Source organism: Brevibacillus nigriterrae (assembly GCF_049846925.1).
In the GTDB taxonomy this organism is placed as follows: Bacteria; Bacillota; Bacilli; order Brevibacillales; family Brevibacillaceae; genus Brevibacillus_H.
In genome coordinates, this window is record NZ_JBNCMT010000011.1 from 3382 (window position 1) to 49767 (window position 46386).

Consider the following 46386-nt stretch of genomic DNA (forward strand, 5'->3'; position numbering starts at 1 on the left):
TTCTTTCCCTCATTCACTTGAACGGGAACCCGCAAATTCACCGGTGTTTTATTTAAGTACGCCACAAGCTTGTCATTTTCCATACGCAAGACCTTATCTTTCGTAGTCACAATGACAGATTGACTCGCCTCGTCCCAAAAGATCGTCGGATCGATCTTCTCCTTAATAAAGTCAAACGGCAACAGGATCTGATCATTCAAAGTCAGATAAGAATCAGGATAAACCTGCCCCTGGTGAACGATTATATTCGTGCGACCTTCAAATGGCTTGACTTGTTCAGTTGACGGCTGCTTGCTCATATACCAGAATCCGAGAGCAAGTGACGCCACAAGCAGTACAAGCAATAGAATTAAACCAAAAACCGGTCTTTTTCTTCGTTTCATCCGGGGCGAACGATTCAACTCAAGCTCCACGTTCCATTCCCCTCCTTATCAATAAATGGTCATCTATTAATGATAAAACAGCAGCCACTTTTCCACAACCTTCTGAAAAGATTTACCATTTCAACAAAGAAAAAAGCCATTCCACCTCAATTCGTTGAGATAGAACGGCTTCTTATGTTCGTTTGAAAGCATCTGGATTAGTGAGCCTTTTTGCCCTGGCACTCTTCACAAATTCCGTGAAGCTCCATTCGATGGCCCGTGACCTTAAAGCCCGTATGTTTTTCTGCTTCCACTTCCACTGAAGTCAGATACGGATGGTGAAAGTCGTGAATCGCACCACAATCCGTACAGATGATATGGTAGTGTTCTTCAGCGGTGTTCGCATCAAAACGACTGGAAGCATCTCCATAGGTTAGTTCTCGCACCAACCCTGCATCTTTAAACACCCGTAAATTGTTGTAAATTGTTGCCACGCTCATATTAGGAAATTTACCTTCCAAGGCTTTGTAAATCTCATCTGCAGTCGGATGAGTCATGGATTCAAGGAGGTATGCTAATATGGCATGACGTTGGGGAGTCATTCGAACCCCAGTATTCTTCAGGATTTCCACTGCTTTTTCTACTCGCTGTGTCATACGTCATGCACCTCACTATCTATACTGGATATTCAAAAAACTCGCTTACCCTAGTCAAAAAAATAACAAAACTGTAAAAATTATCATCCACGAACAACAATCTTATTAGAATTGTTATAAATAAGTGTAAGACTATTTTACTTCAAATGTCAATTGTTTATGCTCTCTTTTTTATGTGAAAAACGTCTCGACGTTTTTACAGAAGTAGATGCCATGTGTGACGTGAGGTACCTTGTCATAAAAGTAGATGTGACTATTTGTGGTCAACACGTTTCTGTCCCCCCGACGTTTCAGTTTCCTGATGAGAGGGGATGAGAGGTGAAAACGGTCATGACCGTTTTGATTGCGCTTTGAAATGAGCACATTCAACACTTAATGGACACTCCGTACAATTGGGATTTCTTGCACTGCACATTCTGCGGCCATGCCAGATCAGCCAGTGATGTGCATCTGTCCACTTGTCCTTTGGAATTCGTTTCATCAACTGTTGTTCCGTCTCATCGACGTTTTCGCTTTGTGCCAATCCAAGTCGGTTTCCTACCCGAAATACATGTGTATCAACGGCAATCGCAGGAATTCCAAATGCATTGGACAACACGACATTGGCTGTCTTGCGCCCTACTCCTGGCAATGCTTCCAGTTCAGCGTGGGTTTGCGGCACTTCACCATTGTACTTTTCATAAAGAATACGACAGGTTTCCAATATATTTTTACTTTTATTTTTAAACAATCCCAGTCCTTTAATTTCCTCTTCCAATTCTGCTTGCGTGAGGTGCAAGTAATGATGCGGCTCATTATATTTCGTAAATAATGTAGCTGTTATTTCGTTTACTCGTTTATCTGTACACTGAGCCGACAAAATGGTAGCAATCAACAACTCAAAGGGAGTTGTATAGTTCAATTCGCAATGAGCATCAGGATACAGGCTCTGGAGCTGTTCCAGCATGAAATCTACATTAACCTTTTTCAGGCGTTTTTTTGGCTTTTTGGTTGTAGCAGGAACTGCCGCTTTCTTTTCTGAGTTTGAGGCCATCTATTTTACCCCTCCCTTAATCACTATTATACCTGTATCAAAAGTAACAACAATATTTTTGGCATGTTGCACATTTAATAATATCCGTTTTGCTATGCAATTTGATCTTACTAGAAAACCTGTCCACGTCAACCCTATGGAAAAAAGCAAAAAGAAGAGACCATCCAAATGATGACCTCTTCTTTTTTAAGATAACATTCGATGATGTTATTGATGCAGCGTTTGCTCTGACTCACCAGCTTTATGATTAATGTAGCGAGCAGCTACAAACAGGTAATCCGACAAGCGGTTCAGATATTTTATCGTCGTCGGGTTAATCGTCTCTGTCTCAGTGATTTCAACAGACTTTCTCTCAGCTCGACGCACGACTGTTCGGGCAATATGCATGGCCGCAGCAGCGGGATGTCCACCCGGCAAGATGAAATTCGTAAGTGGCGGCAAGTCTGCATCAAGAGTATCAATTTGACCTTCCAAATACTCTACATCTTCCTCAACTATCGGCCAGCCCACTTGCTTTCCTGTTGGTGTGGCTAATTCTGCCCCGATATGGAACAGTTTGGTTTGCACGATGTGAAATGCTTTGCGGAGCTCCTGCCACTCATCACCGCTTGGCAAGAAAGAAAGCGCCAATCCAATGGAAGAATTCGCTTCGTCACACGTGCCGTATGCATCCACCCGCGGTGAATGTTTTGAGACACGCTGACCATAGACGAGAGAAGTTTCCCCTTTATCTCCAGACTTTGTATAGATCTTCATCATGCATACCCCTTCCCACATGTCCTATTTCCCCGGAAATCGACAAACATCCCCTTACTGAGCCTCAGCTACCAAAATCAACTCCGTGCTTTTTTGATCAAAAGGAGCTTTTTCAAAGGAACCGTATCGTTGCACCACTTTAAATCCATTCAAGCGAAGCAGGTGATGCAGCTCTGAAGGGAAAATATAGCGGAGTGTAAAACGTCCAACAACCTTTTCCTGAACAATCCCGTCTGGACTGATTCGTTCATAGGTTCTAGTCACTTCCGACAATTGCTGGAAATGATCATAAATCGTGTAATCCCACATCGCCACTTGCTCACCTGATTCAAGCGGATACATTCCCCGCAAGGACATTTTCTCGCTTTCTTCATACAGATGATCGATCTTAGGCACAAAAACGTTCATAACCAGTTTGCCGCCAGGAAGCAAGTGCTGACGAATCCGTCCGAGCGCTTTCATTTGGTCCTGTATGTACAAAAGATGCAAAAATGAACGAAACGGGATCATGATCGTGGAAAATTTCTTCTGCAAATCGAATGTGCGCATATCGCCTTGGACAAAATTGATCTTGTCAACGACTCCAGCAACTTCCGCCTTGCGCTTTGCTCTTTCTAACATCTCAATGGACAAATCCAAACCAGTGACCGCTATCCCCTCCTGAGCTAACGGGATGGTAATGCGCCCCGTTCCGCAAGCGAGGTCAAGAACCTCACCTTGATTCCCACGAGCTACGTCCAGATAGAACGGAATATCACCTGTCACCCCACGCTGGGTAATATCATAATAATCGGCCCATTGATACATGTTGACTGCCATGTTGCGTTCCTCCTAGACGACCATCTCCGGTGATGTAATATAGGCAAGTACCAGTTTGGCCGTGTTTTCGAAAGCGTCCCGATGTGTACGTTCATGAGAATGAGAAGCATCGATACCTGGCCCAATCAAGCCATGCGCAATGTCATACCCTGCTCGAAGCGCAGCACTTGCATCCGATCCATAGAAAGGATAAATATCAACCTGATAATTCAAGCCATGTTCTTCTGCTAAACGTACAAAGTGCTTGCGCAACTCGTAATGATACGGGCCAGATGAATCTTTCGCACAAATAGAAACACAATATTCATCCGTTGTTTGCCCATCCCCGATTGCACCCATGTCAACAGCTACATACTCCACTACTTGCGAAGGAATATTCGAGTTTCCGCCATACCCGATTTCTTCATTATTACTAATTAGAAAATGGGTGGTGTATGGTAAAGTTGTCGCTGTATCCTTCAGATGTTGAATAATACCGAACAAAATGGCAACACTTGCCTTGTCATCCAGATGGCGGGACTTGATAAAACCACTCTCTGTAACAGTCACTCGTGGATCAAAGGAAACGAAGTCACCTACACGAATGCCCAGTGCAAGTACGTCTTCTTTGGAGGTTACCTTCTCATCGAGACGAACTTCCATCAGATTTTCTGTACGCTCCATCTTCTCTGCTTCACGTCCATATACATGAACTGAAGCTTTGGTCGTAAGAATCGTGCCTGTATAAATTCGTCCGTCCCCTGCTTCAATCTGGCAGTATTCACCCTCAACTGCATTCCAACTAAAACCGCCAATCAACGCCAGTTTCAGTCTGCCGCTAGGCTTGATCTCTTTGACCATCGCACCCAATGTATCTACGTGCGCTGTTAGCAAACGATGTTTCTCATCATCCGCTCCAGGAATAGTGGCGATGATTGCACCTTTTTTCGCACGAGTGAATTGTACTCCCAAGCGCTCGAGTTCCTGAGCAATCCAGCCCATAATTTTTTCCGTATTACCAGAAGGACTTGGTATGTTAGCCAGTGTACAAAACGTTTGAATCATCGTATCAATTGGTAATCGACTCATTGCAACTCTCCCTTTCGTTATTCATCGTATCTATTTCTGCTTGTGTTCTTTTATGTATTCGAGTATTTCCTGCACATGACCCTTTACCTTGACTTTCGGCCAAATCCGTGCAATCTTTCCTTCCTCATCAATCAGGAACGTGGCACGTTCAATCCCCATATACTCTCTGCCGTACATTTTTTTGAGCACCCAAACCCCGTACTCCTCCGCCACTTTGTGATCGGTATCTGCCAAGAGCGGGAAGGGCAGTTCATGCTTTAGCGTAAATCGATCATGCAACTTCACTTCATCAGGACTGATACCTATGACGACTGTGTTATATTTACCAAAATCCGAGTGAAAATCACGAAAATCGCACGCTTCTGTTGTACAACCAGGTGTTAAATCTTTAGGGTAGAAATACAGGACGACATTTTTTCCCCGCAAATCATGAAGTGAAATCGTCTGATGATTACTTGCTTCCAATGTAAAATCGGGTGCATCTTGTCCGATAGAGATCATCTGCTTCCCCTTCCTTACTGTAAGTAGAGTCTGTATTATTTTAACAAAAGAAATCATCCTATGAAAGAATCAAACCTTGTCCATTGCGCATCCTTCAATTAAGAGATACAATATAATAATGTAAATTAAAATTATAAAGAAATATTAAATGATGCTAGTAGAATCTGGACGGTGAAATCGTTAATGAGAGAGTTTTACGATGTGACAGACCCGGAAGCGCTTAAATGCCTGGCGATCCCTGAGCGTGTGAAAATCCTTGAATTGTTTGAAGATCTCGAACCACGTACAGCAAAACAAATTGCAACTGAGCTTGGTGAAAATGCTGCCCGCTTACATTACCATGTGAAAGAACTGGTTCGTGTGGGTTTGCTTGAACAAGTTGATACTCGTGTAAAAGGTTCGATTGTTGAAAAATATTACCAACCAATTGCCAAAGTGATCACGGTAAACCTGCGTGTCATGATTGAAGAGAATGCGCAGCAATTGGGCGATGTGATGTTCTCACCGATTCGCACTACTGAAAAAGACCTCATGCGTACACTGAATCACTTTGTTGCAAGTGATGTGGATATGCGTAAAGAATACCAGGATACGTTTGCCTATAATGTAACTGAAGTATTTTTGACTAAGGAAGAGCGCAATACCTTTGTTAGCGAATATAATGCGCTTATCCGTAAATACAAAGATCTTAAAAGTACGACCGACCGTCGTAAATTCAAGATTTTAAACATGCTCTTCCCTCTCTCCGCTCCAGATCCGACTGATGATGCTGATGAGCCATTCATTGATGCAGATGAACTGTAAATTAACAGTATAAACAAAAGGAGCATTCCGCTTGGATGCTCCTTTTATTCGTTTTATACACTCATCCGAAGACGTGGTGATAACTTCACATAAATCAGATAGGCAACAATGGCCACCGCAATACCCTTAATCATATTAAATGGAGCAATCCCTTTGATGATCAATGACCACAAGCTGCTCATTTGGAAGGTTTGAAGCAGGGCATCAACCGGCATGGAGTACAAAGCAGCATAAGCCGGAATCAAAACGAAGTAATTCGCAATCGACATGATCACTGTCATCAGTATAGTACCCACCGACAACCCCACTGCAAAGCCAAGTTTGTTGTTTATCATCCGTTGAATCATAATCGCTACGGAAATATAACTGGCTCCAGCAATAAAATTCGCAATTTCCCCAACTAACAAACCATCTGTATTTTTCAACAACAAATGCAATATATTCTTGATCAGTTCAATCATTATGCCCGCTACTGGACCAAACATCAGACCACCAATTAACCCTGGCAAGGTACTGAAATCAAGCTTCAAAAAGGTGGGGATCAATGGCAGCGGAAATTCAAGATACTGAAGAATGAAGGCAACCGCTGCAAAAAGCGGAATGGCTACCAACTTTCTCGTTTTTGCCAATTGACCTACATGTTGTGTTTGTTGCATGTGACCATCTCCTCTTATTGTTTTCCCTTCTTTTGAGGAATGGCAACAGTTTGACGCCACGACCTTCCGCCAACAAACAACAAGCCCCCGAAGCTAAGTAACTTCGAGGGCATCGCAGTAGCTAGACGAGACCTATGCAAAACGATACGAGAAACCAAAGACACTTCATAGAAATGAAGAGCCCCTTCGCTTCTGCCAGTCGCATAAGCAAACAAGCACGTGAACAAACGTACTGTCGTCATCCTTCTCCCATCCAGACTGTACTGTCGGCTCTGGATTCTCACCAGATCCTGCACTCTTACCCATCGAAAGGCTTGAGGCTCGCGGGCTTACACTTTTGTGATCACCGCCGGTCGGGAATTACACCCTGCCCTGAAGGAATATGTGATTTTCACGTGGCTATTATACTAGGAAAAGAACAACCTTGACAATACTATTCTTTCTCAAGCGTCAGGAACCCGCTCCACGATACTTTTTCACTCCCCAGTTCCAGATCATGATTCCCAGCGAAAAGAAGATAATCCCCATGACCGGAGTGAGCATCGTGTAGGTGTACCAGGTTTCTTTACGAAGAAAGTAGGCCGATGGATAAAAGCCTACGAACGCAAATGGCAGAATCCATTTCAGAATAAACTGGATCACATTGTTGTACACGTTGATTGGATAGCGTCCATAGTTTTGGATATTCCAGATCATCGGAGCGATTCCCGTTCTCGAGTCAGAAAAGAAACTGACAGCTGCAATCGCCGTATAGACACCTGCGTAGATGAAAACGGCACTGATCACCAAAACAATAAACACGAGAACATCGTACCAGACAAACTCCAGATCCAACTGAACAGCTGCATAACCCATAATAATCATCCCTGTAATGACACCGAATATCCGGTCAGGGGCAATCGATTCCAAACAAATCTGCACCAGATTATGTACTGGGCGGGTTAGCACCCGATCCATCTCTCCACGGATGATATATCGTTCGTTAAAGTCCCAGAACCCAAAAAACATCGTAAACAGAGCGTAGGGAATCAGGAAAAAACCGTAAATAAAAATAATCTCGTCACGAGTCCAGTCTTTCAATGTGGAGACGTGCTGGAATACAACCAGAATAAAAATCAGGTTAATCACTTCAAAGACAAGATTTGAAATCAACTCACCGACAAAATCCATCCGGTAGGTTAATCGTCCTTTAAAATACTGACTGAGATACTGACTAAATAACACATAGGTTTGTCTCATCAGATTACCCTCCTTGCACGACGAGCTTGTATCTCGCACGACGCCACAGAATTGTAATCGGCAACAACAGAAGAAGGACCCACATCACTTGCAGCCCGATCACTTCCCACGCTTTATCTGCACCAATCGCCCCTGCAAAAATCATACTGGGGTAATAGTTAATCGCCTGGAAAGGAAGAAAGTGCAGAATCGATTGTGCCCACAAAGGGAAAAAGCTGATCGGCAGGATTAATCCGGACAACAGGTCCGATACAACGCGCTTCGCCCGCATCATCCCTTCATTTTTCAGGAAGAAAAAGGTTAGCACACCTGTCAGTAAATTAATCTGTGTATTGATTACGAATGCCATCATCAAACTTAGCAAATAGATTCCCCACGTCTGTAGTGAGGACGGGAAATGAACCGGAATAAACAGGCTGACGAGAAAAATCCCCGGTGCGGCAAAAAACAGGAAACGAAAGATCCCTTCCCCCAATGCTTGCGCCGTCTTCACAGACAAATAGTTGTAAGGACGGATCATCTCGATGGCTACCTTTCCTTCCCTCACTTCCTGGGCGATCTCCTGGTCAATATTATTGAAATAAAAAGCTCGGGACATCCAGGCAATCGCAACGTAAGCCGTCATTTGAATCGAAGTCATTCCAGCCAAATTCTGTTGCTCGCCGTAAATAGCTCCCCACAAGAAGTAATAAGCGCCAATGTTGATCCCATAAATAATGATTCCACTGTAATAGTTTACTCGATAGGCCAACATCGTCAGGAAACGAATTCGTATTAGCTCTGCGTATAACTTACCCATAGCTCGCAACCCCATTATCCGTACTGTAAATGTTGCGAACGATATCCTCGGTGCTTGATTCCATAATTTTGACGTCACTTACTTCCAACGCCGTCATCACCGTAGAAAGAAGAAACGGAAGCATTTCCTGACTTCGCTTCAGCACAACTCGAATGGCATATTCATTCTCCACTTCCAGCTCACAGGGCAAATCAGTAAGAACAACACGCAGTTGATCGAGGGAAATCTTGCGTTTGAACTGAAAAACGACCTCTGTCCCTCCGCCCCACTTCTCCTTCAAGTCTGTGAGCTGCCCGTCAAAGATAAGTTTGCCTTGGTCCATTACAAGCACTCGTTTACAAAGCGCTTCAATATCTGACACATCATGCGTGGTAAGCAGAATGGTCATTTTCTCCGTTTCATTTAAGTTCTTGAGGAATTCACGAATCTTTTGTTTCACCAAAACATCCAGACCAACTGTCGGTTCATCCAAAAACAACAAGGCAGGCTTATGAATCAGTGAAGCTGCAATTTCACACCGCATCCGTTGACCCAAACTGAGCTTGCGTACCGGTTGATTGATAAATGAACCAATGTCCAACTCTTCAATTAAGCGGTCGAGCCACAGTTTACCCGCCGTCTCTTCCATTTGATACACATGACGAAGCAAACGGAACGACTCCATCGGCGATAAATCCCACCATAGTTGTGAGCGCTGACCAAATACAACCCCGATAGATTTCACGTATTTCTCCCGTTCCTTGAAAGGAACATAGCCGTTAATTTGAATCTCCCCATCTGATGGAGTCAAAATGCCCGTAAGCATTTTGATTGTCGTCGATTTCCCAGCCCCATTCTCACCAATCAAGGCAAACATTTCGCCAGGCTCTACATCAAACGAAACACCATCTACTGCTCGAACCGTTTTATATTCACGATTAAACAAGTCTCGAAATGCTCCTGCAAGACCCGATCTCGCCTGATGGATGCGGAATACTTTCTGCAATCCTTTCACATGGATCATGACTGCACGTCCTCACTATATAAAAATTAAGTAACTTTACACTTGTAAGTGTATATTAGTATCCCATATTTTTGCAAAGCCCAAAATGCAAAACTCCCACATCATCAGGTGTGTTATCATAAGATTTGACTGTTCATCGATTGTATCAACGCAAGCCAGTAAAGAAGAAAGAGAGGAATACATAATGAATCGCGAAAAATCTCAACAATTATTTGAACAAGCTACCGGAGTCATTGTCGGTGGAGTAAATAGCCCTTCCCGTTCATTCAAGGCAGTTGGCGGAGGCGCTCCGGTTGTCATGGAGAGAGCAAAAGGCGCTTATTTCTGGGATGTAGACGGAAACCGATATATCGATTATTTGGCTGCTTACGGCCCTATCATTACAGGGCATGCTCATCCGCACATTACACAAGCAATCACCCGAGCAGCAGAGAATGGCACCCTCTACGGCACACCTACTCCTTGGGAAATTGACTTTGCTCACATGATCCGGGAAGCGATTCCCTCGATGGAGCTGATTCGCTTCAACAACTCCGGGACGGAATCTGTCATGACCTGCATCCGTGTCGCCAGGGCCTATACAGGCAGAACCAAAATTATGAAGTTCGCCGGATGCTATCACGGACATTCTGACCTAGTACTCGTCGCAGCAGGCTCCGGCCCATCTACTTTAGGTATTCCCGATAGCGCAGGAATTCCCCAAAGTATTGCAAATGAAGTAATTACCATCCCATTCAACGATCCTGACGCCTTCACGGATGCGATCAGTAAATGGGGAAATGAAACAGCAGCCATTTTAGTAGAACCAATTGTCGGCAACTTCGGAATTGTAATGCCACAGCCGGGCTTTTTGGAGCATGTATCCAAACTGGCGAAGGAACATGGCACCTTAGTAATTTATGATGAAGTAATCACGGCATTCCGTTTCTGTTATGGCGGCGCACAAAATCTGCTTGGCATGGATCCCGATTTAACAGCGTTAGGCAAGATCATTGGCGGCGGACTTCCGATCGGCGCATACGGCGGTAAGCGGGAAATCATGGAACAGGTGGCTCCGCTGGGACCTGCGTATCAAGCAGGAACGATGGCTGGTAATCCTGCATCAATCTCGGCAGGAATCGCTTGCCTGGAGGTGCTGAAACAACCAGGTGTATATGAAGAATTGGATCGATTGGGCGGTATTCTGGAGAATGGAATCCGAGAGGCTGCGGACCGCCACCATATTACCATTCAAATTAACCGTGTAAAAGGAGCACTTGCCGTTTATTTCACGGATCAACCGGTGACGGATTATGAAGGGGCACAGAATGCAGATGGTGAACAATTTGCACGCTTCTTCCGTCTTCTGTTGGACGAAGGCATTTGCCTTGCACCATCCAAATACGAAGCATGGTTCGTCACAACTGCACACACCGAAGAGGACATCAGAGAAACCATCGCCGCAGTGGACCGTTCCTTTGCTAAATTAAACCGATAAGATCATTTCTGTTGTTGGACATACTACTTGTGACTTCGAAAACTCGGGCGGTGAACGCCTGTAATAGGAGGTACATATGTCCAAAGGCGAAAAGTCTTTTCCACAAGCTCCTGAAAAAACAATTCAAGACCCAAAAATGGGCTCAAAAATGATGGAGGTCACAGGTTTCCAGAAGCCCCGCCTGACCGAGCATCATAAACCACAGGAAAGCAAATGACCATCTGTGGAATAAACATGCAATCACAACTTGAACACCCTTCGCTTCATGAAGGGTGTTTTCTATTATTATCGCTTTATTTCCATTTATCGCTTTCACGTGATAACAAGCTACACGATGTATACCGTATTCATTTTATGGATAAAACGGAATTTTCATTCTCTTCTGCACATGTAGAAATAGCCGTACGTTCTTTTCAGTAAATATTGTTTTATCAACAAAATCCGAATGAAATTTTCATTTTTAAAAACAAAATTCGTCATTCGCCTATATTTCTCACGGAAGAGAATAAAATATTTTTCGCATAAAAACGCTTACATTCGTATAATTAACCACAAGCATTCTTGTTTAGCCCCTTTATTCATGTTATTCTTATGGTACTTTTACTGGAAAGGACTAAAGTGTGCGTCCAGTGGATCTTTCATGAAGGAGGTGGAGGGTCAGTCTATCTGACCAAACAATGGAGAGAAAAGAGAAAAGAGAAATCATTGAGCAATTCCAAGGTTATCAAGCGATTGAACATGATAGCTGTGGAATTATCTGTATCATCGAAAAATCGGGGAAGGCCTCTCGAAAGAACCTGGACGAAACCATCCGCTCCCTTATCCAAATGGAACACCGCTCCGGCTTTATTGATGGAGAAGGTGATGGTTGCGGATTGCTTACAGATATTCCACGTGTGCTGTGGAGCCAGTATCTGCACCAAGCAAATCTGGAGGCAGAACTTAGCTTTAGTTCCCGTTTTGCTGTTGCACATATATTCGTACCTCGCAAAGATCACGATGAATTGGCAGTAAAAGAAGGCATTCGCCAAATTTTTGCTAACCATCAATTGCACATCGTATTAGAACGTGTCGATCAGGTGCATTCCGAGGTTCTCGGCAAAAATGGTAAACTCGATGAGCCTTCCTTCTGGCAAATCGCTATCATTCCACAAGAGAATGCTCCTTTTGCCGAAGGTGCCGCCTATGCTGCCCGATTATTTGAAGCTCACGTAGCGATCGAGGAACAATACAATGTTCATGTCGCTTCCCTGAGCCCTTATTCTGCCGCTTATAAAGTGATGGGCGCTGCCAATATCCTGCCCAAGTACTTCGCCGATCTGAATCACGCTGATTTTGCTACAAGCGTAACCATTGGTCATAATCGTTATTCAACAAATACACTGTCTAACTTTTTCCGTGTCCAACCATTCTCCCTGTTAGGACATAACGGTGAAATCAACACCATCAGCAAGCTGGAAGAAGAAGCTGAAATGCTTGGTGTTCCACTGGTTGTGGGCGGAAGTGATTCCCAAAATCTAAACAGAACAATCGAAACATTCATTCATCGATATCGATTTAGTTTATTTGAAGCATTGGAGGTCGTTTTCCCTCCTATTCACCATGAGATGAAAGGCTTCTCTCAGGATCTTCAGGATTTGTACGTGACCTTGCGCCAAGCTTGGGGGCACTTTGCACAAGGGCCTGCCGGGATCGTTTCTCGCTATGGTCATGAGTGCGTATTTAGCGTGGATTCACTTGGTTTGCGCCCGCTCTGGATGGTGGAGAGCGAAACTTCCTTTTACTTCTCTTCTGAACAAGGGGTCATAAACGTTCGGGACATGGTCAGAGAACCGAAATCAATTGCACCTGGTGAAAAAGTAGGGATCACTCTATTGCCAAATGAAGGAATTGAAGTCGTTTATCATCATGACCTCCAACAAAAAGTATTAGAGCGTTTCCGTGAAAAAGCAGAATTCAGCGGAAGCCGTTCTCATCTCTACTTTGATTACAAAGCAGAATCGTGCACTGCTGAACCTGATATGCCGGAACCAACTTCTGCGGTATTCAGCGCCTTCGGTTGGGATCGTGAACAAATTCAATTAATTGAACAGATCGCCTCCAATGGCGTGGAACCAATCCGCTCGCTCGGGCATGACGGTCCACTTGCTGCGCTCTCCAAAGAACGTCAAAATATCGCTGACTTCATCAAGGAAAGCGTAGCCGTCGTAACCAATCCAGCCATTGACCGTGAGCGGGAGATCGAACATTTCTCTACTCGTGTCATCATTGGTCCACGTGCGGAATTTTCATCAAAACAAGTTTCCGGCAAACGCATTGAATTGCCTTCGCCTCTTTTATTCGAGGGACAATCACTTCAGCAGCTTGCTCAGGATCAAGGAACATACACACTGGAACAACTGGTGATGACCTTTAACGACAACCCTTCTAGCGTCGTCATCCTGTCAACCCATTTTGCTGAAGAAGAAGGGCTCGCAGCAGGTCTCGAACGGATTGCACAAGAAGCTGTGCAAGCGGCTAAAAATGGTGCTGCACTGCTTTTGCTGGACGACACGCAAGCACATAGAGACGGTCATTGCTGGATTGATCCATTGCTTGTGACCGCAAAAATTGATAAAGCATTGAAAACGAGTGAGACAACGGACGGGTCGAATCTGCGCCGTAAGTGCAGCATTATCGTTCGCTCCGGGGCAATCCGCTCGCTCCATGATATCTGTTTGCTGCTCGGATCAGGTGCGGACGCACTCTCTCCTTACGTCCTGTTTGCACTTGGATACGCCAAGGGACAAACAAAATCGGTAGCAAACCTGTACACGACGCTGACTAAAGGCATCGAGAAAGTCATTTCTACCATTGGTATCCATGAATTGCGGGGCTATGGTCGTTTGTTCTCTTCAATCGGGCTTCATAAAGACGTAGCCAACGTATTGTCTATCGTAAACTTCTGCGGCTCAGAACAGGCTGGCACATCGTTTAGTGATTTGGAAGCAGACAGCAAACAGCGTGCCCTTGATTTTGCCAATGAAGGCGCTCGTGAAAGCAAAACATTTCATATCTTCCCACGTCTGTGGAAGCTGATCGGGCAAATTGCTGCTGGTGAAATTCCTTATGCAGACTATGCGTTAAAACTGGACGAAACCGAACGTGAAAATCCGATTGCGATTCGTCATTTGACAGACATTCAATTCGAAGGAAGTACTCCGATCGAGCCAGAAGCGGTAAACATCGGGGTTGGCGATCATTCGCTGCCGTTTATCATTTCTTCCATGTCATTCGGATCGCAAAACGAAACCGCCTTCCGTGCCTATGCGGAAGCAGCCGATCAACTGAACATGATCAGCATGAACGGTGAAGGCGGCGAAATCAAAGACATGTTGGGCAAATATCCGCGTACACGGGGAATTCAGGTGGCGTCCGGACGTTTCGGGGTCAATATTGAATTGGCTAACTCTTCATACCTGTTGGAAATCAAGATTGGTCAAGGAGCAAAACCGGGCGAAGGCGGCCATTTGCCTGCTTCCAAAGTTACCGAGAAAATTGCAGCGGCACGTAACGCAACAGTGGGCTCAGATTTGATCTCACCTTCCAACAATCACGATATTTACTCCATCGAAGACCTTGCTCAAATGATCACTGAATTAAAAACAGCAAACGCACAGGCAAAAGTGTGTGTAAAGGTTCCTATCGTTCCCAACATCGGTACCATTGCGGTGGGCGTAGCCAAAGCAGGTGCGGACTACATTACCCTGTCAGGTTTTGATGGTGGTACTGGTGCTGCTCGTGTCCATGCTCTGCAACACGTCGGACTCCCTGCTGAAATCGGTGTGAAAGCTGCACACAACGCCCTTCTTGAAGCAGGATTACGTGACCAGGTGGAAATCTGGGCAGACGGCGGTGTGAAAAGTGCTGCAGACGTAATGAAGCTGATGCTTCTCGGTGCTAACCGTATCGGATTCGGTACACTGGCAATGATTGCTGTTGGTTGTACTACGTGCCGTGGTTGTCACCTTGATACATGTCACGTCGGGATTGCTACGCAAATTGACTCGATGGAAGAAGCTCACGAGAAAGGGCTCCGCCGCTTCGTGCCTCGTCAGCTTGACCTTGCTATTAACGGGTTAAAACGATTCTTTACTTTATTCGGTGAGGAAGTACGCAGTATTACGGCTGAACTAGGATTTTCAAATACTCAAGATCTGGTTGGCCGTTCTGACTTATTAGTGCAGGCTCGTGGCTTGAACCAAATGGATCTCGCCGCATTGCTGGCTGTGCATCCACTATCCTCACAAGTAACGTTTGCCAATCAATCTTCCAAAGGAACGCTGGTTCCTGTCGCTGTTGGCGGGGTTGCCGAAGAAGCTGACGCCAACTATTTCAATGCTGCAGGACCGATTCGAGTGACATTTAACGGCATTCTCTCTGGCGAGCGTGTTCTCGGCAGCCGCTGGTCAGGTGCTCGGGTGGAAAAACACCTGGATGGAAGCTATGTCAACTTGCCGGAAGTAAATCTGAATTTCACCTCAGGCAGTGTCCCTGGTAACGGTTTGGCTGCTTACAATGCACAAGGGGTCAATATTCGAGTCCAAGGCGGAGGCCAGGATGGTGTCGGTAAAACCGGATTCGGTGGTCGTGTTGCGATCCTGAAAGAAAAAGGTAAATATGGCGCTTATATCAATGGTTCAGTAGGAAAAAGCTTCTGCTACGGCGCTCAAAAAGGGCTATTTATCGTGCAGGGTAACGCAGATTCCCGTGCTTGCATCCGTCTCTCCGGTGCAGATGTTGTGTTCGGCGGCGAGTTGCAAGGCCCCATCCGGGATGATCTTGGCGGGATTGGTGCCCGTGCGAATATCAAAGGCTTTGCCTTCGAATATATGACAAATGGTCGGGCTGTTGTATTGGGTGACCCAGGTCCATGGATTTGTGCAGGTATGACTGGTGGTTCCGTATACGTACGCATCCAGCCAGAGCTGGGCTTTGACAAAGCAGCGTTGCAACGTCGGATTGCGAAAGGTGCCAAAGTATTCCTCTACAATCTCGATAACAAAGGAGTTGCCGATGTTCAGGAACTCCTGACAGCGTATAAGGAAGAGTTGCTTGCTACTGAGCAATACGAAACTGCTGCTCGCATCCAAAGTCTCATTGAGAATGCGGCTCAGAACTTCCTGGTGATTTCTCCACGCAAAGAACAGGCAGACCCTTCTGTATCTACTGAATAAGGCATTGCCTTTGAACCTCCATTTTTTGGAGGTTCTTTTTTGCAACTTATTTGCCGACAAAGTCGAAACTTCATATGCACGAATTCGTATGTACTAGTGTGATATCCTAGTAATTAAGGGGAGTTCCCGTAAATAAAAAGGAGTTGATTCAACGTGTTTTTCCATCCAATGGACTTCTTGATTATTATCGCTTTTGGATTGTCTCTCTGGGCACAATTCCGCGTCAAGGGTACTTTCAACAGATACTCTGATGTTGCCGTTTCATCCGGTATCACTGGAGCAGAGGCCGCCCGCCGCATGCTTGATGCCAACGGTTTATCGCACATTCCGGTGCAGCATGTGCCAGGTACGTTGACCGACCACTACGATCCGATTGCCAAAGCCGTTCGCTTGTCAGACCCGGTCTATTTCAGCAACTCGATTTCGGCGATTTCTGTAGCCTGCCATGAAGTGGGCCATGCCATCCAGCACAAGGTATCTTATCCGATGCTGGTAACCCGTCACCGCATCTTTCCTGTAACAAGAATTGCCTCTGGTATTGCACCATTTCTGCTTATTGCCGGTTTCTTGTTTCACGCAGCAAACCTGATTTTACTCGGGATTATCTTCTTTAGTGCCGTTGTCGCTTTTCAACTGGTTACCCTGCCTGTTGAGTTCAATGCGAGCAGCCGTGCAAGAGCACTCATGGTGCAAATGGGCTTCATCCGCAACTTCGAGGAGGAAGGTGTCCGCAAGGTTCTCGGTGCTGCCGCACTTACCTATGTAGCTGCCGCTCTGATCTCCCTTCTGGAATTGTTGAAATACGTCATGATCTTTAACAGCTCCGACGACGATTAATCAAAACCACCATGGAGGTCTCCAACACAATGAACGTAGGCATTATTGGTCTTGGCAGTATGGGCAGTATGCTGGTGAAAGGATTGCTGAAAAGCAAAGTGATCCACCCTGCCCAGCTTTTTGTCTATAACCGCACTGTTTCCAAAACAGAATTGTTAGCTGAACAATACCCCTTTGTTGTCTGTCATGAATTGGCCGACGTCTGCAAAGCATCAGATATTTTGTTCCTGTGCACCAAACCGCTAGACATTTCTCCCTTGCTTATGCAGGTAAAGCCGTTCACAAAACCTGAAACCCACATCGTTTCAGTTGCTGCTGGCGTCAGCCTTGCTCATTTGGCAGGTATATACGAAGGCCCCGTATCAAAAGTGATACCAACCGTAACCTCACAGGAGTTGCATGGGGTCTCTCTCTTCGCTTCCCATGAGTGTGTTGCTCCGGTACAGAAAGAGCAGCTTGTACAACTGCTCCAAGCAATCGGCAAAGCGTTTGAGATTACGGAATCTGCGATTGAGACGGCAACGATTTTGACCAGCAGTGCCCCCGGTTTGATTGCTGGTATGATGGAACAGTTCGCACAAGCAGCTTCCCGCAAAACACCTGAGCTCTCACTCGAAACTTACAGAAGTCTCCTGGTCGAAACACTGTTAGGTACGGCTCTTCTGTTAGATGCGGAAAAAATGGGCTTCGACGAGATGATTGAACGAGTGGCAACCAAAGGCGGCATTACAGAAGAAGGACTGTCTGTTCTTGGCAAGACACTGCCTCAAGCATTCGATGAACTTCTCGATATGACGGAGCAGAAGCACAGCCTGTTAAAAAATCGAGTTGATGAGCAGTTCTCATAATATTCCTTCCATTTCGGTTCGTATTGGTTAACGAAAATCTTTTGTTATACTAGAGCTTGTACATAGACAACCGGATGGAAAGGACAGATTTGTATGAAAATCGGATGGATCGGTTTGGGAAACATGGGGATTCCCATGGTCTCCAATCTTATTCGTGCTGGTTTCGAAGTTGCACTTTACAACCGAACCAGAGCAAAAGCAGAGCAGTTACTTGCATTGGGGGCCAGCTTCGTAGACAAGCCTGCAGACCTTTACAAGACCTCTGATGTGGTTATTACAATGGTTAGCGATGACGCTGCGGTGAAAGAAATCTATACGGGTCCTGACAGCTTCCTTGCTGGTGCTACAGCAGGAAAAATCGCTATTGATATGAGCACAGTCTCTCCGCAAACTTCGCAATTCCTGGCTAATCAATGTTCCGAGAAGGGCGTATCCTTCATGGATGCCCCTGTTTCAGGCAGCGTAAAGCCAGCAACAGACGGCACATTGATTATCATGGCTGGCGGAGATACGGACACATTTGAAAAAGTGAAAGGCATTTTTGCTGTACTTGGCAAAATGGCGTTGCACCTTGGCGGCAACGGCTCAGGAAGCAATGCGAAGCTTGCGATCAATCTTTTGCTCGGGATTACGGTTCAAGGGCTTGCGGAGACAGTACTGTTTGCCAATCAACGAGGAATCAAGACAGAAGACATGCTGAACATAATTACGGAGAGTGCAGTAGGTACTCCAATCGCTCGGATGAAATTACCAAACATCCTTGCCAACGAATTCCCTGCTGCCTTTGCGTTAAAGCATATGGCCAAAGACTTACGATTGGCTCAGGAAGCAGGAGCAGCTTTCCCACTGGCGGAAACCGTGAATGGCGCCTACCAGTCTGCATTGCAAGATGGATATGGCGATCAGGACGTCATGGCGATTCTCGGATTCCTGGCAGGTAAGAGATAGGAAATACCCACTCGATACAAGCTATCGCTGGCATCGGGCGGGGCCCCATACTAACTACAAAAAGCGGTCTGCTCGTGTTTAGAGAACAGACCGCTTTTTTACGTTTTACAGCATGCCGTGTGGTTCTTCTACTTTCCAGCCAATGCCTTTCACTTTGCGAACCGTAACCAGTACTAGCTCGAATTCTCCTTCTTCTCCAAACGGAACTTTCAACTCGTATTTCTTCCGATCGCCTTTATCCTCGATTAACGAAGGTTGTGCTTTTTCCCATTCCAACAGACTGCCGAAATCTGCATCCGGTTGAGCTAACCTACCGTCTCGTTGGATAAAACCAAACTGCTCAAACATTTGCTCACTTGCTTCCTTAGTGTACGTTTCCTGCAAGTAGGTCAACAATTCCTCTTTGGTATCAAGGTCAGGACCCATGAAACGATAGAACATATCTCCCTCGGAGAAACTTTCAATTTCCACTCCGTCTGGATAGGTTCCGCCGCCAGACACAAACCAGAAATGACTCATCGCATCAACGGCCAATTGTACAACAGCTTTTTCATCCATATTTTCAATTGATTGTGGAGTTTCAGCTACTGGTTGATCTGGATTTGCATCTACAGGCTGATCTGCGGGCTGAACGGCCGTTTCATGGCCACTTGCAGAAGGATCAGTTGCTGCTGGTTGCTGTTCTGTGGTTGTTGTCGGTGCTGCCGGATCAGGCTGTGAACTTTGCGTACAGGCCGAAAGCATACTGACCGCACCGGATAATGCGATAATACAGGCATACGTTTTTACTTTTTTCATAATGAAGACCTCTCCTTATCTATCCAAAGCTCTTCTCTCTCTAATTATCTGTCTCTATGATTTCGTTCATTTTGGGAAGACTGTACCACACCCACAGACCAGCCACCAAAAGCAAGCTGCTCGTCAGCCAAAACACACTTCGAAGTCCAATCCAGCTTGCTACGATTCCTCCCGTCACGGGTCCCAGCATACTCCCGATCGACACAAAGCTGTTGTTATAACCATACACTCTGCTCGTCATCTCACTGGGGGTTACCTTTCGCAAAATCGCATTGATGGATGGAAGCAGTCCACCAATACAAAGCCCTTGCAGAAAGCGCAAACCAACTAATTGCCAGACCGACTGTACGAATGATTGCGGAATAATAACTAGTGCAGCAATAAATATACAGCATAACAATACCTTTTGTGAACCGAAATGATCACCCAGTTTTCCCAATTGTGGAGAAGCAATTACATTAGCCAGCCCCATCGCTGCCGTCACCAGGCCGGCGAAAAAAGCAACCCCCTCCTTCGCACCGATCAAGCTTTGGACGTAAATGGGAAGCACCGGGTTAATGCTGAGCAAGGCGAATTGAATCATGATCGTTGTAAAAAAAACAGCAGGTAGTGGCTGTGTAGAAAAAATCATTTTGAAATCTTCACGTATGCTACTGCGTTCTTTGGCTGTCGGTGGCGTGAATTCCTCTTTTACCGTAAACGTTACAACGATTGTAGCAGTAAGAAGCAAACATCCCGTAATGATAAAAACATAGCGAAACCCAACAGCTTCTGCTAACAAACCTCCAAACAACGGGCCCATAATTGTTCCAGCGATACCGCAAGACTGCAACATCCCCTGAGCCCAGCCTGCTTTTTCTTGTGGGGCCATCGATGCAATTAATGCAGTGCTCGCAGGAATTATTCCTCCTACTGTACCATTTAGCAGTCGCAATCCTAATAACTGCCATACACTCCCTGAAAATCCAGTCAGTGCAATAATAATCGACATGAAATATCCTGAGCGAAGAATCATAATTTTGCGACCGTACTTGTCTGCCAGATTCCCCCAGATCGGCGACACAAGCGCTGCCGTTAAAAAATTGGCACCGAAAATAATCCCTGCCCATGCAGTTGCCTGCTTTGGATCGTGAATACCCAACTCATGTTGAATGAACAGCGGTAGAAAAGGCATGACCATACTCATCCCGACCATTACAAGAAAAAGACATGCACATAAGACATATAAATTTCGTTGCCAGATTTCCATCATCGGACCCCTTTCTTCAGCTAAGGGTAAAGCCAAAAAGCCGCCAAATGGTCAGGCAGCTTTACAAATAACAGCTTTCATCCTCTGCTGAGACAAAATCCTGTACGCTCCAAAGCGAATGATATACTCCCTTTTGCTCCAACAATTCCTCATGTTTGCCCATCTCTACAATTTGTCCTTCTTTCATCACGACAATTTTGTCAACGTGCGTAATGGTAGACAATCGATGTGCTACGATGATTGTCGTCCTTCCTTTTGCCAGCTTGGCTAAAGACTCCTGAATCATATGCTCTGACTCCAAATCAAGCGCTGATGTTGCCTCATCTAGAATAAGAATTCCCGGATCTTTCAGGAATACGCGGGCAATAGCGATCCGTTGTTTCTGTCCGCCTGAGAGCTTGACGCCTCTCTCACCCAACTCCGTGTCGTACCCTTCTGGCAGTTGAGTGATAAAATCATGGGCATTGGCAGCTTGGGCGGCCAAAAACACTTGCTCATCAGATGCTTGTGGATCCCCCATGAGAATGTTCACTTTTGCTGATTCGCTGAACAATATGTTATCCTGCATCACGATCCCGATGTGACTTCTCAGGTTCATCTGCTTTACGTCTCTGACATCGATTCCGTCAATCCGTATACTACCCTCGGTTACGTCCCAAAAGCGGGGCAACAGACTGATTAAGGAAGACTTCCCGCCTCCAGACATACCGACCAAAGCTACGGTTTCACCCGGCTCAATGGTGAGGTTGATCTCTTTTAAAATCAGCTCTCCCTCCCTGCGATAGCGAAAGGAAACGTTGTCGAATTCAATTCGTCCCCTGACTCTTTTTGTCTCAGGCTGAATCGGCAGCTCGATGGCATTCGGCCGATCCATGATGTCATACTCTTCATCCATAAACTCAAACATTCGCTCCATAGAAGCAGTCGCTTGCGTCAGGGTCGTCGATGAGTTGACGATTCGACGGAGGGGGGTATACAGCTTATCCAGATACGCATAGAATGCGATGAGTGTCCCGATAGAAAGGTTGCCGAGAATGACCTGATATCCGGCATATCCGATCACCATCAACGGCGCTACGTCTGTAATTGTGTTGACTACGGCAAATGTGTTGGCATTCCAGCTTGTATGCTTCAATGCCTTTTGCAAAAAGTGCTCATTTTGCTTGGCAAATTGTTTTTCCTCGTAATCTTCTATCGCAAAGCTGCGAATGACAGGAATTCCATTGATCCGCTCATGCAGATGTCCTTGCAATTGAGCCAAAGCTTGGGAACGATCCTTGGTCAACTGGCGCAACCGCTTATAAAAGAACTTAACCGAGAATGCATACAGAGGGAAAATAAGCAGTGAAATCAGTGTTAATTCTATATCCATGAAAAGCATGATCCCGATGGTTATGGAAACAGTGATGAGATCAATCCAGATATTCATCAAACCTGTATCGACAAAGCTTTTGGTTGACTCTACGTCATTAATGACGCGAGAGATAACCTCGCCTACTTTATGATTGTTGTAGTACCGCATGGACAATCGCTGTACATGGGCAAACAACTGATTGCGTATATCGTACAGGATACGGCTAGATACCCACTGAGCATAGTACTGCCGGAAATACTCCACAGGTGCACGCACAACTGTGAAAATGATGATGGCTGCCCCCATGAGCCAGAAGAGTTGAGTCAGCTTTTCGCCTAGCGGCATGTTGCCTGGCAACAAATCATCGATGACATATTTTATCAGCAGAGGTATCAAGAGTGGAATGCCAAACTTGATAATACCGATACAGATCGTCAGGATAATCCTGCCAGAATAGGGTTTGACGAATGATAAATAGCGTCTGACACTATTCATGCAAAATCCCTCCATTTAGTAAGAAAAATGGACAAGTAAGAATAAACCCCCCTCCCAAAATTGCCGGGGAGAGGGATCTACTCTTCATCAACACGTAAGATCTGATATCGCTCATACCAGCGCTGTACGAAGCCGTTTTGGAATGGTCCTCTTTTGGCATGAATCCACTCCAATACCTCTTTCAATGCTTTCTGAACACGTTCCTGGACTGCGGGTGGATAATTCATCAGTTTGCTGTGCAGGGCAAACTCTTCTTCATCTAAAATTATGTATGACATATCCGGAAATACCTTTACATCCAAATCATAATCGATGTAGCTGAGCAGGTTCCCTTTCATGGAGAACGGTGAACCGATGTTACAGTAATAATAAATACCATCATCACGGATCATTGCGATCGTATTAAACCATTGTCCACGACCGAACGTGCAAATCGCAGGTTCTCTTGTCCGCCACTCACGTCCATCCGCTTCCGTCACCCGAACCCGATCATTGCCGCCAATTACAACGGCATCACTGCTGTGGATCAGTGTGGTCTTGTCCCACGAACGGTGCAAAGACTGGTCATGTTTATAACTTTCGATTCGAATTATACTTCCTGGTGCAGACGACATGACTCTCTCCTTTCTTCTCTTCTGTATATACTAATTGGATGAGGTGATCGTCTATTACGAAGAGAGCTTTTTGGAAAGTGTAACATATTTTTGTAATTCGTAGCCAAGAGAATGATAAAAAGGCAGTACCTTTTGATTATCCTGGTTTACCATAATGATGACGTTACTGACGCCACGCTGACGGAAACGATTCTCCAATGCTTCCACAAGCTTGCGACCAATTCCAAATCCCTGTTGGGTAGGATCAACGGCCAAACGATAAAAATAGGCACGGGTTCCATCAATCGTTCCAACGACAACCCCAACCACATTCCCGTCCAGTTCCGCAACCATTACTAGTTCGCTATCCCATGCAAGCTGTCTTGCCAGGGCATCCATCGACTCCATCTCGGTCTGCTCCAGCAAAGTCTCCTGCCAGATACGGGTAATCGCAGCATAGTCACCGAGGCGAAACGTACGAATAAGCATAATATGCCTCCTTCGATCACATACAAGCGCTTCTTTTTCTATTCTACCACTACCCGTATCAGTTTGTCTTTTGTCTGCACCAGAAATCTCTGATTTAATTAACATTTATTTGTAGAAAGTATGGTAACGCCATCCATTTCAACTATAGCAAGATGGAGATTCCACCATCTACAATCAACGTTTGCCCGCGAATCATATAGGCTTGATCAGAGAGCATAAACATGGCCGCATTTGCCAAATCTTCTGTTCCGACAATTCGTCCTGCTGGTGTTCGCTCTGCTGCTCCCTGCAAGATTTCTTCACGGTTAGGGAAGTGTTTCAGCGCATCGGTGTCCACTGCCCCACCAGAAACAGCATTCACGACTATGTTATGTGGGGCAAGTTCGACTGCCAGATATCGGGTGAGAGCTTCCAAAGCTGCTTTCGACACACCAACCGCCGTGTAATTTTCGAGCACTCGAATAGAACCAAGACTGGAGATACTGACAATTTTACCTCCATCTCCAGACTTCATCATCAGCTTGGCAGCCTCCTGGGCACAGAACAGGAGCGCTTTACTGTTGATTTCCATCGTCCAATCCCAATGGCTTTCCTCCAATTCCATCAAAGGACGAAGCACGCCAGATGCAGCATTATTTACAAGTATATCCAGTCTACCAAAATGATTGTCGATTTCCTGGAACATTTCTTTAATTTTTGCTACATCACCCACATTAGCTTTGACAAGCTGGACTTCTACACCCTTAGCTTCCAATTCCTCTTTTGCTTCCTGTGCAGCAGATTTGTTCCGTAGATAATTGATAACGAGATTATATCCTTGATCCGCTAATTTGTGAGCAATCGCTTTGCCAATCCCTCTGGAACCACCTGTCACAAGAGCAACTTTTGCCTGTTTATTCATCATTTATGTCCTCCCACCTGCTCTTTATAGAACTTGTTCAAAAAGGAGGACAAACAGAGCCTCGAAGTTCAAGGCGCGGAAGACCCGAGCAGCGGAACGTAGGTGAGTCTACGTGAGCAGCGGAGGGGCGACGCAACGCAGAAATTCGAACGCTATGTTTCCCGGACTTTTTGAACTTCCTCTTATAGACAGCTATTATTAGCTGGTACTAATTTCACTCCACTTATTATACATGCTTTTGTGATTGATCGCCAGATTGGTGTATGTTGCATGTTTCTTCCCTTACCTGACCATAATACAAACGTATCCTGATTGATTGGAAAGGAGAGAACATATGTACATAGGACGAGATTTCCAGGAGTTAACCATGACTCAATTGCCAAAGTGGGAGTTAAACGAGCTTCTCTACTTTCATCATGCCATGTCAGAATTGGCTGCTTATCTCAACTCAGAAGGGGTATCGCTCCATTCCAAAATCATTCATGAACTGGAGTCAAGGGGCCCCTTGGGCGATAAAGGCGCATGGGATCATTCCTCGGCACCCGTATACGATTGAAATCGATTGCAGTTTTCTGAAAAAACTTTTAATTCGCAAATTCCATTTTTCCCCTTTACTTCATGTAATTTTTGCCATATTCTATACCTACGAGATTTACCATCACACTTTTTGAAAGGAGGTTACCCTAATGATGAGAATGATTGTTTTGGCTACACAACCTGTCGCACTACCTCTTGATTTGACAATCAAAAATTTCATAAGGCATAGCAACCTCCATTCACTTAATGGGCGGTAGTTTCTCATCTTCACCTTTACATTTCGAATGAGAACTCGTAGGTTGCTTACAACTTACGGGTTTTTTTATTCCACTTTTATTCGCAGACAAAGACCGTAGGAAAAGATACTCTTACTCCCGCGGTCTTTTCTATATTTTTGAACAAATGAAAGGAATGATTTTTGTGGTATTCAATTTCGTTTTCTTTACTGTCAAGATTGAGCGCTCATCTTCTAGTGCAGAAGAGCAAGTGGCTAAAATCAAACAGGCTGAACTGTTTCGCAAGCGTGAAGAAGCATACTTCATGGATGCAGCACAGTATCCAGACTTCGTCAGCCGCGTTTAATTATCGAATTCGCCGACAAGCAATCGGGTATTCAACAGCCATATGGCTCTATCAAAATCTAGAAGGAGGAATGTGAAATGAGTAAACGACAACGTCGTCAAATGATGAAAGCAGTGGGGGTAAAGGCGCTAGATAGCACCTGACTACTCCGATCAAATTTTTAGGGGGTAATTTCAAATGCATATCTCATTAATCTTTTTTACCATTATTATCGAGCGGAAAAAGAAATCTGCAGAAGCAGAGCTTGCTTCCATCCACTATAAAAACACATTGCGTGAACTAAAGCATAAACACGAAGCTGAGCTGTACAGCTTCCCAAGCTATTGCACTCGTATATAGTATTTTATAGATATCAAGGGCTGTCCCACTGTCTGTCGCAGACGGAGGGGCAGCCCTACATTTTTGTGTGATTTCATGGTCACAGCCCCCCTATATTCCAGAAAACCCATTACAAAATTAAACAAATTTGGTATATGTGTAATGTGCTCTCCCGAAAACAGGTATAAGAAATTGAGAAAGATGAATGGGAGAAAGCGGGGGGTAACTTAGGTGGAAGAAGATATTGAGTGGATCAATCAAGTGCTGCAAGGTGACGTCCAATCGTATACACATATCATCAACAAGTATAAGAATAAAGTATTTGCCTTGATGTTTCGGATGGTAAAACGACAAGAGGACGCAGAGGACTTGACGCAGGAATGCTTTATCAAAGCTTACAATTATTTGTACAGTTATAATCAGGAGCAGGCTTTTTCTACATGGGTCTGTCGCATTGCGATCAACCTGTGTATAGATGCTGGGCGTAAAAACAAACGAATCAATGATCACCTGCAATCAAACGTCGATGAAACAGTGATTGCCGATGAATGCAGCCCGGAAATGATCTATTTAAAAAAAGAAAGTGAAAACGAACTTCAACATCTCATTTCTGAATTGCCGGAATCGTACCGTATTGTGCTGTTATTGCGGTATATCCACGAGCTGAGCTGTCAAGAAATCGGTGACATTCTTCATCTACCTGCCAATACCGTGCAAGTACGTCTCTTCCGTGCACGGGTCAAACTGAGAGAATGTTACCAGTCAGCTTTGGAAAGGAGGGTGGCAAAATGAAATGTAATGTATGCCGACAGCTTTTATTTGCTTATTTGGAAGATGAAGTCTCCCAAGGGCAACGAATGGAGATTGAGACACATTTATTGTCATGTGGGCGCTGCAGTGAGGTCCTGAGTATGTTAGAAGAAGAGACAGATACGCTGAAACGAGTGTTGAATAAGCCTGCATTACCCGACGATTTTGCCGAACACCTGGTCAAACAGCTTACCCCTTTTCAACCTGTCCCACTTCCACAACCCGAGGTGAAGCTAGCTGAACTCTCTTCCAAGCGAAGCAGAAATCGTTTCCGCAGTTCACACCTGCGCCAAATAACCGCTTCTCTTATTCTGGTGCTCTCTATTGCCGTCGTGTCGGGGTACTATATCTCCCCTACATTTGCTGCCTACATCTCTTCATTTATTAGTCGTATCGGGGGCGAGGAAGGGTTAAAACGAGCGGCAGAACAAGGATACTCTATTCCCGTCAATCAGGCTACGTCATCTAATGGGGTCACATTCCGCGTCCGGGATATCGTAGCTGATGAGAATCGACTGGTAGTTTCCTATGTATTGGAGGATGCAAACGGCAAGATATTGCCTGATCTATACATTCCTGACTTTGGGGGAAATGAGATTAGTCTCAGAGACAAGGATGGTAAGGTACTTTATCCGAGAGGCTTATTCAACAGAGGAGACGATTACGCAGACTACACGTTTACTTATCATAATCCACCAGAAGATGTAATCATTCACTTTGACATTCACTCGTTTGGATCAAAAGAGCCGATTCCCGTCGAATGGCAACTGGATATTCCGATCAACCTGAAGAAAAACCTGGCGGCAAGCAAAATGGAGCAAATTGGTGCCACGTTTGAGGCACCGGGTGGAGTCAAATTTGAGTTGAGTAAAGTAACTTATACACCGAGCGCAGCTCGTCTCGATATCGCTACAGACCGAACAGAGCTGGAAAAAGAGCGAGTTCGCCAGATGGCTCAGCGATTAACGGGAAAAACCAGTAAAGAGGTGCTATTCTGGCTGGAAAGTGTGGTATTTTCCTTTCGGATTGTCAATCAGGAGGGTGAGGTTATCGCTCAGGAAGGACAATACGATATGGGTGAAGATCCTGTTCGTACAGAACGTTCAATCTATTTTAGAGCATTAAACCAACTGGATAATAAAGGAAGATTACCATGGATTGCTGCCTATGTACCAGGTCCTGATTCCGAACAACTAACGTTTATCCTCGATGCAGTAATGGTGCAGGAAGAGTCTACATTCGCTATCGACATCCATCCTGAGCAACTGGAAAAAGGACCGATTAACAAGGAGTACCCCGAATTGAACAGGAGCTATACCCTTAAAAAAATTCGCAAAGGAATTGATCCTGACACCCAGAAGTCGGCATGGGCCATTGATATGGAAGTAGTTTTGCCTAAAGGTGAAGATGGATGGGCCCAAGGGTGGAATTTATATGATACCCAAGGAAATCGGTTCGAGACCAAGCTTGATTACGAAAAGACAATCATGGTGGATGACACACACATGAAGCTAACGATCATCGTACCTGAGCTAAAAGATGTAAGCGGCCCGATGAAGCTGGCCTTGAAAACCTACTGGAAGAGATACGATCAACTAAATTGGAGAGTACCGATTCCGCAGGAGCGTTAACAAAAAATTTCACAGGAAAATACGATGAGGGCTACCCCTTCTATGGGGCTGCCCTCATCATATATTTTGCCTATTCTCTCGCCAACAAACTGCTGCGAATCTTGCTGTGAGCTACCGAAAAAGTGAAATTATCCAACTGATCAGCAGGAACAAACAGGGCTGTCTCAGAGCTTATTTCCCCTGATAAAACGTCTGCACGATACACATCGAGGTTCCATTGCAAGTGGGAAAACGTATGTTGAATCGAAGTGACTGCCTCGATGGATCCAATCCGCACACCAAATCGCTTGAGCAGATCAGCTTGAATGGTCTCTTCGTCATCCGATTCAAAATCTTCGTTCACCATCGGAAACTCCCATAGCCCTGCCAGCAATCCCTGCTCCGGGCGTTTGTTTATCAAATACTCGTCTCCCCTGGCTACAATCGTCACTAACAAATGGACAGCTTTTGGCGGCTTAGCTTTTCCTTTGACTGGTAACTCATCTTGCACTCCTTCTTTTCTTGCCAGACAGTAATCGAACACTGGACAGGTCAAGCATTGTGGATTGCGCGGGAGACAGATCAGTGCACCCAGTTCCATCAGGGCCTGATTGAAGTCACCTGCTCGTCCTGCAGGAATTACCTGCCTGACCAGTTCTTCAAACTTTGCCTTGGACGACGCTTTCCCGATGTCGTCTGTCATATAGAGCAACCTGGAAAATACTCGCATGACATTTCCATCAACCGCAGGCTCTGATTTTTCATATGCTATGCTTAGGATTGCTCCTGCTGTATATGACCCCACGCCTTTCAGCTTCAAGATCTCATCTCGTGTATCCGGAACAATCCCCCCATAACTCGCTTGCACCTCACGTGCTGCTGCTTGCAAATTTCTTGCCCGTGAGTAATAGCCAAGGCCCTCCCATGCTTTGAGCACTTCATCTTCTGGTGCTTCAGCCAAGGCCTGTATAGTCGGGAATTTATCCATGAAATTATGGTAAAACGGCTTCACTGTCTCTACTCTTGTCTGCTGCAGCATGATTTCGGAAACCCATATTCGATAGGGGTCCTGGTTGATCCTCCACGGAAGGTCACGTTTTTGTGAGTCATACCAGCCTAGCAGATCCTGGTGAAAACCGAAAACATGAAATTCATCCGGCAAAGCATAGGTGTTTTGTTTCGTACTCATGTTGTATTTGATTACCCCTTTACATCGGAATTTACAGAAGAAAAAGCCCATACATGCGCTTTTTCCGAGCCTCCTGCAACTAGCGAGGTGAAATCTTCCCAACTCTTTCTGTCTGCTTTGAACGATTGGTACTCTTGTAGATGACTTACCTCAAATGTTTCAACGAACAAATTTGGTTGATCAACACCTTCTAATAGCGAGTAGTTCTTACCACCATGTCTGATGGCATTTTGTTTCCACTCCGACTGCTGGCTAAGAAAAATTTCTCTATTCATTTCATCAATTTTGTATTCAACGAATATCGTAATCACTAATGAATCATCCCTTCAACTTGATGAATTGTGAAAAAAAGCGATAAATTATTTTGTATCAGGGAAATCATTGGGGAGAATCGTTATAATAAGTAATGTAATCAAAGATCGTTTGCAATTTCAACTGACTGCCGCACGGATTTGATTTCCACCTGCACTTTGCATCCTTGGAAAGGAGAGATTCGCTCACAATGGATACAGCCACACACTTTGCCATGGGATTCGGATTGGCAGCTCTTGCTCATCTCGACCCTGCAGTAGCAGCCCATCCCGGATTAGCCGAAGCTGTGTTGATCGGTACTGTCGTCGGGTCTCAGGCACCCGATTTGGACGGCTTCACCCGTTTGTTTGGAAGTGCTGCGTACGTTCGCAATCATCGAGGAATGTCCCATTCGATCCCTGCCATATTCCTCTGGACTCTTGGTATTTTTGGATTTATCCAATTGTTGCTGCCCCAAACCGCTTGGTTACACCTGTTGGGTTGGATTTTCCTGGCTGTTTTTCTCCATGTTTTCGTCGATTTATTTAATGCGTACGGGACGCAAGGTCTCTCTCCTTTCACCAAAAAATGGATTGCGCTTAACACGATCTTCATTTTCGACCCATTCATCTTCGGTATTCATCTGATCGGTTTTCTCCTGTGGTCGGCAGGATATGAACCAGGCTCACTCTTCTTGTCGATCTATCTCCTGATTGCTGTTTACTACATGATTCGTTATCGCAGCCGCAAGCAGCTTTTGCAAACTGTACGCCAGACCCTGTCCATTAAAGGCACCTACACGCTCATCCCCACTTTCTTTTGGAACCAATGGTCTCTGATTATCAAAAACGATACGCACTGGTACGTCGGCGAGGTTAACGGAACAGAGCCGATCCTGCTCGATACCTTCACCAGAAAACCGGAAAATGAATGTATCGCTATCGCCAAAAAAAACTTCAAGGTTCAAGCGTACTTGTCGTTCACCAGCTTTGCTCACGTCGAAGTAAAGGAACATGATTTCGGATATGAAGTAAGATGGTTTGACTTGCGCTACCGTTCCAAGCACGGTCACTATATGTTCGTAGCCGTTGTCTATCTCGATCAATCCAAAAATATCAGAGATTCCTTCGTCGGCTGGATCCATCGAGGCGAAGAACAGCTCGCAAAAAAAATGGACCCTCAGAAGGAGATCCAGTTGAATTAAATACCTTTTATGAAGATACAGTGGGAGGGCGCTTGGTTGCGCTCTCTTTTTTCTCTTTCAGAGCGGAGAACTGCCCGACTGGCTCCACATGCACATAAACCCGTTCAATGCCTTCATACCCAATTAGTTTCTCTTCTACCCTTTCTGTCAGCCAGTGACTCTCAGCGACAGTCAAGTCGTGGTCAACACCGATGGTCGCATCCACATGTACGGCACTCCCATGATAGCGAGCGCGTATTTCAAGCACTTCCCGTATGCCTTCCACCCGATTGATCCGCTGCTCAATCTCTTCCAACTTCTGTACGTCAAAACCATCCATTAAGGAATGTATTGCCTCATAACCTACATCCCAGGCTGTTTTGAGAATCATCCCCCCCACGACGAGGGCAACAATCGGGTCTGCCCACCCCAAACCAAACTGAGTAAGAAGGATACCAATCAGTGCCCCTGCACTTACCATAGCATCTGAGCGATTATCGTAAGCGGCAGCGAGTACTGCCAGATTTTTCGTTTTTCTGGCTAGCGACAGGTTATAGAGATAGACGAAATACATCAGAACGGCACTGCTTCCAGCCACATACATGGCTATTGGATCAACTGCTTGTATGCTGTCTTGCTCCATAAATGAAAGGATCGTTTCTCGAAATACATTAATGCCAACAATTGCCATCAACAATGCTGCAATCAATGCGGCAGCAGTCTGTGCACGGTAATGACCATAGCGGTGATCATGGTCTGCCGGTTTTTTGGAAATAATCAATCCAGTAAGTATAGCGAGTGACGAAAACACATCCGATGTATTATTCCAGCCATCCGCCATCAAGGCTTGCGAGCTCGTGTATAGCCCTGTACCGATTTTAATAATCGACAGTAGAACATAAACAACAATACTCAAATAAAGCCCCTTTTGCCCTTTTTCAATCCGCTCTTTTTCCTGTAGGTGGAAATCAGCCAACTAGCTCTCCGCCTTTCTCTCGACGACACAATGATTCAAATCATTAACATGATAAGAAACAAGACCTGTGTTAGTCTAGAGAAACGTTTTTGCGAAAAGGCAGGAAAACAGAGGATGGGAAACAGTGTTGCACCGAGGAAAAACTGGACTCAACATGATTTTACAATTTTTATTATTTTCGTGAACTAAATAATAATAATTTTACAAAAATAAACAAAAATGGTAGAATAAAAAATATTTGAAAGAGGTGACATTGGTTGAAAGGTGAGGTTTATGGCGGTCGATTCAAACGTACTTCTATATACAACCATTGGGGATGTCATCAGAAAGCATAGAATTCAAGCGAACATATCACTTTCACAACTAGCAAAATTGTCTGGCTTAAGCAAAAGTGTAATTTCCAAGCTTGAAGGCGGAGATACCAGACATCCTGAATTGCGAACAGTTAGAGCAATAGCAGAAGTGCTGGATATTCCTTATGAAATGATTGTCGAACATTACATCCAGGTAGAACAACGAGTAGAAGCATTGTTTGATCTTGTTGTTGAAGCAATTGGATTCTGCAATACATCGTTGGTTTCAAAGGTTGCTCTGAAGTTTCTAGAATCACCCCACGCCTACACGGATATAGCACTAGAACGGCTGTTCACTCTTGCTGGAACCGTCACCAATACCGAAATCAAACTATTACTGTACAAGATCATCGTAAAATATGCGAGAGAACATGGCATACCAAAGTACATAGCAAAAGGCTTGCTGCAAAAGTATTTGATTGACAGATGCGACTTAAAGCGGCTGGAGGAGTCCTTTCAGGTTGGCAAAGAGATTCTGCACTACACAGATTTCTTGGCTCATGAAGAAAAAATCATATTGTATTACAGAATGGCACTACATGCTCATAACATTAAAAAGTATGATGAATGCATTGAATTTGGAAAATTAGGACATGCCGAGGACATCACGAGCAATGAACTAAAAGAACGGGTTGCTCTGGCGATTTGTAACTCTTACTCGTTTTTAGGTAAATACGAAACCTTGGAAGAACACCTTGCCTTGTATGAAAAGCTTAAATACAGCTTCATAATCGAACGAATTAAGTATTTCCGGGCAATTATACTTTCCAGAACAGGAAACTACCATGAAGCTATTCCTTTGCTACGGGAATGTTTGACAGAAATAACAGACAGCAATCGTTTACACCGAGTCAATATGTTATTAGAGGCATTATTTATTATCAACGATCTTGATTCAATAAGAAAGATTTTGGATTCGGAAGAGAACAAAATATTAGTCCAGTACAACGATCCATACCAGTTTGCTGAACTCGGTAGGTATTATCGGTACAAAGGGACATTTTTAGTTAAGAGCGGATGTTTCAACGAAGGAATGGCAGCCTTTCTCAATAGCATTTTACATTACGGTAAAATAAGTGATCATAAAAATATTACACAATGCACAGACGATATTTATACCTATCATTGTTTATTTGAAAAAACGATAAATTTAGAGCTTTTAAGGAAATTTAAGGAAGTATATAATACTCTTATAAAAGAACAAAGTGAGGGATAGATGATGAAGAAATTTATTATGAGTATCACAACATTTTCAATGATTTTCTCCTTTTCTCTCTTCACTGTACATAATGCTAATACACAAAATGATCAGGGAAAACCCTTTATTCAGATTGAGATAAAGGCATTTCATGATAATCCTGGGCATTAATGATCTTTAAACAAAAGCAAATCAACTAAATCAACAAAAGAAAAAACGAGCCATTAGAATCACTTCTAAGGCTCGTTTTTTTCAATTAGGAAGCTCATCAAAGAGCTTCCTTTTTCATATAATTAGCGTGCTGCTTCGAATTTTTGGCTTACTGCATCCCAGTTTACAACGTTCCAGAAAGCACCGATGTAGTCAGGGCGTTTGTTTTGATATTTGAGGTAGTATGCATGCTCCCAAACATCAAGTCCAAGGATTGGAGTTTTGCCTTCCATCAATGGGCTGTCTTGGTTTGGAGTTGACGTGATAGCCACTTTGCCACCATCAACGATCAGCCATGCCCAACCGGAACCAAAGCGTGTAGTTGCCGCTTTAGCAAATTCTGCTTTGAAGTTATCAAAGCTTCCGAATGCCGCATTGATTGCATCAGCAAGAGCTCCAGTAGGTGCTCCACCAGCATTTGGTGCGAGAATTTCCCAGAACAAGGTGTGGTTTGCATGTCCGCCGCCATTGTTACGAACAGCCGTGCGGATACCTTCTGGAAGTGCATCGATGTTGCTGATTAACTCTTCGATCGATTTGGATTGAAGGTCAGCGTGGCTCTCCAGAGCAGCATTGAGGTTATTTACATAAGTCGCATGGTGACGATCATGGTGAATCTCCATTGTTTGTGCATCAATATGTGGTTCAAGCGCATCGAAAGCATAAGAAAGTGGTGGTAATTGATGTGCCATCATAATTCCTCCTCATATGTATGGTAACATTTTCAAATCCATTATATAACGTTTGAAACGAGTAATGCAATATTTTTGTTTTGAAAGTTTATAAATATCAACATGGTTCGACAATCAAAGAGTTCTTCTACAAACAATTTTATTATGGACCGAACTATTGTTTGACTATACATCTTGAAAAGAAAGTTACCCGTGTTAGACTGAGGTGTATAAGAAAACAGAAACAGGTGATATGGAGTGGAATTGGATCTCACAACGATATTGTTACTCGCCGTATTTGGATTTATCGCAGCCTTTATTGACAGTGTTGTGGGAGGTGGAGGGTTAATCTCTTTGCCGGCTTTATTGGGACTCGGTATGCCGCCCTACCTTGCATTGGGCACAAACAAGCTTGCTGGAACGATCTCATCGGCAACGAGTTCAGTTACATTCATACGAATGGGAAAGTTCGATAAAAAATTAATGTATTATCTTTTCCCAATTTCTTTTATCGGCGCATTTTTTGGCGCCAAAACAGTACTTTTCATCCCTGAAGAAGCACTTCGAGTACTGGTTATGGTGATGCTCGGCGTTATCTTTGTTTATACCTTACTGAATAAAAATTTTGGTCAGGATTCAAACTTCAAGGGCATTACAGGAAAATCATTAAAATGGGGAATCCCTCTTACATTCCTGATCGGTTTTTATGACGGTTTCTTCGGACCAGGTACTGGCTCCTTTTTTGTTTTTATGATGGTGCTTGCCTTCGGGTATGATTTCGTGATAGCCGCCGGGAATGGTCGGATTCTGAATCTGGCTAGCAATATTGCGGCTCTCGGTGTTTTCCTCTATCAAGGGCAAGTCGTGCTGGTTACTGGGCTTACGATGGGTGTTGCCATGCTGGTAGGTGCAACGTTGGGTTCTCGGATGGCAATCAAGACAGGGGCTCGCTATGTTCGCCCACTCTTCTTGCTTGTTTCCATCTCTTTGATGGGAAAAATGGCGTATGAAATTATATTTAAGTAAGTAATGCTATACCCCTCTGTGTAGGAATGTGAATGGCCCATCGACTAATCGATGAGTACAACACAATTCTCGGAGGGGATTTTTTATTATTAATTTGTGACAAAGAGAGGTTATTTGTTATCAGAGTGATTTCATTACTATTTCGGTGTGCCAATAATTGGTATAATTCCTATGGCAAATATTTTCTTATTATTACTATTATCTTAAAGGTGGGTGTAACCAATTGAAAAAATTTTTGATACTATTTGTTTGTTTTATTCTTGTTGGTGGGTCGATCGTATTCTTTCCTTTTGATCAACATGCGGAAGCCAAGAAGAAAACAACGCTTAGTGAAAAGATAGATCAAGAAATATCGGAGTGGGTCCTCGATGAAGAAAGGGGATACCTCTATGCTATTTCAAAAGAGAACAATCAACTGTTGTTTATAAGTGTAAGCAGTTTAAAAATAGAAAAACAGTTTACTATAGGTGCTAACCCGTCAGATATAGTACTGGATAAAAACAAACTTTACATCGCATTGTCCGGAAGCACCGCTGTAGCAGTTGTTGATGTAGAAAGACAAGCCAAAGAAAAAGCCTTGACCACATCTCAAAAACCATTGGAACTTGCAATAGACGGTGAATATTTATTTTATATTTCTTCTAGTAACGATTCGGATGATGGTAGTATATTTGTTTACAATATTAGCTCCTCCAAGGAAAAAAAATTAAAACATCGTGTTGGAAACCCTGATATTGCAATCGATACCAAAAATCATATCCTTTATGCTGGAGAATCCGGAATTTCAGGCGGCAATGTTTCAGCGATCAGTACTAAAAATTATACTTTTTTGCATAAAACTACATATAACGAGGGTTATGGATTTCCTTATCCGCTTAGAAAAGTACTTTTTGATGGAAACAGTGTCTACTATGCTGGGAGTAGGTTAAATAGCTGCGATTTATCAAGCATAGAAGGATCTTTTGCTGAATTTATTATTTATGCCAAAGACAGATATGTGTTTTCCAAAACTTCTGTTTATGATCGGGATACATTCATCCGTTTAATGGACTTGCCAGTAGACAAAGAAATTATCTCTAATGGAAACGTCGATATTAAAGTAGTAATGGACGATTCAAAAAATATCATTTTATACGATCCTTCTGAAGAGCATTTGGTGAAAGTACCATTAAAAGAATCTATTCCAAAAACTCAATACAAAAAAGGGAAGAACAAGATTTCGTTTGGTGAAGGAATAACTGACTGGGCCTACGATGATAAACGTGATGTCATTTATGCTATTCAAATTAATACAAATAAGCTTTTATTTATTGATAGTAGAAAGTTAACAGTAATTGATGAGTTGATTATTGGTTCAAGACCATCCGATATAGAGTATTTTCAAAACACACTTTTTATCGCGTTGAATGGAGGCACTAAAGTTGCCAAAGTTAACCTGCAAAATAAGAATAAAGTTGAATTATTGGAAGTAAAGCAAATTCCAAACAAGCTAGTTGTCTTTGATCACTATTTTTCCACTATTGGAGATGAGAATTGGGAGTACTTATATTCTTACCTCTTTATTATTGAGCGAAGCATAAGAGCGTCAGAAACAACATTTCATTCTACGCAATATCTCGTAGCAGATAAACGTTTTGGTACTTTATACCTTGTTGATGATTTTAATATGTACGTCATTAATCCAATATCAGGAAAGATAGAAGAAGTAGTAGATGGCTCTGGACGGGTAGTGATAAATGGAGATGATTTGTTTTTTAGAAAAAATAGATTGGATAAATATAATTTAAATATTACTAAGGGAACATATGACGAGGAAATAATCTTTGTTAATGAAGACTATGCCTTTTCAACAAAGACTGTTTTTGACAAAGATTCCTATACCAAATCATTTGAACTTCCCTTTGAAGTACGAGACATTCATCTTAATAATGACGGTGCTATCTTCCTGTATTCGGAGAAAGATAAAACCATTCATAGGTATGACTCTATTCAATCTCTTCGAAAAACGCAGAAATGAATAAAGGGGATGAGAAAGCTGTGACCATAATTGCCAGATTCTCTGACCAAACAGAAGAAAAAAAACGCATTCGTTCTTTCGAAACGAATGCGTTTTAAAATTTATTGTCTTCTTTTTTTCGGACGATTGCAGACAAAATCAGCGTAATGATTACCGAAAGAAGAATGATGATCAACCATGCTGCTGTACCTGAAGGATCAGTATGTAACAGAAGCATAACGATTCCTCCTCCACTTTCTACTAATAAGTACTGAACCTACTAATATATTACTATATGAAAATATTTCCATATGTTACAAATTTACTAACAAAATGTAGAATTGGGAATAAGAAAAAAGTCCTGACTTTTTCAAATCAGGACTACTCTCTTCCTATTATTCGATTACTACTCTTGATCACCTTTACGTTGCTTCAATCGCAGGATGACTCCGTCTATCAAAAGGCCGATTCCTGCCAGATAGAAGGGGGCCGCAAATCGCAAGCCCTGCTCAATTGGCAGTTTTTCCATCCAAGTAACGAGAACACCTATGATAAAACCAAGCATGGTATAACGTAAACGAGTAGGTGTCATTCCCTTGCCTCCAATACGCTATTTACCAAACTTGTTTGGCATCTTCATATTTTTCATATTGCGGCTCATTTGTTTTAATTGTTTTTGGTTCAGGTTCATCCCCATGGAACGAGCCATTGTTTGTAATTGTTTTTCATCCATTTGCATATTGCTCATTTGTTTCTTTAAATAGAACGTTCCTAACGCAAAACCTCCAACAAGGCCTACAATTAGCGTGAGAATCGGAATAATCCATTGCCACATCTTTCATTACCATCCTTTACGTGATCGTCTCTCTGTTCATTTTACCACAACCAAATGTCGTGTCTATGACCCTTTTACTGGTCCAATTGAATCCGCTCTGCATATACTTAATAAATGTGGAGGTGATAATACTTGGCTCCTATCCTTTTGATTGACCCGGGCCATGGCGGTATCGATCCTGGTGGAGGCAGCAATCAGTACTTCAAAGAAAAAGAGATGACACTGCAAATTTCGCTTTATCAACAGCGCCGCTTCCAGGAGTTAAAAGTTTCCGTTGCGATGACGAGGCAAACTGATATTACGCTAACCAGTGAAGATCGAGCGGCTATTGTTCGCAATAGTGGAGCAACCTATTGTCTATCCAATCACATCAACTCTGGTGGCGGTAGAGGGGCAGAAGCAATTTACTCCATCTATGCAACATCACAGCTTCCCCGGGTTCTGCTCGAAGATCTGGAAGCTGCAGGAATGCCCTCTCGACGGGTTTACACACGTACACTCCCTGAAAACCCCAGTCAAGACTATTACTTCATGCACCGAGAAACAGGTAAGGTGGAGACTGTCATATTGGAATATGGATTCGCGGACAATAACGCCGATACGCAAAAACTATTGTCCGATTGGAAAAACCTCGCTGAAGCGGTTGTGCGTGGATTCTGCGAGGTAATCAACCATCCTTACCAACCGCCCGAGACAACAGTTCCTGGCACTGGCACTCCAACAACTCCTACACCTGAGTCCTGGAAACTGGAGGCGGTGAATTGGTTGTACGAACAGGACTTGCTCACAAGCGAAGAGTGGCGGTCTCAGCTTGATCAGCCACTCCCCCTCTGGGCAGAGGCACTATTGCTGCGAAGATTATACGAGAAGCTTCGAGGCTAATTTCAAAACATCATGATGGGTCTGCCAGACATCTCTTGGCAGACCTTGCTTTTTCAGTCATGGCCGCTTTTGGGCATATCGGGTAAGCGGCGTGTCTTCCAGTCTGGAGTAATTTTCTTTTGCCTCTACACCTACACATTCACCCTCTGGAAAGCGATAGGCCGTCAATTGACCACCAAATACACACCCCTGATCAATGTTGACTGCACCGTTCTTCCTTTCCGGTTCAGGACGGGGATCGTGTCCCCAAATAATCGTGACCGTTGATTTTTTATCAAGCGTCCAGTCCTTGCGAATCGGCCTGCCATCTGCCCCTGTTCCAGCTACATCACCATATCGGCAGAAAGACTGGATACTGGAAGAGTCTCTGCCGATGTAGTCATCACGAATTCCTGCATGCACAGCAACTGCTTCCAGTTTGCCATGCCGCAAGATTTGCATATGAGAGGGTGAACCGAGTAATAATACCCTGCTCTTTTCTTTTAATTCAACCGCTCTCTTTGTGCCATATTCTTTTTCATACCTGTTGAACTCTTCTTCTACCTTCTCATCACCATGCGCCAATGTTACTCTTCGTCCATCCAGCCATCGAGCAATTTTCCATCCATGGTTGCTGTCGACCATTTCAGCTAATCCTGCCTGGATATGAGAAATGAAAAACTGCAACATTTTGATCGAAAACGGCCCTCTGCTTGTAATGTCACCCAAAGACAGCAGTTTTCTTCCTTCCGGGTGCTTGTATAACCCGTCTCGACCGTTTTGTCGATAGCCGAGCAACTCAATTAACTGAACGAATTCATCGTAGCAGCCGTGAACGTCCCCTATGAGGTCTGCGCCATGATCCGCCCGAAATTGATTGGAGCGTTTTGCAGGCATTTGGTACATCTTCTTCCCTCCTTTGGCTGTGATTTCTCCTTCTGTTATGATTATACTTTCCGATTTTTAACAGAAGATGCGGCCCGAACCCCAATAAAAAAACCCACCCACTTACTAATGGATGAGTAATTGCCGCATTCTATTCAATTAAATTGTGTGTATGTACGTAAATTGCTGCCTGCGTCCGATCCTCTACATTTAATTTTGACAGGATATTGCTGACGTGGGTTTTTACCGTTTTAATTCCGATGATCAAATCATCAGCGATCTCCTGATTCGATTTTCCCTTCCCAAGCAAGCGAAGGACTTCCAGCTCACGAGGTGTTAACTGCTCATGGGCAACCGGTGCCTGACCGCCGCGGAACCTTGCCATGATTTTTCCAGCCACCCGTGATTCCAGTACTGGTTCACCTGCAGCGGCAGAGCGAATCGCTTTGGCGATCTCCGGTGCTCGAGAGGTTTTGAGCAAATAACTAAACGCGCCCGCTTCAATAACAGGATACACCTTCTCATCGTCAATAAAACTGGTCAGCACGATCACTTTACAAGTAGGGCAAATTTCTCGAACACGACGAGTCGCTTCAATCCCGCCAATGCCCTCCATGACCAGATCCATCAAAATGACATCTGGTGCCAATTCTTTGGCAAGTTTCACGCCTTCTTCCCCACTGGAAGCTTCCCCCACTACTTCGATATCATCTTCGGTCGAAAGGTATGCGGCCAAGCCCATTCTCACCATTTCATGATCATCTACCAACATGACTCTAATCATCGCCTGTTGCCTCCTCTACTGTCCGTACAGACATGATAGGAATTCGAACTTCAATCTGTGTTCCTTTGCCAATCGCAGAATAAATATCTAACGCTCCACCTAGTTCATTGATTCGTTCACGGATAGAGACAAGACCGTACGAAGTCATTTTTTCACCTTCCGTATCAAACCCGATACCATCGTCAGCGATCCGCATTCTTACCTGGTCCTGCAAGGGAAACAGCTTCACGGAAATGGTAGAAGCACGTGCATGGCGAAGTGTGTTGGACAAGGACTCCTGCAAAATACGGAACAGATGATCCTCGATCGCACTGGATACATTCGGGATATCTTCAATTTCCCACGTCAATGAGATGGGATGCTTCCGAGTCAGTTCATCCAACAACTCACAGATTGCTTCTTTTAATGACTTGTCCTGCAAAGTAGCAGGTCGTAGATGCAAGAGCAACGCTCTCATCTCTGCCTGTGCTCCTGCCGCCATTTCTTCGACCAGCTCGATTTGTTGTGCCGCTCGTTCCGGATTTTTGGTAATCAATCGTTTGATTGCGGCAGTAGTCATTGATATGGCAAACAATTGTTGGCTTACGGCATCATGAAGCTCACGAGCTAACCGTTGACGTTCCTCAACGACAGCCGCATACCTTACTTGCTCAGCCAACTCCAGATTGTGATTGGATAAGCGTTGCAAGGAGACTACTTGTTCCTCCCATTTGGCAGCCAGACGGTTTAGTTGCCAGCCAATCTCCCCCAATTCATCTGACCCCAGCTCTGGTACACGATAAGAAAGCATTCCACGCTCCAGATTCATCGCTGCATCTCGAACGACATTCATCCGCTTCTTGAGTAAATTCCCAACGATATAGCCACTGATGATCCCGACAATCGCTGCGAGCAACAGAGCGAGTACCAGACAAACAATAAAAAGCTTCCAGTTCATATGAATCACATTTGGAATCTCCAACTGTGCTGACACCCACTCTGCCGCTGCAGGATGGTTTTCGAAATAATGAATGCCTATATACAATCCGGTGAAAAACAGCAATATTGTCCCTACACTAAGGGCAAACCATTGTTTTACATACTGCCACTGAATACTGGTTAATTTCCCGCGATTTGGCATCGATGTGTACACCCCCCTTAGATGTACTTCACATCGATATCGCCTACAATCAGCGAAACGATTATTTTTACTTTGCGATGTGCCACATCATATTGTTCTGCAGACATTACCACGTGGCGATTCAAACCTCCCTGACGATGTCCAAAAATCTCCATATCGCCAATGGTAACCTCTGCCGCAATGGAAACTGGCAAATCAACTGGAACGTATATAGTTACACTCCCTATCCATCCATTAATGATAAGGAATGACTCTTCCTCTTGGATTAAAGCTCTGGAAAGATCAATGACTACATCCCCAACGCCATGCCAAATATGCAAATTGTTCAATTCAAAGCGCCCCGATGTCAAGTGAAAGTCCCCGATCAAGGAGCTTCGAGAATCCTTGACAGATGATCGCTGATGCGGCGGCGTCTGAATCCTCATTTGTGGAGTAGAACCTGCAGTATGGGCCGTAGAAGTTGGTGTTGGTGTTGGTGTTGGTGTTGATGTTGGTGTATGTGTTGAGGCAGTAAATGTTTCACCTGTTGTTGTCGCCGTTGTAGTTGTTTTTTGTTCAGTTGGGTGGACAGATGGTTGTTCGTTTGTAAAAGGTGGTACGGGATTTTCTGGCGTGTTCAGTGGATCATCCGTTTTACGGGACCTGACAAGGCGAAAACCAATATAAACAATCGCAATTGACGCAATAACACCAAATGATTCCTCAACATCCACATTAAACCAGACATCAAGAGTCAAAATGACACCCCAAAAGCTGAGAAGTCCGCCAATAATTCTTCGATTCCTGGAGTACAGTCTCATGCCAAAAAAAATGATCAGCAAGGGAAAGAGCATGAATGGATTAAAATCCAATATGTTCAAATTGTCCAACAGCATCCCAATGCCGAGAAAAATAACAATGATACCAGCAATCATTTTGTTCAATCGTGAAAGTTTCATAGGAAGTCCCCTCATCCCGAACGCTTTGAGTAGTAAGTCAAAGCACGTTAGAAGTAAAGCTATCTGTGCTTATAACACGTATATATAAAAGCGGGAGGCAAGTTTAACATCGTAAACGTAATTTCCACCCGTTCGAATCGCTTTTCTAACTCATCTTTTAGCTGCAGTGAGTATTGAAACGTGACAAAAACACCGTCATCGGCAAGAGAATCTACAATTCGGTCCAAAATTTGTTCACGCTTTTCATCAGGCAGGACAGCAAAAGGCAAACCAGAAACAATTGCATCCACCTGCTGTAAGCCAAGTTCCCTCATATAAAGCGGTAGTTGTACTGCTTCGTTTCGAATCATAAGCCCTGGAAAACGATTGCGCAACATATTTTGAAAAGTCGGATCTCGCTCCACGACAAAAAATCGAGTCTTTCTCGCTTTTCTTCGCAAAATCTCTTTGGTAAATACACCCGTACCGGGGCCAAGTTCTACAATTGTCTGTGTCTTGTCCCAAGGGATTTGTCTCATCATATGGCGGCATAAATACTTTGAACTGGGAATGATGCTTCCTACTTGTGTCGGCTTGGAGACAAATCTTTTTACAAATGGCAGTAAATCAGACAGGAAAATGACCTCCTTAGGGGAAAAGCAGCCCAAGATCCGACCCGGGCTGCTGCTCTATATCAATGGTATCCGTCTTAGTTCGTTACCGCTTCTTTTTGTCCTTCTTCTTTGGACAGTTCTGATTTACCAATTTCCTGTTTTCCCTGAACAGATGCTTTCAGTTCAGCCAACTCGGCATCAATCTCATCTTTAACCAAAGATTGCATGGAGCGGTCAAGATCTGCTTTCCAGTGACCACTCAAATCTGCCTCTGCTTCCATGCGCAATACCTTATCCTCCATACGGGCAAAACCACGGCTGGCACTCTCGGAACCCATGCCTGTTATGACACCATTCAGATGTTTCTGTGTACGTGCCACTTCAGCACGAGCCATCAGGTTGTATTTTTTTGCACGCATTTTGTAGAACTCGTCTTTGAGCTCAGCCAATTTCTCTCTCATTTGTTGTGCTGCATCGCGAGCAGATGTATACATTTGTTCGTATTCATTCACACGTGCTTCATGTTGCTTCTTATCGAGAAGCGCACGTCTGGCAAGCTCATCTTCACCCTCTTGCAAAGCAAGCATCACTTGTCTGTCACGTTTCTCCACGAATGACTTGGATTCCTCTAGTTGTTGGCGGAATTTTTTCTCAAGTGCCACTTGACGAGCTACTGTTACCTCCACTCGTCCAATCTCCGTCTCCAAATCACGCATATACTGATTTAACATTACTGCAGGATCTTCCAAAGAATCCATTACCTCATTAACAGAAGCTACCGTTAAGTCACGCAGTCTTTTGATGATACCCATTATGAAACTCCTCCTTATATTTTACCTTATTTTTCATAAAAGTGGATGTGACCGCTAGCGGGCACCGTTTTGTTTTGCTTCCAATTCTCGTTCCCAGCGATCTAATGCATCTTGTCTGAGTACAGCTTGTGCCCAATGTCTTTCAGCAAAACCTGGAACCTCATCTGCTGGTTTGGTTCCACGGCGCAATAAACGGAATCCCATGTAAATCACACCGATTGCCAGAAGGCTGCTAAAGAGCAAGTGCAGCTTTCCGATCATCATCAAGAAGCCAAACAGGAAAATGAACACTCCAAATCCTTTTTTGCCTGCGCTCTCGTTGGAAATTACTTTTTTTGCCCCGAATATCATGATGAGCCCCGGAATAAGAATTTGAAAAACGTTTCTCACTAATCCGAGTTGATCTAAAAGCAAAAGTACTCCGACGACAAGCAGGGACAATCCGAGAATGACTTTCCCCGACCGTTCCCCCATCCATCATCCCTCCAATTCGTAATGGTGCGGATCGTTCATGGCTTTATTCTAGTCCAATCCCCATTTCTGCATAACGGACGGACGATTGGTTTTTGTCTCGGTCTTGAGGCGGATGAGAGGTCGTGCGCAAGTTCAGTAACTCAATTAACAGAATATTCGTCCGAATTGTGTCAAATTTATGAACGTTAATATTTTTTAGAGGAAATTCTTTCTTTTAGTAGAATACTTGTCCTTTGTGTAAGAAAAACTCGAATATAGCCGAATTCCAGTATCTGGAAACGGGGGAACCAATCTTTTGGGGTGAATAGCTGTCATTTGACGGCTTAGGGAAATCCTTTCAACCGAACCCATCAGCTAACCTCGTAGGCTTGCGAAAGGGGCAGCTTCCATTGCGTAAGGTTTTATTTGCGTTTGTTCTTGCTGGACTACTGACGATGGGCACAAGCTCTGTTCTTGCAGATGAGGGCGTGCTTCATTCAACGGTGAAGGGGCTTTACGGGGTGCCTTACAAGGCATCAGGTACTAGCACCAAAGGATTTGACTGCTCCGGGTTTACACAGTACGTGTTTAAGAAGCTTGGTGTAACCATTCCCCATTCTTCCGCTGCACAATATTCGCTTGGCAAACCGGTTGCCAAAGACCAGTTGAAGCCAGGTGACCTCGTTTTCTTCAAGACGAATGGTCGCAGCGTATCACATGTGGGTATTTACATCGGCAACAACACCTTTGTACACTCCGAATCTGGTAAAGGCGTCGTGAAAACAAGCATGAACGAGCCATATTACTGGGCAAAGAGATATGTAGGTGCGAAGCGAATCGCTGTACCGGCATTGGATGAGGCACCAAAACAAAATCCAAATCAAATGCTGGCCGACACAAGCAAGAAAAAGCCTGTGCAAGCCGCATCGATTCCTGAAAACACGAAAAAACCAGTAACACCAGTAAAGAAATAAGGTATGTGTATCTACTAGAAGTCAGGGGATGATTCCTCTGACTTTTTCTGATTGAGATTAGTACCTGCTCCCATGAGATGGTGTTATGATTTGTTTCCATTGAATTTACGTGCCAGTTTTCTTGCAAACCATGTTATATTGTGTATATGAAGTTTGATAGATGGGGGAGTTTTGATTGAAAGAACATATTTTAATTGTTGATGATACAAAGGAGATCTTAGAACTCCTACAAGATATTCTCGAGAGTGAAGGGTTCCAGGTAACTGCGAGTGAAAATGGA

Annotated in this window: 50 protein-coding genes and 2 riboswitches; of the genes, 18 read left to right on the forward strand and 32 right to left on the reverse strand. The window is 44.1% G+C overall.

The annotated features are described in order from the left end of the window. The 7 genes from ACPW7N_RS10015 to bcp form a co-directional block, all read right to left on the reverse strand. Positions 1–413 (reverse strand): stalk domain-containing protein (locus ACPW7N_RS10015; protein WP_425650926.1); only part of this gene is annotated, 413 nt, incomplete at its 3' end. A 167-nt stretch (positions 414–580) separates the two neighbouring features. Next, positions 581–1018: a peroxide-responsive transcriptional repressor PerR gene (gene perR, locus ACPW7N_RS10020; protein ID WP_425650927.1), complete on the reverse strand. Its 438-nt coding sequence runs from the start codon at positions 1016–1018 to the stop codon at positions 581–583. Between the two features lie 328 nt (positions 1019–1346). Then, positions 1347–1964 (reverse strand): endonuclease III, encoded by a 618-nt coding sequence (gene nth, locus ACPW7N_RS10025; RefSeq protein ID WP_425651073.1) that lies wholly within the window; start codon positions 1962–1964, stop codon positions 1347–1349. A 294-nt stretch (positions 1965–2258) separates the two neighbouring features. Continuing rightward, a complete protein-coding gene (locus ACPW7N_RS10030; protein WP_425651074.1) occupies positions 2259–2807 on the reverse strand; it encodes a cob(I)yrinic acid a,c-diamide adenosyltransferase in 549 nt (182 codons plus the stop codon). A gap of 54 nt (positions 2808–2861) precedes the next feature. Further along, positions 2862–3626, reverse strand: a complete 765-nt coding sequence (locus tag ACPW7N_RS10035) for a class I SAM-dependent methyltransferase (RefSeq protein WP_425650928.1) — start codon at positions 3624–3626, stop codon at positions 2862–2864. A gap of 12 nt (positions 3627–3638) precedes the next feature. Beyond that, positions 3639–4694: a M42 family metallopeptidase gene (locus ACPW7N_RS10040; RefSeq protein WP_425650929.1), complete on the reverse strand. Its 1056-nt coding sequence runs from the start codon at positions 4692–4694 to the stop codon at positions 3639–3641. Positions 4695–4724: 30 nt separating this feature from the next. Further along, entirely contained in the window at positions 4725–5195 is a 471-nt protein-coding gene (bcp, locus tag ACPW7N_RS10045; RefSeq protein ID WP_425650930.1) for a thioredoxin-dependent thiol peroxidase, read from the reverse strand. A 183-nt stretch (positions 5196–5378) separates the two neighbouring features. Here bcp and ACPW7N_RS10050 point away from each other — a divergent pair, with 183 nt between their 5' ends. Then, a complete protein-coding gene (locus tag ACPW7N_RS10050; protein WP_425650931.1) occupies positions 5379–5999 on the forward strand; it encodes a helix-turn-helix domain-containing protein in 621 nt (206 codons plus the stop codon). 53 nt (positions 6000–6052) lie between these two features. On the opposite strand, the gene ACPW7N_RS10055 is transcribed toward ACPW7N_RS10050, so the two are convergent. From ACPW7N_RS10055 to ACPW7N_RS10075, 5 genes are all read right to left on the reverse strand, one after another. Beyond that, positions 6053–6655, reverse strand: a complete 603-nt coding sequence (locus tag ACPW7N_RS10055) for an ECF transporter S component (RefSeq protein ID WP_425650932.1) — start codon at positions 6653–6655, stop codon at positions 6053–6055. 14 nt (positions 6656–6669) lie between these two features. Then, positions 6670–6897 carry a hypothetical protein gene (locus ACPW7N_RS10060; RefSeq protein WP_425650933.1) on the reverse strand — a complete coding sequence of 76 codons (228 nt, stop codon included), beginning with the start codon at positions 6895–6897 and terminating at the stop codon, positions 6670–6672. Beyond that, positions 6893–7039: riboswitch (FMN riboswitch) on the reverse strand. (Overlaps the previous gene by 5 nt.) 66 nt (positions 7040–7105) lie before the next feature. After that, positions 7106–7894, reverse strand: a complete 789-nt coding sequence (locus tag ACPW7N_RS10065; RefSeq protein WP_425650934.1) for an ABC transporter permease — start codon at positions 7892–7894, stop codon at positions 7106–7108. Between the two features lie 4 nt (positions 7895–7898). Continuing rightward, positions 7899–8693 (reverse strand): ABC transporter permease, encoded by a 795-nt coding sequence (locus ACPW7N_RS10070; protein ID WP_425650935.1) that lies wholly within the window; start codon positions 8691–8693, stop codon positions 7899–7901. Next, positions 8686–9696 carry an ABC transporter ATP-binding protein gene (locus tag ACPW7N_RS10075; protein ID WP_425650936.1) on the reverse strand — a complete coding sequence of 337 codons (1011 nt, stop codon included), beginning with the start codon at positions 9694–9696 and terminating at the stop codon, positions 8686–8688. Before ACPW7N_RS10075 ends, ACPW7N_RS10070 begins: the two co-directional genes overlap by 8 nt. 184 nt (positions 9697–9880) lie before the next feature. Here ACPW7N_RS10075 and ACPW7N_RS10080 point away from each other — a divergent pair, with 184 nt between their 5' ends. From ACPW7N_RS10080 to ACPW7N_RS10105, 6 genes are all read left to right on the forward strand, one after another. Continuing rightward, positions 9881–11173, forward strand: a complete 1293-nt coding sequence (locus ACPW7N_RS10080) for a glutamate-1-semialdehyde 2,1-aminomutase (RefSeq protein WP_425650937.1) — start codon at positions 9881–9883, stop codon at positions 11171–11173. Positions 11174–11249: 76 nt separating this feature from the next. Beyond that, complete coding sequence (locus tag ACPW7N_RS10085) at positions 11250–11390, forward strand: hypothetical protein (RefSeq protein WP_425650938.1); 141 nt, start codon at positions 11250–11252, stop codon at positions 11388–11390. A 460-nt stretch (positions 11391–11850) separates the two neighbouring features. After that, positions 11851–16389, forward strand: coding sequence for a glutamate synthase-related protein (locus ACPW7N_RS10090; RefSeq protein WP_425650939.1), 4539 nt, complete (start codon positions 11851–11853; stop codon positions 16387–16389). Positions 16390–16542: 153 nt separating this feature from the next. Next, positions 16543–17226 carry a zinc metallopeptidase gene (locus ACPW7N_RS10095; RefSeq protein ID WP_425650940.1) on the forward strand — a complete coding sequence of 228 codons (684 nt, stop codon included), beginning with the start codon at positions 16543–16545 and terminating at the stop codon, positions 17224–17226. An 11-nt stretch (positions 17227–17237) separates the two neighbouring features. Then, positions 17238–18074, forward strand: a complete 837-nt coding sequence (locus tag ACPW7N_RS10100; RefSeq protein ID WP_425650941.1) for an NAD(P)-binding domain-containing protein — start codon at positions 17238–17240, stop codon at positions 18072–18074. Between the two features lie 93 nt (positions 18075–18167). Further along, positions 18168–19022: an NAD(P)-dependent oxidoreductase gene (locus ACPW7N_RS10105; protein WP_425650943.1), complete on the forward strand. Its 855-nt coding sequence runs from the start codon at positions 18168–18170 to the stop codon at positions 19020–19022. A 105-nt stretch (positions 19023–19127) separates the two neighbouring features. Here the strand turns inward: ACPW7N_RS10105 and ACPW7N_RS10110 are convergent, their stop codons facing one another. From ACPW7N_RS10110 to fabL, 6 genes are all read right to left on the reverse strand, one after another. Further along, positions 19128–19820 (reverse strand): DL-endopeptidase inhibitor IseA family protein, encoded by a 693-nt coding sequence (locus tag ACPW7N_RS10110; protein WP_425650944.1) that lies wholly within the window; start codon positions 19818–19820, stop codon positions 19128–19130. A gap of 40 nt (positions 19821–19860) precedes the next feature. Continuing rightward, positions 19861–21069, reverse strand: coding sequence for an MFS transporter (locus ACPW7N_RS10115; RefSeq protein WP_425650945.1), 1209 nt, complete (start codon positions 21067–21069; stop codon positions 19861–19863). A 61-nt stretch (positions 21070–21130) separates the two neighbouring features. After that, entirely contained in the window at positions 21131–22918 is a 1788-nt protein-coding gene (locus ACPW7N_RS10120) for an ABC transporter ATP-binding protein (RefSeq protein ID WP_425650946.1), read from the reverse strand. Positions 22919–22995: 77 nt separating this feature from the next. After that, positions 22996–23532 carry a DUF402 domain-containing protein gene (locus ACPW7N_RS10125; RefSeq protein ID WP_425650947.1) on the reverse strand — a complete coding sequence of 179 codons (537 nt, stop codon included), beginning with the start codon at positions 23530–23532 and terminating at the stop codon, positions 22996–22998. 54 nt (positions 23533–23586) lie between these two features. Continuing rightward, positions 23587–24000, reverse strand: coding sequence for a GNAT family N-acetyltransferase (locus ACPW7N_RS10130; RefSeq protein ID WP_425650948.1), 414 nt, complete (start codon positions 23998–24000; stop codon positions 23587–23589). Positions 24001–24142: 142 nt separating this feature from the next. Beyond that, on the reverse strand, positions 24143–24901 hold the full coding sequence (gene fabL, locus ACPW7N_RS10135; RefSeq protein WP_425651075.1) for an enoyl-[acyl-carrier-protein] reductase FabL: 759 nt from the start codon (positions 24899–24901) through the stop codon (positions 24143–24145). Positions 24902–25235: 334 nt separating this feature from the next. On the opposite strand from fabL, the gene ACPW7N_RS10140 reads away from it, so the two are divergent. The 5 genes from ACPW7N_RS10140 to ACPW7N_RS10160 all read left to right on the forward strand — a co-directional run bounded on the left by ACPW7N_RS10140 (position 25236) and on the right by ACPW7N_RS10160 (position 28779). Beyond that, complete coding sequence (locus tag ACPW7N_RS10140) at positions 25236–25457, forward strand: hypothetical protein (protein ID WP_425650949.1); 222 nt, start codon at positions 25236–25238, stop codon at positions 25455–25457. Positions 25458–25858: 401 nt separating this feature from the next. Then, the gene (locus ACPW7N_RS10145; RefSeq protein WP_425650950.1) at positions 25859–26020 is read left to right on the forward strand and encodes a hypothetical protein; all 162 of its coding nucleotides are present in this window, start codon (positions 25859–25861) and stop codon (positions 26018–26020) included. Positions 26021–26197: 177 nt separating this feature from the next. Continuing rightward, positions 26198–26359 (forward strand): hypothetical protein, encoded by a 162-nt coding sequence (locus ACPW7N_RS10150; RefSeq protein ID WP_425650951.1) that lies wholly within the window; start codon positions 26198–26200, stop codon positions 26357–26359. A 210-nt stretch (positions 26360–26569) separates the two neighbouring features. Continuing rightward, entirely contained in the window at positions 26570–27130 is a 561-nt protein-coding gene (locus ACPW7N_RS10155; protein WP_425650952.1) for an RNA polymerase sigma factor, read from the forward strand. After that, positions 27127–28779, forward strand: a complete 1653-nt coding sequence (locus ACPW7N_RS10160; protein ID WP_425650953.1) for a DUF4179 domain-containing protein — start codon at positions 27127–27129, stop codon at positions 28777–28779. The genes ACPW7N_RS10155 and ACPW7N_RS10160 overlap by 4 nt, the downstream gene beginning before the upstream one ends. A 70-nt stretch (positions 28780–28849) precedes the next feature. On the opposite strand, the gene mutY is transcribed toward ACPW7N_RS10160, so the two are convergent. Further along, positions 28850–29947 carry an A/G-specific adenine glycosylase gene (mutY, locus tag ACPW7N_RS10165; RefSeq protein ID WP_425650954.1) on the reverse strand — a complete coding sequence of 366 codons (1098 nt, stop codon included), beginning with the start codon at positions 29945–29947 and terminating at the stop codon, positions 28850–28852. A gap of 11 nt (positions 29948–29958) precedes the next feature. Beyond that, positions 29959–30258: an MFS transporter gene (locus ACPW7N_RS10170; protein ID WP_425650955.1), complete on the reverse strand. Its 300-nt coding sequence runs from the start codon at positions 30256–30258 to the stop codon at positions 29959–29961. Between the two features lie 191 nt (positions 30259–30449). On the opposite strand from ACPW7N_RS10170, the gene ACPW7N_RS10175 reads away from it, so the two are divergent. After that, positions 30450–31442 (forward strand): metal-dependent hydrolase, encoded by a 993-nt coding sequence (locus tag ACPW7N_RS10175; RefSeq protein WP_425650956.1) that lies wholly within the window; start codon positions 30450–30452, stop codon positions 31440–31442. A gap of 7 nt (positions 31443–31449) precedes the next feature. On the opposite strand, the gene ACPW7N_RS10180 is transcribed toward ACPW7N_RS10175, so the two are convergent. Then, on the reverse strand, positions 31450–32397 hold the full coding sequence (locus tag ACPW7N_RS10180) for a cation diffusion facilitator family transporter (protein WP_425650958.1): 948 nt from the start codon (positions 32395–32397) through the stop codon (positions 31450–31452). A 273-nt stretch (positions 32398–32670) separates the two neighbouring features. On the opposite strand from ACPW7N_RS10180, the gene ACPW7N_RS10185 reads away from it, so the two are divergent. Then, positions 32671–33966: a helix-turn-helix domain-containing protein gene (locus tag ACPW7N_RS10185; RefSeq protein WP_425650959.1), complete on the forward strand. Its 1296-nt coding sequence runs from the start codon at positions 32671–32673 to the stop codon at positions 33964–33966. Between the two features lie 275 nt (positions 33967–34241). On the opposite strand, the gene ACPW7N_RS10190 is transcribed toward ACPW7N_RS10185, so the two are convergent. Continuing rightward, a complete protein-coding gene (locus ACPW7N_RS10190) occupies positions 34242–34850 on the reverse strand; it encodes a superoxide dismutase (RefSeq protein ID WP_425650960.1) in 609 nt (202 codons plus the stop codon). 237 nt (positions 34851–35087) lie between these two features. Here ACPW7N_RS10190 and ACPW7N_RS10195 point away from each other — a divergent pair, with 237 nt between their 5' ends. Beyond that, on the forward strand, positions 35088–35855 hold the full coding sequence (locus ACPW7N_RS10195) for a sulfite exporter TauE/SafE family protein (RefSeq protein ID WP_425650961.1): 768 nt from the start codon (positions 35088–35090) through the stop codon (positions 35853–35855). A 223-nt stretch (positions 35856–36078) separates the two neighbouring features. Next, on the forward strand, positions 36079–37872 hold the full coding sequence (locus ACPW7N_RS10200; RefSeq protein ID WP_425650962.1) for a YncE family protein: 1794 nt from the start codon (positions 36079–36081) through the stop codon (positions 37870–37872). Between the two features lie 94 nt (positions 37873–37966). Here ACPW7N_RS10200 and ACPW7N_RS10205 read toward each other — a convergent pair whose 3' ends face one another. From ACPW7N_RS10205 to ACPW7N_RS10215, 3 genes are all read right to left on the reverse strand, one after another. Continuing rightward, positions 37967–38089: a hypothetical protein gene (locus ACPW7N_RS10205; protein ID WP_425650964.1), complete on the reverse strand. Its 123-nt coding sequence runs from the start codon at positions 38087–38089 to the stop codon at positions 37967–37969. A gap of 168 nt (positions 38090–38257) precedes the next feature. Next, positions 38258–38443 (reverse strand): hypothetical protein, encoded by a 186-nt coding sequence (locus tag ACPW7N_RS10210; protein ID WP_425650965.1) that lies wholly within the window; start codon positions 38441–38443, stop codon positions 38258–38260. A gap of 18 nt (positions 38444–38461) precedes the next feature. Then, a complete protein-coding gene (locus ACPW7N_RS10215) occupies positions 38462–38686 on the reverse strand; it encodes a YneF family protein (RefSeq protein ID WP_425650966.1) in 225 nt (74 codons plus the stop codon). A 132-nt stretch (positions 38687–38818) separates the two neighbouring features. Here ACPW7N_RS10215 and ACPW7N_RS10220 point away from each other — a divergent pair, with 132 nt between their 5' ends. Beyond that, complete coding sequence (locus ACPW7N_RS10220; protein WP_425650967.1) at positions 38819–39568, forward strand: N-acetylmuramoyl-L-alanine amidase; 750 nt, start codon at positions 38819–38821, stop codon at positions 39566–39568. A gap of 57 nt (positions 39569–39625) precedes the next feature. Here ACPW7N_RS10220 and prpE read toward each other — a convergent pair whose 3' ends face one another. From prpE to ACPW7N_RS10255, 7 genes are all read right to left on the reverse strand, one after another. Beyond that, on the reverse strand, positions 39626–40453 hold the full coding sequence (gene prpE, locus ACPW7N_RS10225) for a bis(5'-nucleosyl)-tetraphosphatase PrpE (protein WP_425650968.1): 828 nt from the start codon (positions 40451–40453) through the stop codon (positions 39626–39628). A 130-nt stretch (positions 40454–40583) separates the two neighbouring features. After that, a complete protein-coding gene (locus ACPW7N_RS10230; protein ID WP_425650969.1) occupies positions 40584–41216 on the reverse strand; it encodes a response regulator in 633 nt (210 codons plus the stop codon). Beyond that, the gene (locus ACPW7N_RS10235; protein WP_425650970.1) at positions 41209–42336 is read right to left on the reverse strand and encodes a HAMP domain-containing sensor histidine kinase; all 1128 of its coding nucleotides are present in this window, start codon (positions 42334–42336) and stop codon (positions 41209–41211) included. The genes ACPW7N_RS10230 and ACPW7N_RS10235 overlap by 8 nt, the downstream gene beginning before the upstream one ends. Before the next feature lie 17 nt (positions 42337–42353). Beyond that, positions 42354–43274, reverse strand: a complete 921-nt coding sequence (gene liaF, locus ACPW7N_RS10240) for a cell wall-active antibiotics response protein LiaF (protein ID WP_425650971.1) — start codon at positions 43272–43274, stop codon at positions 42354–42356. A 59-nt stretch (positions 43275–43333) separates the two neighbouring features. Further along, on the reverse strand, positions 43334–43921 hold the full coding sequence (locus ACPW7N_RS10245; RefSeq protein WP_425650973.1) for a class I SAM-dependent methyltransferase: 588 nt from the start codon (positions 43919–43921) through the stop codon (positions 43334–43336). Between the two features lie 41 nt (positions 43922–43962). Next, positions 43963–44679, reverse strand: coding sequence for a PspA/IM30 family protein (locus ACPW7N_RS10250; RefSeq protein ID WP_425650974.1), 717 nt, complete (start codon positions 44677–44679; stop codon positions 43963–43965). 54 nt (positions 44680–44733) lie between these two features. Next, the gene (locus ACPW7N_RS10255; protein WP_425650975.1) at positions 44734–45153 is read right to left on the reverse strand and encodes a LiaF transmembrane domain-containing protein; all 420 of its coding nucleotides are present in this window, start codon (positions 45151–45153) and stop codon (positions 44734–44736) included. Positions 45154–45399: 246 nt separating this feature from the next. Next, positions 45400–45537: riboswitch (cyclic di-AMP (ydaO/yuaA leader) on the forward strand. A gap of 5 nt (positions 45538–45542) precedes the next feature. Between ACPW7N_RS10255 and ACPW7N_RS10260 the strand changes: the two genes are divergently transcribed. Then, complete coding sequence (locus tag ACPW7N_RS10260) at positions 45543–46106, forward strand: C40 family peptidase (RefSeq protein WP_425650977.1); 564 nt, start codon at positions 45543–45545, stop codon at positions 46104–46106. Positions 46107–46386 lie beyond the last annotated feature (280 nt).

Bases quoted from the DNA above. Each gene is read 5' to 3' on its own strand.
- perR (WP_425650927.1), bottom strand. From the start codon at position 1,018: ATGACACAGCGAGTAGAAAAAGCAGTGGAAATCCTGAAGAATACTGGG.
- nth (WP_425651073.1), bottom strand. From the start codon at position 1,964: ATGCTGGAACAGCTCCAGAGCCTGTATCCTGATGCTCATTGCGAATTG.
- ACPW7N_RS10030 (WP_425651074.1), bottom strand. From the start codon at position 2,807: ATGAAGATCTATACAAAGTCTGGAGATAAAGGGGAAACTTCTCTCGTC.
- ACPW7N_RS10035 (WP_425650928.1), bottom strand. From the start codon at position 3,626: ATGGCAGTCAACATGTATCAATGGGCCGATTATTATGATATTACCCAG.
- ACPW7N_RS10040 (WP_425650929.1), bottom strand. From the start codon at position 4,694: ATGAGTCGATTACCAATTGATACGATGATTCAAACGTTTTGTACACTG.
- bcp (WP_425650930.1), bottom strand. From the start codon at position 5,195: ATGATCTCTATCGGACAAGATGCACCCGATTTTACATTGGAAGCAAGT.
- ACPW7N_RS10050 (WP_425650931.1), top strand. From the start codon at position 5,379: ATGAGAGAGTTTTACGATGTGACAGACCCGGAAGCGCTTAAATGCCTG.
- ACPW7N_RS10055 (WP_425650932.1), bottom strand. From the start codon at position 6,655: ATGCAACAAACACAACATGTAGGTCAATTGGCAAAAACGAGAAAGTTG.
- ACPW7N_RS10060 (WP_425650933.1), bottom strand. From the start codon at position 6,897: ATGACGACAGTACGTTTGTTCACGTGCTTGTTTGCTTATGCGACTGGC.
- ACPW7N_RS10065 (WP_425650934.1), bottom strand. From the start codon at position 7,894: ATGAGACAAACCTATGTGTTATTTAGTCAGTATCTCAGTCAGTATTTT.
- ACPW7N_RS10070 (WP_425650935.1), bottom strand. From the start codon at position 8,693: ATGGGTAAGTTATACGCAGAGCTAATACGAATTCGTTTCCTGACGATG.
- ACPW7N_RS10075 (WP_425650936.1), bottom strand. From the start codon at position 9,696: ATGATCCATGTGAAAGGATTGCAGAAAGTATTCCGCATCCATCAGGCG.
- ACPW7N_RS10080 (WP_425650937.1), top strand. From the start codon at position 9,881: ATGAATCGCGAAAAATCTCAACAATTATTTGAACAAGCTACCGGAGTC.
- ACPW7N_RS10085 (WP_425650938.1), top strand. From the start codon at position 11,250: ATGTCCAAAGGCGAAAAGTCTTTTCCACAAGCTCCTGAAAAAACAATT.
- ACPW7N_RS10090 (WP_425650939.1), top strand. From the start codon at position 11,851: ATGGAGAGAAAAGAGAAAAGAGAAATCATTGAGCAATTCCAAGGTTAT.
- ACPW7N_RS10100 (WP_425650941.1), top strand. From the start codon at position 17,238: ATGGAGGTCTCCAACACAATGAACGTAGGCATTATTGGTCTTGGCAGT.
- ACPW7N_RS10105 (WP_425650943.1), top strand. From the start codon at position 18,168: ATGAAAATCGGATGGATCGGTTTGGGAAACATGGGGATTCCCATGGTC.
- ACPW7N_RS10110 (WP_425650944.1), bottom strand. From the start codon at position 19,820: ATGAAAAAAGTAAAAACGTATGCCTGTATTATCGCATTATCCGGTGCG.
- ACPW7N_RS10115 (WP_425650945.1), bottom strand. From the start codon at position 21,069: ATGGAAATCTGGCAACGAAATTTATATGTCTTATGTGCATGTCTTTTT.
- ACPW7N_RS10120 (WP_425650946.1), bottom strand. From the start codon at position 22,918: ATGAATAGTGTCAGACGCTATTTATCATTCGTCAAACCCTATTCTGGC.
- ACPW7N_RS10125 (WP_425650947.1), bottom strand. From the start codon at position 23,532: ATGTCGTCTGCACCAGGAAGTATAATTCGAATCGAAAGTTATAAACAT.
- ACPW7N_RS10130 (WP_425650948.1), bottom strand. From the start codon at position 24,000: ATGCTTATTCGTACGTTTCGCCTCGGTGACTATGCTGCGATTACCCGT.
- fabL (WP_425651075.1), bottom strand. From the start codon at position 24,901: ATGAATAAACAGGCAAAAGTTGCTCTTGTGACAGGTGGTTCCAGAGGG.
- ACPW7N_RS10140 (WP_425650949.1), top strand. From the start codon at position 25,236: ATGTACATAGGACGAGATTTCCAGGAGTTAACCATGACTCAATTGCCA.
- ACPW7N_RS10150 (WP_425650951.1), top strand. From the start codon at position 26,198: ATGCATATCTCATTAATCTTTTTTACCATTATTATCGAGCGGAAAAAG.
- ACPW7N_RS10160 (WP_425650953.1), top strand. From the start codon at position 27,127: ATGAAATGTAATGTATGCCGACAGCTTTTATTTGCTTATTTGGAAGAT.
- mutY (WP_425650954.1), bottom strand. From the start codon at position 29,947: ATGAGTACGAAACAAAACACCTATGCTTTGCCGGATGAATTTCATGTT.
- ACPW7N_RS10175 (WP_425650956.1), top strand. From the start codon at position 30,450: ATGGATACAGCCACACACTTTGCCATGGGATTCGGATTGGCAGCTCTT.
- ACPW7N_RS10185 (WP_425650959.1), top strand. From the start codon at position 32,671: ATGGCGGTCGATTCAAACGTACTTCTATATACAACCATTGGGGATGTC.
- ACPW7N_RS10190 (WP_425650960.1), bottom strand. From the start codon at position 34,850: ATGGCACATCAATTACCACCACTTTCTTATGCTTTCGATGCGCTTGAA.
- ACPW7N_RS10205 (WP_425650964.1), bottom strand. From the start codon at position 38,089: ATGCTTCTGTTACATACTGATCCTTCAGGTACAGCAGCATGGTTGATC.
- ACPW7N_RS10210 (WP_425650965.1), bottom strand. From the start codon at position 38,443: ATGACACCTACTCGTTTACGTTATACCATGCTTGGTTTTATCATAGGT.
- ACPW7N_RS10215 (WP_425650966.1), bottom strand. From the start codon at position 38,686: ATGTGGCAATGGATTATTCCGATTCTCACGCTAATTGTAGGCCTTGTT.
- prpE (WP_425650968.1), bottom strand. From the start codon at position 40,453: ATGTACCAAATGCCTGCAAAACGCTCCAATCAATTTCGGGCGGATCAT.
- ACPW7N_RS10230 (WP_425650969.1), bottom strand. From the start codon at position 41,216: ATGATTAGAGTCATGTTGGTAGATGATCATGAAATGGTGAGAATGGGC.
- ACPW7N_RS10235 (WP_425650970.1), bottom strand. From the start codon at position 42,336: ATGCCAAATCGCGGGAAATTAACCAGTATTCAGTGGCAGTATGTAAAA.
- liaF (WP_425650971.1), bottom strand. From the start codon at position 43,274: ATGAAACTTTCACGATTGAACAAAATGATTGCTGGTATCATTGTTATT.
- ACPW7N_RS10250 (WP_425650974.1), bottom strand. From the start codon at position 44,679: ATGGGTATCATCAAAAGACTGCGTGACTTAACGGTAGCTTCTGTTAAT.
- ACPW7N_RS10255 (WP_425650975.1), bottom strand. From the start codon at position 45,153: ATGGGGGAACGGTCGGGGAAAGTCATTCTCGGATTGTCCCTGCTTGTC.